Source organism: Sphingomonas fuzhouensis, from assembly GCF_034659795.1.
GTDB lineage: Bacteria > Pseudomonadota > Alphaproteobacteria > Sphingomonadales > Sphingomonadaceae > Sphingomonas > Sphingomonas fuzhouensis.
Window position 1 is genome coordinate 172043 of record NZ_JAXSQY010000001.1, and the last position, 57059, is coordinate 229101.

Below are 57059 nucleotides of genomic sequence, written 5' to 3' on the forward strand. Positions count from 1 at the left end.
CGCCGGGGGTGGGGGGTCGGGGCGGGCCCGGGCGGGGGGGGGGGGCCCCCCCCCCCCCCCCCCGCCCAGCAGCGCCTCGCCTGCGTCGGCCCCTCACCCCAGCCCTCTCCCCGATGGGGAGAGGGAGCGGCTTGCCGATCTGGCGGAGCGCGCCGCGTACCTTGCGAAGGCCGATCTCGTCACCGGCATGGTCGGCGAGTTCCCCGAATTGCAGGGCCTGATGGGCGGTTACTACGCCGCCGCGCAGGGCGAAGACCCGGCCGTCGCCGAGGCGGTGCGCGATCACTACAAGCCGGTCGGACAGGGGGATGATGTTCCCACCGCGCCGGTCACGGTGGCGGTGGCGCTGGCGGATAAGCTGGATAGCGTTGCGCAGTTCTTCATGGTGGGGTTGAAGCCCAGCGGTTCTAAGGACCCGTTCGCTTTGCGTCGGGCCGCCCTGGGTATCGCAAGCACGATCCAGCAGAACGGCCTGCGTCTGCCGTTCTATCCGGCGAGTGTCCGTGCCATGGGCAATGCCGATCACGGATCGACAGAGATGATGGACTTCATCATCGACCGCCTCAAGGTCCAGCAACGCGAAGCGGGCGTCCGTCACGACCTGATTGACGCGGTGTTCGCGCTGGGCGGCGAGGACGATCTCGTCCGCCTGCTCGCCCGCGTCCATGCGCTGCAAGCCTTCGTTACCACCGACGACGGCACCAACCTGCTTGCCGGGTACAAGCGCGCCGCGAACATCCTGAAGAAAGAAGGCGTCGAGGGCGATCAGCAATGGACCGCGCCGACCTACACGCTTGAACCCGCTGAGGCCGATCTGATCGCCGCGCTCGACGCGGCCGAGCCCAAGGCGGCCGAGGCGGTGAAGGCCGAGGATTTCGAGGCCGCCATGGCCGCGCTCGCCTCGCTCCGCGCGCCGATCGACCGGTTCTTCGACGATGTCACCGTCAACGACGCCGACCCGGACAAGCGGACCGCGCGCCTCGCGCTGCTCGCCCGTGTCCGGGCGGCCGTCCATACGGTGGCGGATTTCTCGCGGATCGAGGGATGACGTGATCCGGATCGGGAGACGGGATGCCTGCCTTCTGTCTTCCCCTCCGGCAATATCGCCTTATTAAGACCGACGCCTGTGTCCCCAGGGCGTCGGACGTGACGACCAGTAAAGGATCGAACCGATGACCTATGTGTACCGCTTCGGCGGCGGCGTTTCGGACGGCGGCAAGGGGGACAAGAACTTGCTTGGCGGCAAGGGCGCGAATCTGGCCGAAATGGCCTCGATCGGGCTGCCGGTGCCGCCGGGCTTCACCATCTCGACCGCGATGTGCACCCGCTATTATGAGGATGGCGAGCAGTTTCCGCAGGAGCTGCGCGACGAGGTGGCCGACGGCATCGCGCATATCGAGGCGGTGACGGAGAAGCGTTTCGGCGACGCGCAAAACCCGCTGCTCGTCTCGGTCCGCTCGGGCGCGCGGGTGTCGATGCCGGGCATGATGGACACGGTGCTGAACCTCGGCCTCAACGACGCGACGGTCGCGGGGCTGGCGAAGAAGGCGGGCGACGAGCGTTTCGCCTGGGACAGCTATCGCCGCTTCATCCAGATGTATGCCGATGTCGTCCTGGAGCTGGATCACGGCGCGTTCGAGGAAGCGCTGGAGATCGCCAAGGAGGATAACGGCTTCACCCTCGACACCGAGATGTCGGCCGAGGACTGGAAGGCGCTGGTCACGACCTATAAGGGCCTGGTCGAGGAACAATGGGGCAAGCCCTTCCCGCAGGACGTTCACGACCAGCTTTGGGGCGCGGTCGGCGCGGTGTTCGGATCGTGGCAATCGGAGCGCGCGAAGGTCTATCGCCGCCTGAACGACATTCCCGCCGACTGGGGCACCGCCGTCAACGTACAGGCGATGGTCTTCGGCAATATGGGCGACACCTCGGCGACGGGCGTGGCCTTCACGCGCGATCCGTCCAAGGGCGACCGCGCTTATTATGGCGAGTTCCTGATCAACGCGCAGGGCGAGGACGTGGTCGCGGGCATCCGCACGCCGCAGTACCTGACCAAGGCCGCGCGCGAGGAAGCCAATGCCAAGCCCGCCTCGATGGAAGAGGCGATGCCGGAGGTTTACGCCGAACTGGCCGCCGTCTTCGACCGGCTCGAAACCCATTATCGCGACATGCAGGACATCGAGTTCACGGTCGAACAGGCCAAGCTCTGGATGCTCCAGACCCGTTCGGGCAAGCGCACCGCCAAGGCCGCGCTGAAGATCGCGGTCGACATGGCGAATGAAGGCCTCATCACCCGCGAGGAAGCGATCGCGCGGGTCGATCCGGCGGCCCTCGACCAGCTGCTTCACCCGACGCTCGACCCCGATGCGAGCCGCGATGTCCTGACCAAGGGCCTGCCCGCCAGCCCCGGTGCCGCATCAGGCAAGGTGGTGTTCGACGCCGATGCCGCTGAGCGCGCGGCGGCGGCGGGCGAGGCAGTGATCCTGGTCCGGGTGGAAACCAGCCCCGAGGACATTCACGGCATGCATGCGGCCAAGGGCATCCTGACCGCACGCGGCGGCATGACCAGCCATGCGGCGGTCGTGGCGCGCGGCATGGGCCGGCCTTGCGTCTCGGGCGCGGGGTCGCTGTCGATCGACAACAAGGCTAAGCTGCTGCGTGTCGGTAGCCGCGAGGTGCGCGAGGGCGACATCCTGACGCTCGACGGGTCGACCGGTGAGGTGATGGTCGGCGCGGTCGCGACGGTGCAGCCCGAGCTGGCGGGCGATTTTGGCACGCTGATGGAATGGGCCGATCAGGTCCGCCGCCTGAAGGTTCGTGCCAATGCCGAAACCCCGCTCGACTGCCAGACCGCGCGCGATTTCGGTGCCGAGGGCGTCGGCTTATGCCGGACCGAGCATATGTTCTTCGACGCCGCGCGGATTACGGCGGTGCGCCAGATGATCCTCGCCTCGGACGAAGCGGGCCGCCGCGCCGCGCTCGCCAAGCTGCTGCCCGAACAGCGCGCCGACTTCACCGCGATCTTCGAGGTGATGGCAGGCCTGCCGGTGACGGTGCGCCTGCTCGACCCGCCGCTGCACGAGTTCCTGCCGCAACAGGAGGCCGAGTTCGCCGAGGTCGCCACCGCGGCGGGCGTGGATGTCGACACGCTGAAGCGCCGGGCGAACGAACTCCATGAGTTCAACCCGATGCTCGGCCATCGCGGCTGCCGCTTGGGCGTGACGTACCCCGAGATCTACGAGATCCAGGCGCGGGCGATCTTCGAGGCGGCGCTGGATGTTGCGGAGAAGTCCGGCGAGGCCCCGATACCCGAGGTCATGATCCCGCTGGTCGCCACGCGCCGTGAGCTGGAGCTGATGAAGGCGGTCGTCGACAAGGCCGCACAGGCGGTCTTTGCCGAGCGCGGCAAGACGGTCGAATATCTGGTCGGCACCATGATCGAGCTGCCGCGCGCCGCGCTGAAGGCTGGGGAAATCGCTGAGGTGGGCGAGTTCTTCTCCTTCGGCACCAACGACTTGACGCAGACGACGCTGGGCGTCAGCCGCGACGATGCCGCGCGCTTCCTGAGCGCCTATGTCGAGAAGGGCATTTACGCCAAGGACCCGTTCGTCAGCCTGGATGTCGAGGGCGTGGGCGAACTGGTCAGCCTGGCCGCCGAGCGCGGCCGGGCGACGCGGCCCGGCATCAAGCTTGGCATTTGCGGCGAGCATGGTGGCGACCCGGCGTCGATCGCGTTCTGCGAGCAGGTCGGCCTGGATTATGTCTCGGCCAGCCCGTATCGCGTGCCGATCGCCCGCCTCGCGGCGGCGCAGGCGGCGTTGAAGGCGCGGTGATTTTGGGGGGAGGGCGGTTTGGGCGGGTTTATCGCCTGGAACCTTCCCTCCCCCATCCCCTCCCGCTTGCGGGAGGGGAGCGTTTCAGGGCAGCCGTTTCGCCTCGTTCTGAAGCACCAGCCTGGTCGGGTCGCTAGAGCGCGATGACGTCCGTTTGATCCAATCCGTCATTGCGAGCGTAGCGAAGCAATCCAGAGCGTCTTGCCCGGACACTGGATTGCTTCGCTACGCTCGCAATGACGATTCCAGCTCATGTCACCCTTCTCTAGAGGGCTCCGCTCGGTACGCCCCGCCCGCAGGCGGGAGGGGATGGGGGGAGGGCACGGTGTCTCACCGAGCCCCAACCCTATGAAACCCGTCACCCGTTCGTCGTCGTGCGGTTCGCGAAATCGAACCACCCGCGCCGCTCACCCGCCGGATAGGCCGGACGCGCCGCAGTGGCCGCGACGGGGCGGTAGGGCGCCCGCTCCACCACTGGGGCGGCAGCAACCGGCTGCGTGGTCGCCAGCCGATGGTTCTCACGCTCCAATTCGGCGATGCGGGCTTGTGCGGCGGACAGCTTGGTTTCGGTATCCTTCACCTGCGCGGCATGGGCGTCACGCTCGGTGGCGTAGCGGGTGCGCCATTTGCGGCCGCCCGGATGGCTCGCCAGCCCGAAGAGCCAACCCGCGATGAGGACCAGCCCCAATACGGCGAATTGCGTGGTCGAAGTGAACAGCATCGCGTTGATCCCTGCCTGTTGATCGGTATCTGTTACGACCGGTCAACGACTGGCGGTGGCGCTGGTTGCGCCGGGCGTGCGCCTAGTGCCCCGTGACCAGCGAGTCCTTGATCGAACAGGCGGCGGGCCCCAGGATCACGACGAACAGCACCGGCAGGATGAATAGGATCAGCGGTACCGTCATGATCGCGGGCAGGCGCGCGGCCTTTTCCTCGGCGCGCATCATGCGTTCGTTGCGGAACTCGGCCGACAGGATGCGCAGCGCGCTGGCGAGCGGGGTGCCGTATTTCTCGGTCTGGATCATCGTCGTGACCACACCGCGCAGCGAGTCCAGATTGACCCGCATGGCCAGATTCTCCAGCGCCTGGCGCCGGTCGGTCAGGAAGCCGAGTTCGACCGAGGTCAGCTGAAACTCGTCGCCCAGCTCCGGATAGGCGCGCCGCAACTCGCGCGAGACGCGGGCAAAGGCCGCGTCGATGGTCAGGCCCGCCTCGGCGCAGATCACCATCAGGTCGAGCGCATCGGGCAGGCCCTTGCGGATCGCGGCGGTCCGCTTGTCGATCTGGTTCTTTAGCGCGATGTCGGGCGCCTTATAGGACAGCACCAGCGTTCCGGCGACGATCATGTAACGGCTGAAGCCGCTCCATGCGGCAAAGCTATCCGTGCCATAGACCCACAGGGCCATGGCGCCGCCCAGCACGATCGGCAGGACCATCCGCGCGAAGATTACCGCGATGGCCATTTCCTTCGACCGGATACCCGCCTGGAGCAGGCGGATATGGACCGCCTTGAGCTGTTCGTCCTGCAGCACCTTGAACGTGCTCAGGATGGTGCGCATCCGGCCGAGCATGTCGTCGCGGTCGATCAGTTGCGCGCGGCGCTTGGGCGGACTGACGACCCCGGCCTTCAATTGCTCGCGCCGTGCGTTGAGCGCCCGCACCCGCCGGGTCATCGGATCGCGCTGGCCAAGCAGCATATAGCCCGCCGCCAGCAGCGCGAAGAGGCACACGCCCCAGAGCAGCGTAGTGAAGGATGCCGCGGAAAGGCCGAGAAAGACGGGGGCGGGGTTGTTCATTCAGATCTCGAAACTAATCATGCGGGACATGATGAAGGCGCCCAGGCCCATCCAGATGAGACCCGCCCCTCCGACCAGCATCAGGCGCGGATCGACGAAGAAGCGTGCCATATAGGGTTGGTTGATCATCCAGATCATGCCGAACACCGCAAAGGGCAGGCACCCGATGATATAGGCCGATGCCTTGGATTCGGACGACATCGCCTTGATCTTCAGCTTGATCTGCGCGCGTTTGCGCAGGACCTCGCCCAAGTTGGACAGCGTCTCGGCCAGGTTGCCGCCGGTCTCTCGCTGGATGGCGATGGCGATGACGAAGAAGCGGAACTCGGCGATGTCCAGCCGGTCGGCGGTCTCCTGAAGGGCGGCGTCCATCGACCGGCCGATCCGCATCCGGTCCGCGACGCCGCGAAACTCCTCGCCCACCGGGCCGGGGAGTTCATGGCCGACGACGCTCATCGTCTCGGCGATCGGCAGGCCTGAGCGGAGGCCGCGTACCATCAGGTCGATGGCGTCGGGAAAGCGCGTGACGAACCGGGCGACGCGGCGCGAAATGGTCCGGCCGACCACGACATGCGGCACCCAGAGTCCCAGGAGCAGCGCGACCAACAGCGCCAGGAAGAAGGACAGGCCCAACATGGTCAGGGCCAGCATCAGGCCCAGCGCCAGCCCAGCGCTCGCCAGGCCATATTGGCCGACGGTCCAGCCGCGCCCGGTCCGATCCAGCCGTGTCGCCATCTTGGCCGGGTTGGGCAGGATGCGGCCGAACGCCTTGTCCATCCGCGTGTCCCCGGCCAGCGCGATCCCGCGCGAACCTGCTGCGGCCGCCTCCATCGGCTTGCCGAGGTCGAGCGCGACCCGCCCGCGCAATCCCGCCAGGCGGCGCGTCTGGCTGCGCGACCGGGCGGGCGTGGTAAAGGCCGAGATCGCCATCGCCAGGGTCAGGAAGACCCCCATGGCCAGCATCAGGGTTGTCGTGATCGACATCGACGTCAGGCGGTCCGTGCCCGCTTGCCGAGCAGCGCCTTCAGGTCGAACCGGTCGAGCAGGCCGCGCCGCCCGGTCATCGCCCCGTCGTCGCTGTCGGTCGAGGCGCAGAGACGCTGTGCCAGCGCGATCAGCGGCGCGATGGTGCGCGAGGTGCGGCCCAGTTCGGCGATCGGCTTGCCGAGCTTCGCGGCCTGGACGACCAGCTTGGGGTCATAGGGGATCAGGATATCGACCGGACATTCGATCGATCCCTCGAAGTCGCTTTGCGTGATCTCGCTCTGCGCGGTCGGCTGGACCCGGTTGGCGACGGTCAGGATCGTCGCCTGCGGGGCGTGCGTCTTCAGCCAGGACAGCAGGCGGATGGTGTCGCGCGCGGCGGCCAGGGTAAACTCGGTCACCAGCACGATCGTCTGAGCGGTCGTGGCCAATGCGGGTTGCTGGATCATCGTGCTGCGCGGCAGGTCGACGATGGTCGCCTCGAAATTCAGCCGCATCTCCTCCTGCAACTGGGCAAAGGCGAGGCCGTCGGTCAGGATCGGGGCGCTGATCGGCGCCTCGGCGGACAGGATCGCCAGCTTTTCGGAGGCGCGGACCATCGCGCGTTCCAGGAACAGCCCGTCGATGCGGCTGGGATTGTCGATCGCGTCGATCAGCCCGCGCCCCGGCTCCAGGTCGAGCGCCAGCGCGGCGGTGCCGAAATGCACGTCCAGGTCCAGGACGGCGGTCGTCCGCTCCAGCCGCTCGGCCATCAGCCAGGCGAGCGAGGTGGCGATGGTCGAGCTGCCGACCCCGCCGCGCACGCCGACCACCGCGATGCTGCATGCCGGGCGTTCGGGCGTGAGCTCGGTGGCGCGGGGGGCGTGAAGCATGGCCCGCGCCTGGCCGATCGCGTCGCGCAACTGGTCGGGATTGATCGGTTTCAGCAGATAGTCGTGCAGCCCGCTGGTCATCAGCGTCCGGTACAGCCGGACATCGTTGACCGGGCCGATCGCGATCACGATCGTACCGGGCTCGCACACTTCGGCCAGATTGCCGATCTCGCTGGCGGGATCGACGGTGTCGGTCAGGTCGACCAGGAGGATTTGCGGGCTGGCGGATACCGCCAGCGCCTGGATCGCGCCGGACAGGCCGCCGTTCGACACCTTGTCGGGCGACCAGCCCTGTTCGGTGACGAGCGGGCGGAGCGCCTCCGCCGTCCAGTCGTCGCTGACAAAGGCCAGGAACGGATCGCGCGTGGTCAGCGTGCTCATTTTCCAGGGCGCGTTCACAGGCCGCCTCCGGCGTTCGGTGCACCGGCGCCTCCACCCATGCCGCCGCCCGAATCCCCGCCTGCGGCACTGGGATTGCGCAGCGCGGTGCCGCCATTGCCGGTCGGTATGGCGTTGCGCAGCGCCTTGACCGCGCGGGTCGCCACGGCCGGGTCGCTCGTCGCGGGGCCCTGTGCGCCGCGAACCAGATCGGTCGGGTCGGCGACCATCGCGGCCAGGTTGCGATTGACCGCGCAACCATGGTTGGACGACGTGCGCCCCTCCAGATCAAGGGCGGTGTCGCTGCGCAGATCGGGGCAGCCGGGCACCGTCGCGGTGGCCCGCGTCACCACCACGCGGATGGTGGCGGGCGCGACCGGATTGCGCGCGATCGGCGAGGACGGACCGACCAGCAAGCCGTAGCGGCCGATGACCTCGGCCACTTCGCGATAGGCCATGGGGCCTTCGCCCGCCGGGTCCTCCACGGTGACGCGGTCGCCATAGCCCAGCCGCAAATTGCGCGCCCAGCCGTCAAGCCGCCGATCCTCATCCGCCGCCAACCGGCGACCGGACAGAGCGAGGTCGAGCGCATAGTCGGTCTGCGACACGACCGGCTGATGGCTGGACTCCAGCCCCGGCTGACCGGCGCCCATGCAGCCGCCGGTCATCAGCGCGAGGCCCAGCGGCATCAGGAGAAGCGAGGAACGACGCATGGGGCGTATCATCCTTGGGGAGGCGGTCATTCGGAAAAGCCCGGCGTCGGCACGCCCTTGCGGACGGGCAGGGCGGCCGGTGCGGTGGAGGACACCGGGGCGGCGACCCCGGCGGCCATCGGGCGGCCCTGTACCGGCGGGGCCATGGTCGGCACCGGGCGCGGCGCGGCAACGCCGCCGCCGCCTAGCCGACCCAGCAGCACCCGCTCGGCATCATTGGCCGATCGCATCCCGTCGGTCGGCAGTGCGATGTCCGAGGGCGAGTTGACCGGCTTCACCAGATAGGGGGTGATGATGATGACCAGTTCGGTCTCATTGCGTTTGAACGCGTTCGAGCGGAACAGTGAGCCGATCAGCGGCAGGTCGCCCAGCCACGGCGTCTTTTCGATCGAGTTGTCGCGCGAGTTGGACAGCAGCCCGCCGATCATCATGCTCTGGCCCGACCCCAGCTCCAGCGTGGTTTCGGCACGCCGGGTGGTCAGCGCGGGGATCGTCATTCCGTTGATCGTCACCGAGCCCAGCGAGGTCAGCTGCGACACTTCCGGCCGGACGCGCAGCGAGATGCGGCCGTCCGACAGCACCGTCGGCGTGTAGGACAGGCTGACGCCATATTGCTTATATTCGACCGACACCGTGCCGAAGCCGCTCGACAGCGGGATGGGAATCTCGCCGCCCGCCAGGAAGGTCGCGGTTTCGCCCGACAGCGCGGTCAGGTTCGGATTGGCGAGCGTCGATACCTGGCCCAGCGTCTCGCCCAGGTCGATCGCGCTCAACAGGTCCATGCCCAGAACGCGCCCGGCCAGGCCCAGCGTCGTCCGCTGAGAGCCCTGGTTGAAGGTATATTGGGTGCCCGTCACATTACCGGCCGTGTCGAGCACGTCCCCGATCGTGCCCGCCTTGCGCCCCGACGCGATGCCGAAGATGAAGCCGCCGCTATTGTCGCGGTTCAGCAGGTTGACGCCGATCGTCTTGACGAAGTTGCGATTGACCTCGGCAATGCGGACCTGAAGATTGACCTGAAGCGGGGTCGCGGTCTTCAACCGGCTGATGATCTTGGTGTCCTTGCCGACATAGGTCTGGACCAGCCGCTCGGCCTCCGCCACGTCGTCGGGGGAGGCGACCGTGCCGGTCAGCAGGATCAGGCCGTTCATCGGTGTCGCGGTGATCGCCGCCTCGGGCATGGCCAGCGTCAGCATCCGCCCGATCGAATCGAGATTGTTGCCGACGCGCACCGTCGCCGCATAGACGACCGCGCCGCCGCGTGCGGTGGCCGAGACGGTCGTCTCGCCGGGCTTCTTGCCGAAGATATAGAGCTGGGTGGGGGAGCGGACCTGGACATCGGCGATGCTGTCGTCGGCGACGAACAGGTCGGTCATCGGCCGGGGCAGGGTGATGAGCCGTGCGCGCCCGGTATTGATGCTCAACGTGCCCGAGGCGTCGCGCGCCGTCGCGCCGTCATCCGGCCCGGCCGGTGCCGCCCTGGCGGGCGAGGGCGCGAGAAGCAGCGGGGCCAGCATCAGCGCAAAGGCCGAGGTGCGGGCCATGCCGCAAAGGTTCGATCGCAGCGACATGGTCAATTCCCACCCATCGAAGGTACGGCGCTGGCCGCTGCGGCGGAGCTGGTGCCACGCATGACATGCACGCCAGCGGTATCGCCCGCGCCGCGCCCGGCCTGGCCGACGCTGGCCATGGACGGTGCGCCACCGGTGCCGCCCGCATCGGTGCCACCCATCGTGCCGTGATCCGGCACCCCGTTCCTCTGGCGGCCCGGAATGGTGCGCCGCTGATAGCGGGATATGTCGCCGCCGGTGACGTAGGAGGCGCGATCGGCCATCGGTTGCGCGATGCTGCTCGTATCGCCCGAGGCCCGCTCGTCCGGCCGTTCGGCCAGCGCGCGCAGCGACAGCGACAGCGTGCCCACGGTCTGCGCGACCGCCAGCTGCTCGGCCATTTTGGGCGTCGTCTCGACGGTGACGGTGGTAAAGGTCTGGACCGGCGTCTTGCCGTTGTCGGCGGCCTGATTGTCGGTGCGCTGGTCGGTCGCCAGCACGCGGATGTTGCGCAGGATCGTCTCCGACACCTTCAGCGGAGGGCCGTCGCCGCCGCCCGTCACATCCTGGGTCAGGACCACGTCGATCCGGTCGCCCGGAAACACGAAGCCCGCGACCCCCGTCTGCGCCGACACCGGCAGGGTCACGGCGCGCATGCCGGGGGTCAACGCGGCGGCCAGGAAGCCGCGATCGCCCGGCCGCACCACGGCGCCCTGGGTCAGCGGCTGGCCCGCTGTGATCGCATAGCGCAGGACGGTGCCCTGCAGCTTGGCGATATCGGCCTGGCCTTTCACATAATAGGCACCGGCCACCATATCCTTGGGCCAGGGCTGGAATTTCAGGGCGGTGGTGTCGAGGATCGTGCCGACCGGCAGGGTGCGGGTGGCCACCAGGACCTCGCTCTGCGCACCGGCGGGCTGGGGCATGACGATCGCGGCGGCCTGGGCCACGCCGCTGCCGGACGTCAGGGTCCGGGCGAATAGAGCCGTGATCCCCGCGATCAGCAGGGCCCCGACCAGCAGTAGGATTTTACGACTGTCCATCCTGATTCTTCGGCCTTGGCCAAGCCCCCTGCTCGACCGGAATGGCGGGTTAAATAGGTTGGAAGGGGTTAAATAACGGTTCCTGCAGGACCACGAGCGTCGCGATCGCGATCGCCACGCCGTAGGGAACCTCGACAGCGGCGGCGGCGTCGCCATGCTTGCGGACGCGCAGGTGCCGGTCGACCAGCATCGCGATCGTGACCGCCCCGCCCGCGATCGACATGAGCAGCATCATGCGGAACAGCGAGGACGGCGGCAGCCATAACGCGATCGCCGCGATCATCTTCACATCGCCGCCGCCCATCATGCCGATGCGAAACGCCTGGGCGAACAACAGGAACATGGCGATGGCGACCGCGACCTGTATCGCCATGTCGGGCCAGACCGACAGGCCGCTCGCCCACCACCATAAGGGCGCGAGCAGCGCGATCGCGATGTTCTTGCGATCGGCGATCTCACGGGTGCGCGCGTCCTCGATCCCCGCCGAGACGAGCAGCAGAACGAGCGCGGCCAGCAGCGCGATACGCAATATGGTCCATTCCATCGGATAACGCCCTAGACGGCGGGGCTTTCGAAACCGTAACCGGGACATGGATGACCGACGCCCTTGCCCTTCGCCGTAGCTTCCCGGCCGCCGCCACCTTGTCGCGCTGGCAGGCGCCCGACGGATGGGACCATCGGCGTTTCGACTGGGCAGCCGAGCGGCCGCGCGGGCGGTTGCTGTTCCAGACCGGGCGCGCCGATGTCGTCGAGAAATATCTGGAGGTCTTCGCGCATCTGGTTGCGAGCGGGTGGAGCGTCACCGCCTTCGACTGGCGCGGGCAGGGGGGATCGGGGCGGTTGTTGGCCGACCCGCATGTCGGCCACGGTCGCAATTTCTCCGTGCTGGTCGAGGATCTGCGCGCCTTCTGGGCCGGATGGCGCGGCGAAGGCGCGGTGGGGCTTCCCCATGTCCTGCTCGGCCATTCGATGGGCGGGCACTTGGCCTTACGTGCGGTCGTCGAGGGGGCGGTCGATCCCGACGCGCTGATCCTTGTCGCGCCGATGCTGGGCCTGCGCCTGCCGACCGGCGCGCTGCTGGGCGCGGGGATCATCCGCCTGATGAACGCGCTGGGCCGGGCCGAGCGGGCCATATGGGACGCCAAACAGGGGCCGGGCCTGCACACCCGCCAGCGCAACCTGACCCATGATGTCGGGCGGTTCGAGGATGAGGGCTATTGGTATGCCCGGCACCCCGAACTGGCGCTGGGGCCGCCCAGCTGGGGCTGGCTGGCCTCCGCGCTGCGCTCGATCGGTGCGCTGAACCGCGATCCCCGGCTGGGCCGGATTACCGTCCCCACCCTGATGTTGATCGCCGAGGCGGACCGGCTGGTCGACCCTCATGCCGCCCTCAGGATCGCGCGGCGGATCGGCGCCAGGGTCGAGCGTTTCGGGCCTGAGGCGGCGCATGAACTGTTGCGCGAGGTCGATCCGGTGCGGTTGCGGGCGCTGTCGGCGATCGATGCGTTCCTGAGCGGCGTCGCGGCATGATCCACGACGTCGCGATCGTCGGCGCAGGCATGGCGGGCGCGAGCCTGGCCGCCGCGATCGGCACGCGCGCGCGCGTCGTGCTGCTGGAGGCCGAAGACATGCCCGGCCGCCACGCGACCGGGCGCTCGGCCGCCTTCTGGTCGGAAACCTATGGTGGCCCGGCAGTGCAGCCTTTGACCACCGCATCGGGTTCGGCCTTGCGCGAGGGCGGCTATCTGACGCCGCTGGGCTCGCTCCATATCGGACGGGTAGAGGATGCCGCCCGGATCGACCGCCTGCTGGCCGACTTTGCCGGGACCGGTGTCGACCTGTCGCGCATCGACCCGGCGACGCGTGTCCCCGGTCTGCGCCCCGAATGGGCATATGGCGTGTGGGAGCCGAGCTGCGCCTATATCGATGTCGCCGCGCTCCACGCCGGTTATCTGGCGGCGGCACGCAATGCGGGGGCCGTGCTGATGACCGACGCCGCGCTGATCGCGGCCGAGCGTCGTGACGGTATTTGGCATCTCGACACGCGCGCCGGCCCGATCACGGCGCGGTTGCTGGTCAATGCGGCGGGCGCCTGGGCGGACGAGGTCGCGTGCCGCGCCGGGGCCGGGCCGATCGGCATCACACCCTATCGCCGGACGATGGTGCAGCTCCGCACCGACCCACCCGCGCCCGAAGGCCTCCCCCATGTCGTCGACATAGCGGGAAATTTCTACTTCAAGCCCGAGGCGGGCGGCCGCCTCTGGCTGACCCCGCATGACGAGACCCCAAGCGCGGCCTGCGACATCGCGCCCGAGGAATGGGACGTGGCGGTCGCGATCGACCGGCTGGAGCATGTGGTCGACTGGCGCGTAACCGCGGTCGAGCGCCGCTGGGCGGGCCTGCGCAGCTTCGCCCCCGACCGCGCGCCGGTCTATGGGTTCGATGCGAAGACACCGGGCTTCTTCTGGTGCGCAGGCCAGGGCGGCTTCGGCATCCAGACCGCCCCGGCCGCGGCCGCCCTGGCGGCGGCGCTCCTGCTGGGCGAAGGGGATGTGCCGGGAGGCGTGGATGCGGAACGCTATGCGGCAGGGCGGTTCTGAAGCTGGCTTTGCCTTTGACGGCTATCGCCCAATTGCTGCAAATACTGGTTATGACAGCCTATGCCGAAGTCGATCTCGTCATCGACGTCTGGGCGCAAGCGGCGGGTCAAAAGCACTTCATAGGGACTCACCCCTCTCCTGAAGGGGAGGGGCTCGCGTCGGGTCAATGCAATGTCACCGCGCTATAGATATAGAGCGCGATGACGTCAGTTTGACCCAATCCGTCATTGCGAGCGTAGCGAAGCAATCCAGTGTCCGGGCAAGACGCTCTGGATTGCTTCGCTACGCTCGCAATGACGATTCCAGCTCATGTCATCCTTCTCTAGCGCCACGGCCTACTTCCGAAACGTATCCGCGGCATCGCTTGCCAGCTTGTCGGCGCGTTCGTTGTCGGGGTGGCCGGCATGGCCCTTGACCCATTTCCATTCGATCTGGTGGCGCGCCGCCGCTTCCAGCAGGGCCTGCCAGAGTTCGGCGTTCTTGACGGGCTTCTTGTCCGCCGTTTTCCAGCCATTGCGCTTCCAGCCGTGAATCCACTTGGTCAGGCCGTCCATCACATAGCGGCTGTCGGTCGACAGCGTCACCGCGCAGGGGCGCTTGAGCGCGTTCAGCGCCTCGATCGCCGCCATCAGTTCCATGCGGTTGTTGGTGGTCAGCGCCTCGCCGCCCGACAATTCCTTCTCATGCGTGCCGGAGCGGATCAGCGCGCCCCAGCCGCCGGGGCCGGGATTGCCCTTGCACGCGCCGTCGGTGGCGATCTCGACAGGCGTCACAGTCCGGCCTTTCCGTCGCGATAGGCGATATAGCGCCGCCAATAGGCCAGCGGGTCCTTGCGCGTCACTAGCGCGTCGGCAGGGGTGTTGAGCCAGTCCCAGGCCCGCGACAGGGCAAAACGCAGACAGGCTCCCATGGCCAGCTTGGCGAACGCAGCGCGCTCGGCGTCGGTCAGCGCAAAGTGACGTTCATAGCCTTCGACCAGCGCCGCGCCGATCTCCGGCGCATAGGTCTCGCCGCTGGCGTCAAAGCTCCACGCCGAGTGCATGACGGCGAGGTCGTAAACCCGGTAATCGGTGCAGGCGAAATAAAAGTCGATCAGCCCCGTGACCGTATCGCCCAGCACCAGCACATTGTCGGGGAAGAGGTCGGCATGGATGACGCAGGTGTCGAGGCCCTGTGCGTCCCAACCGTCGAGTACCGCGTCCAGCGCCTCGTCCATCGCATCGTGCAGGCCCGGCGCGATCCGGTCGAGATCGCGCCCGCATTGCGCGAACAGCGGACGCCAGCTGGCATAGCCCATCGAATTGGGGCGGTTGCGCGGGAAGTCCGCCACTGCACGGTGCATCGCGCCCATCGCATCCGCCGCCGCCAGCGCCTGGGCCGGGCTGGGGTGTGAGAGCGACACACCGGTCAGGAACTGGATCAGGCAGGCGGGGCGACCCGCCAGTTCCTGGATCTCCACGCCGTTGCGGTCCTTGATCGCGGGCGGCACCGGCAGACCCTTGGCCGCCAGATGGTCGAGCAGCGCCAGGAAGAAGGGCAGGTCGCCCGCCGCCACGCGCTTTTCGTACAAGGTCAGGATGAACCGCGCGGTCGTGGTGTCGACCAGATAGTTGCTGTTCTCGACCCCCTCGGCGATCCCCTTGGCGGAGATCAGTTGGCCAGCGTCATAGCGCGCCAGAAACGCCGACAGCGCCTCGGCCGAAACCTGCGTATAGACGGCCATGGCTCAGGCGGCCGCTTCCAGCCCGCGCGGCAGCTTGAACGCGATCGTCTCGCGCGTCGTCTCTTCCTCGCGCTCGGAAACGGTGAAGCGCTCGGACAGGCGATCGACCAGTTCGCGGACCAGCAGCTCGGGCGCGGAGGCCCCGGCGGTCAGGCCGAGCGTTGTCACACCGTCCAGGAACGCCCAGTCGAGATCGGCGGCGCGCTGGATCAGCTGCGCCCGCTTGCCCGCCCGCTCGGCCACTTCGACCAGACGCAGCGAATTGGAGGAGTTGGGCGCGCCGATCACCAGCACCGCGTCGCACTCGGCGGCGATCGCCTTGACGGCGGCCTGACGGTTGGAGGTAGCGTAGCAAATATCCTCGCCGCGCGGTGCCTGGATCGAGGGGAAGCGGCGCTGCAACGCGTCGATCGTGGCGGCGGTGTCATCCACCGACAGGGTGGTCTGGGTCAGGAAGGCGAGATTGTTAGGATCGGCGGGGGCGAAAGCCTCGACATCCGCGACCGTCTCGATCAGCGACATGGACCCTTGCGGCACCTGGCCGAAGGTGCCGATGACCTCCGGGTGACCGGCATGGCCGATGAAGACGATGTGGCGGCCCATCTCGACCAGCCGTTCGGCCTGGCGATGCACCTTGGAGACGAGCGGGCAGGTGGCGTCGAGATAGTCGAGGCCGCGGCTCTCGGCGTCCGCCGGCACCGACTTGGGCACGCCGTGGGCGGAGAAGACGACATGGGCGTGCGGCGGCACCTCGTCCAGTTCCTCGACGAAGATCGCGCCCTTGGCCTTCAGGCTGTCGACGACGAACTTGTTGTGGACGATCTCGTGACGGACATAGACCGGTGCGCCGTGTTTCTCGAGCGCGAGTTCGACGATGCGAATGGCGCGGTCGACGCCCGCGCAGAAACCGCGCGGGGCGGCGATCAACAGGTCGAGCGGCGGCTTCGGGGCGTCGGTCAGGGATGCGGTCATGCGCACGGCTCTACGCCATTGCTTGCGCGCGTCCAACCCGGTTCCTATGCTGGCGACCAAACCGGCATCCTGCTTCGGCATCCAGAATAGGCGTTTCGACCTGTGAAAGCATCGTTTCTCGCTCCCGTTGCCCTTGCGCTCATTCTGGGGGGCTGTGCCCGTACCGGTGAGATCGACGCCTCGGGCGGCATCACCGCGGTTCGCTCGGCCTGTCCGGTCGTCGGTGTGGCGGCCGGGACCGGCGACATCACCCTGTTCAAGACGCCGGGCGCGACCGACGAGCGTTCGATCGACGTCGTCGCCAACATGACCGATGTCCGCGGCACCTGCGCCGATGCAGGCTCGGACATCGTGACGACGGTCAGCTTCGTGGTGGAAGCGCGGCGGACCGACACGGCGGCGGCGCGCGACCTGACCCTGCCTTATTATATCGCGATCGTGCGTGGTGGGACCAATGTCGTCGCCAAGCGTGTCGGCCGGGTGAATGTGCATTTCGACGCTGGCCAGGCACGCGGCCAGGTGGCGGGCGAAGCCTCCACCACCATCGCACGTGCGGCGGCGACGCTGCCCGACGAGGTCCGCGAAAAGCTGACCCGTCGCCGCAAGGCCGGGGACGAGGACGCTGCGATCGATCCGTTGACCCAGCCCGATGTGCGCCAGGCGGTGGCGAGCGCCAGCTTCGAGGCGCTGGTCGGGTTCCAGCTGACCGACGCGCAGCTGCGGTACAACGCGACTCGCTGACCAAGCGGCCCCTCCACCACGCCCTTGCGGGCGCGATCCCCCTCCCCAAGCGAGCTTGGGGAGGAATAGGTCTTCAAATCCTCCCCATCGGAGATGGGGAGGGGGACCGCCGCGAAGCGGTGGTGGAGGGGCGTCGCCCCCAGCTTTCCACATCTTTCCCTGCAACGACCGCCGTTCCCGATTGACTTGCACCCACCCGCCCGGCAGAGGGCGCGGCGTCGATGTCGGACATGTCCGACATAGGCGCGCGCGGGAGAGCGCCGGGGTCATCTTTCAGGTGACGAAACCCGGCCGCCGAAGGAGCAACCACCCCGGAATCTCTCAGGCAAATGGGACCGCGCGATCGCCATCGACACTCTGGAAAGCGCGCTTCGGCTCACGCCGTCGTGCCACCGAAGGGGTAAGCCGGAAATTCCGGCGAAAGCTCTCAGGTTCCGTGACAGAGGGGGATCGGATCGGGTAAGGACATTTGCGTCCCTAGCCGACACCCTTTTGACGGAGACCGGCCCCGTGAGCGACGCAACCGACCTGAACGTAGAAGACGCCCCCGAGGGTCAGGAGATCATCCAGACGCTGCCGCTGGACGCATGGCATCGTGCGCGCGGCGGCCGGATGGTCCCGTTCGCCGGATACGAGATGCCGGTACAGTATGAAGGCATCATGGCCGAGCATCTCTGGACCCGCGAGTCGGCCGGACTGTTCGACGTCAGCCATATGGGTCAGGTGGTCTTCACCGGCGAGAACGGGCTGGCCCCGGTCATCACCGCGCTGGAAAAGGTCCTGCCGGGCGACATTACGGGTCTTGGCGATCGCAAGAATCGCTACTCGCTGCTGCTCAACGAAGAGGGCGGCATTCTTGACGACCTGATGGTGACCAAGCGCACGCTGGACGGCGCGGAAGAGCTGTACATGGTCGTCAACGGCGCGACGAAGTATGACGATATCGCCTATCTGCTCGACTTCATCCCGGACGATGCGACGCTGAACCTGCTCGACGAGCAGGCGCTGCTGGCGCTCCAGGGCCCCAAGGCGGTCGATGCCCTCTCGCGGATCGTGCCGGGGGTCGAGGCGCTGGTGTTCATGACCGCCGCCGACTTCACCTGGAACGACGTGCCGCTGTGGATCAGCCGCTCGGGCTATACCGGCGAGGACGGCTACGAAATCTCGATCCCGGCGGACCATGCCGCGGTCTTTGCTGACCTGCTCTGCGAACAGGCCGAGGTGAAGCCGATCGGCCTGGGCGCGCGCGACTCGCTGCGTCTGGAGGCGGGTCTGCCGCTCTATGGCCATGACCTCGATCCTGAGACGACGCCGGTGATGGCCGATCTAGGCTTCGCGCTGGCCAAGAAGCGTCGCGAGGCGGCCGACTTCCTGGGGGCCGAGCGTATCATCGCCGAGCGTGAGAACGGCCCCGCCGTCAAGCGTGTCGGCCTGACCGTCGCGGGCCGCCAGCCGGTGCGCGAGGGCGCGTCGGTGGTCGCCGAGGACGGATCGGTCATCGGTCGCGTCACCAGCGGCGGCTTCGCCCCCTCGATGGGCGCGCCGATCGCCATGGCCTATGTGCCGACCGAGCTGGCGACGCCCGGCACGGCAGTCAAACTTCTTCAGCGCGGCAAGACCCATGACGCCACCGTCACGGCGATGCCGTTCGTCCCCCATCGTTACGTTCGTTCAGGAGCCAAGTGACCATGAGCCGCTATTTCACCGAAGATCATGAGTGGATCGACGTCGACGGTGATGTCGGCACGGTCGGCATCTCCGACTATGCGCAGGGCGCGCTGGGCGACATCGTGTTCGTCGACGTCCCCGAGGAAGGCCGCGAGCTGTCCAAGGGCGACGAGGCCGCCGTGGTCGAGTCGGTCAAGGCCGCGTCGGACGTCTATGCGCCGGTGTCGGGCACCGTGGTCGAGGGCAATGCCCAGCTGGCCGACGAGCCCGCGCTGGTCAACAGCGACCCCGAGGGCGAGGGCTGGTTCTTCAAGATCACGCTGTCGGATGCGTCCGAGCTGGACGGCCTGATGGACGAAACCGCCTACGCCGCGTTCGTCGCCAAGCTCTAAAACACATTCAGCCCCTCCCCTTCAGGGGAGGGGTTGGGGTGGGGCGCATCCCCGAAGCGAGGTGCTTGTGGCATGGCCCCACCCCCGGCCCCTCCCCTGAAGGGGAGGGGAGAGAAGGATTCCGATGCGCTACCTGCCCCTTACCTCTTCCGATCGGGCCGAGATGCTCTCGGTCATCGGTGCTGGATCGGTCGACGATCTGTTCGTCGACGTGCCCGAATCCGCCCGCCTGTCCGGCCCCATCGAGGGGCTGCCCGACCACGCGTCCGAACTGGCGGTCGAGCGGCATATGACTGCGCTCGCCCGCAAGAACACCGTGGCGGGCGACGTGCCCTTCTTCCTGGGCTGCGGCGCCTATCGCCATCATGTCCCCGCATCGGTCGATCATCTGATCCAGCGCGGTGAGTTCCTGACCGCCTATACGCCCTATCAGCCGGAAATCGCGCAGGGCACGCTTCAGATGCTGTTCGAGTTCCAGACGCAGGTCGCGCGTCTGCTCGGCACCGATGTCGCCAACGCCTCCATGTATGACGGCTCGACCGCCTGCTGGGAAGCGATCGGCATGGCGCGGCGCATCACCAAGAAGTCCAAGGCGATCCTGTCGTCGGGCCTGCACCCGCACTATGTCTCGGTCGCCAAGACGATGGCGAAGTACACCGGCGACACGCTGGAGACGGCCGCGCCCGTCCTGACCGCCGAGACCGATATCGACCAGATGATCGCGGCGATCGACGGCGACACGTCCTGCGTCGTCGTCCAGTACCCCGACATTCTGGGCCGTATCGCTGACCTGACCCCGCTGGCCGAGGCCTGCCACGCCAAGAAGGCGCTGCTGATCGCCGTCGTGACCGAGCCGGTCGCGCTGGGTGCGATCCGCTCGCCGGGCGAGATGGACGCCGACATCGTCGTCGGCGAAGGCCAGTCGCTGGGCGTCGGGCTTCAGTTCGGCGGGCCCTATGTCGGCCTGATGGGCTGCAAGGACAAATATATCCGTCAGATGCCGGGCCGCTTCTGTGGCGAGACGGTGGACGCGGACGGCAAGCGCGGCTTCGTGCTGACGCTGTCGACCCGCGAGCAGCATATCCGTCGCGAAAAGGCGACGTCCAACATCTGCACCAACTCCGGTCTGTGTGCGCTGGCCTTCTCGATCCACATGACGCTGCTGGGCGAGGCGGGTCTGCGCCGCATGGCGGGGATCAACCACGCGAACGCCTGCCGCGCGGCGGATCGTCTGGCGAAGGTGCCGGGCGTGAAGCTGGTCAATGACGTGTTCTTCAACGAGTTCACGCTGGACCTGGGTCGTGAGGCGCGGCCGATCGTGCGGACGCTCGCCGATCGCGGCGTGCTGGCGGGCGTGTCGCTCGGGCGGCTCTATCCGGGCGAGGATGCGCTTCAGAACGGACTGGTGGTGGCGGTCACCGAAACGGTGACGGCGGAGGATATCGAAACGCTTGCCCAAGCGCTTGAGGAGGTGCTGGCATGACGATCAACCAGAGCGGCTGGAAGCCCACGAGCCCCGAAGCCAAGGACAGCGATGTGCCCGCGACCTTCACCGGCAACCGCGCGCTGATGCTGGAAGAGGCGCTGATCTTCGAGATCGGTGATACCGAAACCACCGGCGTCGATTTCGCCGAAGGCGATGTCGCGGGTTCGCGGCTGGGTGACCTGAGCCGCAAGGCCCCGATCGGCCTGCCGGGCCTGTCGGAGCCGGAGACGGTGCGCCATTACACCCGTCTGTCGCGCCAGAATTACGCGATCGACCTCGGCCTGTTCCCGCTGGGTTCGTGCACGATGAAGCACAATCCGCGCCTGAACGAGAAGATGGCGCGGCTGCCGGGGTTCAGCGACGTTCACCCGCTCGCGCCGGTCGATACGGTGCAGGGCGCGCTGGAGGTGATTCACCAATTGGCGCACTGGCTGGTCACGCTGACCGGCATGACCTCAGTCGCGATGAGCCCCAAGGCGGGCGCGCATGGCGAGCTGTGCGGCATCCTGGCGATCAAGGCGGCGCTGGAGAAGCGTGGCGAGGGCCATCGCAAGGTGATCCTGGTCCCCGAATCGGCGCACGGCACCAACCCGGCGACGGCGGCGTTCGCGGGCTTCTCGGTCGAGGACATTCCCGCGACCGCGGACGGCCGTGTCGACACGGCGGCGCTGAAGGCGCGGCTGGGGCCGGACGTGGCGGGCGTGATGATCACCAACCCGAACACCTGCGGCCTGTTCGAGCGCGACCTGAAGGACATTTCCGACGCGGTTCATGCGGCGGGCGGTTACGTCTATTGCGACGGCGCGAACTTCAACGCCATCGTCGGGCGCGTGCGTCCGGGCGATCTGGGCGTGGATGCGATGCACATCAACCTGCACAAGACCTTCTCGACCCCGCATGGCGGCGGCGGGCCGGGTTCGGGGCCGGTGGTGTTCTCGGAGGCGCTGACGCCGTTCGCGCCTTTGCCCTTCGTCGAGAAGACGGGCGAGGGCTTCCGGCTGGTCGAGGAGGAAAATGCCGACGACCATCATGCCGACAGCTTCGGCCGCATGGTCGCCTTCCATGGCCAGATGGGCATGTTCACCCGCGCGCTGACCTATATCCTCAGCCACGGTGCGGACGGCCTGCGTCAGGTCGCCGAGGATGCGGTGCTCAACGCCAACTATGTCCTGCGTTCGCTGGAAACCACGCTCGACGCGCCCTTCGCCAAGAGCGGCCCGTGCATGCACGAAGCCATCTTCTCGGACGACAATCTAGCCGAGGGCTTCTCGACGATCGACGTTGCCAAGGCGCTGATCGACGAGGGTTTCCACCCGATGACCATGTATTTCCCGCTGGTCGTCCACGGTGCGATGCTGGTCGAGCCGACCGAGACCGAGTCCAAGGCCGCCCTCGACCAGTTCATCGGCGCGCTGCGTTCGGTGGCGGAGCGCGCCAAGGCCGGTGACCCGTCGCTCAAGACCGCGCCGCACTTCGCGCCGCGCGCGCGCCTCGACGAGACGCTGGCCGCGCGCAAGCCCGTGCTGGTGTGGAAGGACAAGGCGGCCTGATCGGCCAACCCCCGCGCTATTCCCGAATGGATGGCGCGGGGGGACTGCCACCGTCCGTCATTGCGAGCGTAGCGAAGCAATCCAGAGCCACGGGCAAGACGCCCTGGATTGCTTCGCGACGCTCGCAATGACGTCAAAGCGCGGTAAACAAACAGATCCCGCCCAGGATCACCCCCGGCGCATTGGCGAATACGATCGGCCAATCGCGCTTTTCGCGCATGAAACCATAAGCGACCCAGAGCGAACAATTCACCATCGTCGCGAGCGGCTGGACGGTCGAGCCCTTATGGCCCGCCAGATTCAGCTGTATCTGGTCGATATAAGACAGGTACATGGCCACGGCCGTTGCGGTGGCGATCCAGCCGAGCAGCATCAATTTCCGTTCGCTCACAGGCGCTTGGTTTCCTTTCATGACAGATAAATCGATTGAAGCCCGTGTGACGGACGCACAAGCGGAGCGGGATGTTCCGACCCGCGACACGACCCATATGCACTTCGACGAAGCCCAGGCGGCGACGTTGGAGACGATCCTGCGCTGGCGCCGGGATGTCCGGCACTTCCGGACCGACCCGGTCGACGAGGCGGTGCTGGCGCGGCTGGCCGAGGTGATGGCGCTAGCGCCGTCGGTCGGTAATGCACGGCCCTGGCGGGTGATCCGGGTTGCGGACCCTGCGTTGCGCGCCGCCGTGCGCGCCGATTTCGAACGCTGTGATATGGAGGCGGCGGCCGACTATGCCGATGACCAGGCTGCGGCCTATCGCGCGCTGAAGCTGGCCGGGCTCGACGCCGCGCCGGTGCAACTGGCGGTCTTCACCCATATCGATCCGGCGGAGGGCCATGGCCTCGGCCGCCGCACCATGCCGGAAACGTTGCGCCAGTCGACCGCCATGGCCATCCATACGCTGTGGCTGGCGGCGCGAGCGGCCAATCTGGGCATGGGCATGGTGTCGATCCTCGACCCCGCGGAGATGGAGCGCATCTTCGCGGTGCCGGAGGACTGGGCCTTCACGGCGTATCTGTGTCTGGGTCATGCCGAATGGGACGACGACACGCCGCTGCTCCACCGGGTGGGGTGGCAGGAAAATGCACCGACGCGCTGGGACGTGCGTTAATCGTCCGGCGCGGTCGTCATCGTCTGCTGCTTGCCCAAGCGCTGCTCGCGCCACACGATGAACAGCCCGCTGGCGATGATGATCGGCGCGCCCATCCAGGTGCTGGTCGCGGGCAGCACCCCGAAGATCAGCCAGCCATAGACGGTCGCCCAGATCAGCCCCGAATAGTCCATCGGCACCACGGCCGCCACCGGCGCCAGCCGCGACGCGCCGGTCAGCGCGATCTGCCCCACGCCGCCGACCAGCCCGATCGAGATCAGGATCGCCCAGGTCAGCGCGTCATGGCCCTGGATGTTGAAGCTATAGGGAATGGCGATGAAGGGCAGGGTGAGCGTCGAGAAATAGAAGACCGTCGTCCCCGAAGGCTCGTCGCGCAACTGCCGCAGCAGGATGGCGACGATCGCGACGAACATCGCCGCGAGCAACCCGACACCCGCCCCGAACAGCGACATGTCGTTCGCCCCCGGCCGCACCACGATCAGCACGCCCGCAAAGCCGACCAGCACCGCGCTCCACCGCTGGATGCCTGTCCGCTCGCCCAGCACCAGTGCACCCAACAGCGTGGCAAAGATCGGCACGGTGAACTGGAACGTCGTCGCCTCGGCGAGCGGCAGCAACAACACCGCACCGAAGGTGAAGACCATGCCGACCAGCCCGACCATCGATCGCGCCAGATGCCCCTTGAACCGTGTGGTCCGCAGCGACCCCAGGCCCGGCCCCGCCATCACGAAGCCCAGCACCACCGGCAGCGCGCAGAATTGTCGCCAGAACATGGTTTCGAACAGGGTCGCCCCGCGCGATTCGGCCAGCTTGATGAGCGCCGACATGGTCGACAGGAAGAAGATGGCGATCAGGCGCAGGCCGATGCCCTTGAGCACGCGGTCGCCGGTCATGCACCTGCCCCTAACCCTTGGGCGGGCACGAGAAAACCCCGAACGCGGCCAGCCCCTTGGCGAGCATGGGTCTTTGCCGCTATCGGGCGGGCATGAAGCACGCTCTGTCCGTCACCCGCGACGCGGATTTCTCCGCCTGGTATCAGTCCGTCATCGCCGAGGGCGATCTGGCCGAGGAATCGGGCGTCCGTGGCTGCATGGTCATCCGCCCCTGGGGCTATGGCATCTGGGAGCGTATCCAGCGGCTGCTCGACGATCGCATCAAGGCGACGGGGCATGAGAATTGCTATTTCCCGCTCTTCATCCCGCTCAGCTATTTCGAGAAGGAGGCCGAGCATGTCGACGGCTTCGCCAAGGAAATGGCGGTCGTCACCCATCACCGGCTGATCGCCGACGGCAAGGGCGGACTGGTCCCCGATCCCGAGGCGAAGCTGGAAGAGCCTTTGGTCGTACGCCCGACCTCGGAGACGGTGATCGGCACCGCCTTTGCCCGCTGGGTCCAGTCGTGGCGCGACCTGCCGGTGCTGATCAACCAGTGGGCCAATGTCGTCCGCTGGGAAATGCGCACCCGCATGTTCCTGCGCACCGCCGAATTCCTGTGGCAGGAGGGACATACCGCCCACGCCACGGTCGACGAGGCGCGCGCCGAGACGATCCAGATGCTGGAGGTTTACCGCAGTTTCGCCGAGAATTGCCTCGCCATGCATGTCATCGCGGGCGAGAAGCCGGAGAATGAGCGTTTCCCCGGCGCGGTCGAAACCTATTCGATCGAAGCGATGATGCAGGATGGCAAGGCACTTCAGGCCGGGACCAGCCATTTCCTGGGCGACAATTTTGCCAAGGCGCAGAATATCCGCTTCCAGAATGCCGAGGGCGGGCTGGACTTCGCCCAGACGACCAGCTGGGGCGTGTCGACCCGCATGATCGGCGGCATGATCATGGTCCACGGCGACGATGACGGCATGCGCGTGCCGCCCAAGGTCGCGCCGTGGCAGGTCGTCATCGTGCCGATGCTGCGCGACCAGCCCGAGGACGAGGCACTGCTTGCCTATTGCCGCGACCTGCAAAAGGAACTGGTCGGCGGCACGGCGCTGGGTGAGCCGATCCGCGCGATGGTCGATGCCCGCGCGCAAAAGGCCGCCAACAAGCGTTGGGGCTGGGTCAAGAAGGGCGCGCCGGTCATCATCGAGGTCGGCGGCCGCGACATGGCGGGCGGCAATGTCTCGGTCATCCGCCGCGACCGGCTGTACCGCGAGGACGGCAAGCTCGACTCGGTCGTGCAGCCGCGCGGCGATTTCGTGTCGGGCGTCGCCGACCTGCTGGCCGACATCCAGGGCGAACTCCATCGCCAGTCGGCCGAGCGGCTGAAGGCGCAGATCGTCCCCGTGGACGACTGGGCGGCCGTCGAGGCGCATTTTGCCGAAGGGCAGAAGAACCCCGGCTGGGTCGATGTTCGCTGGGCCAAGCCGACCGGCGACGAACTGGAGCAGGTGGTCGAGAAGCTGAAGGCCCTGAAGTTGACCATCCGCAACGCCCCGATGGGCCAGACGGGTTGCGACGACGGTCCCTGCATCTTCACCGGCCGCGCGGCGGTGGAGCGGGTTCTGATTGGCCGGGCGTACTAAAAAACTCCCCCTCCCGCAGGCGGGAGGGGGCTGGGGGGAGGGCAGGCCGCGAGCGACGGTCTCGGTGAGACCCATGCCCTCCCCAAACCCAGTTTCAGGTAAACGATGCCCCGCATCGTTTAGGTCACGCCGGGGGCATGACCGACCTGAAACTCGCCTGCGGGAGGGGCTTAAGAAGTGGGCTTATCCCCGCACCAACCCCGCCCAGGGCAGGTCCGGCCCGGCGGGGACGATCCCGGTTGGGTTCAGCTCCAGATGGCTGGCGTAATAATGCGTCTTGATGTGATCGAGATGCACCGTATCCGCGATCGCCGGGATAGCCAGCATCCGCTCCAGCAGGCCTTCCAACGCCGGATAATCCTGCACCCGGCGGACATTGCATTTGAAATGCCCGTGATAGACCGCATCGAAGCGAACGAGCGTGGTGAACAGCCGGATATCCGCTTCGGTCATCCGGTCGCCGACCAGCCATTCGCGGCCCGTCAGCCGCGCCTCCAGCCGATCCAACTCGGCGAATAGCGGTGCGACCGCTTCGTCATAGGCGTCCTGATTTTTGGCGAAGCCGCATTTATAGACGCCGTTATTGACCCGGTCATAGACGGTGGCGTTGACCGCATCGATCGCGTCGCGACGTTCGGCAGGGTAATAATCCCCATCGAGCGCCCCCAGTCCGTCGAATGCGGTGCCGAGCATGCGGATGATTTCGGCGGACTCGTTGCTGACGATCGTGTCGCGCACCGTGTCCCACAGGACCGGGACCGTGACCTTGCCGGTGTAACCGTCACGCGCGCGGGCATAGAGTTGCCACAGGAAGTCCGAGCCATGGAGCCTGTCACCGGTTCCGCCACGCTCGGTGGCGAAGGTCCAGCCATCGTCGCGCATCAGCGGATCGACCACCGACAGGTCGATCATCGATTCGAGCCCCTTCAAGGCCCGGACGATCATCGTGCGATGCGCCCAGGGGCAGGCATAGGAGACATAGAGGTGATAGCGCCCCGGTTCGGCGCGGTGGCCGGTCTGGCCGTCAGGGCCTGGGCCGCCGTCCGCCGTCACCCAGTCGCGAAAACCCGAGTCGGGGCGCTGGAAGCTGCCCTTCTCGTCGGAATTGAACAGCCCATCGGCGTGCCAGACGCCGTCCACCATATTGCCCATGCGTGTGTCTCCTTGGGGGGAGGTACGCATGGGGCAGGGGAGCGATCCCCCAATTCCTCCCCTGGAAGGGGAGGTGGCGCGCATAGCGCGTCGGAGGGGTGTCGCCCTATCGAGAGCGGGACACCCCTCCGTCAGGGCTGCGCCCTGCCACCTCCCCTTCCAGGGGAGGAATGCGTCAGCGCCGCTTGCCGTTGTGGCGGATGTTGGCGGGGCGGCCCCGTCGTTTCAGCACCCGGCGCGGCTCGGGCTTGGCGCCCTTGCCGTCGGGCAGCTCGAAGCGCAGCGCGCCCGACACCGGGTTCGCCTCGGCCAAACGCAAGCTCAGGCGCTGGCCCAGCTTGTAGATTTCGCGGCTCTTCTCGCCGAGCAGCTGCTGCGAGCCCTCGTCATAGTGGAAGTAATCCCCGCCCAGATCACGGATCGGCATCAGCCCGTCGCCGCCCACCCCGTCGACGGTCGCGAAGAACCCGAAATTGGTGACGCCGGTAATCCGCGTCTCGACTACCTGACCGACATGCTCGGACAGATAGGCCGCGACATAGCGGTCGATCGTCTCGCGCTCCGCCTCCATCGCGCGGCGCTCATATTGGCTGATCGAGGTGCCCAGCCGCTCCATCTCGTCGCCCTCGGGCAGCAGGCCACCGTCGCCCAGCTTGTACGCGCCCACCAGCGCGCGGTGGACGACCAGATCGGCATAGCGCCGGATCGGCGAGGTGAAATGAGCATAGGAGCCCAGCGACAGGCCGAAATGCCCCTGATTGACCGGCGCATAATAGGCTTGGGTCTGCGAGCGCAGGATCTGCTCCATCACCTGGGGTTTGAAATCCGCATCACCGATCTTGTCGATGATCCGGTTGAAGGTGGCCGGGCGGATCACCTGTCCCATCGCAAACGGGATGTCGAAGGTTTCGAGATACTCCTTCAGCGCGACCAGCTTGGTGCGGCTGGGCACCTCATGGACGCGGTACATGACCGGGGCCTTCTTCGCCTCCAGCGCCTTGGCGGCGGCGACATTGGCGGCGATCATGTAATCCTCGATCAGCCGGTGCGCATCCAGCCGCGCGCGGGGTGCGACCGACAATATGCGGCCATTCTGGTCGAGCACCACTCGCCGTTCGGGCAGATCGAGGTCGAGCGGCTCGCGGTCGTCGCGCGCCTTGGCGAGCGCGGCCCAGCAATCCCAGAGCGGCCGAAGCGCCGTCTCGGTCAGCGGATGCGCCAGTTCGCCGTCGATCGCGGCCTGTGCGTCTTCATAGGCAATATTGGCCGCCAGCCGCACGACCGCGCGGGTGAAGCGGAAGCTCTTGAGCTTGCCGTCCTTCGTCACTTGCAGATGGCAGGCGAGCGCGGCGCGGTCCTCACCCTCTTTCAGCGAACAGACATCGGCCGACAGGATTTCGGGAAGCATCGGCACCACCCGGTCGGGGAAATAGACCGAATTGCCGCGCCGCCGCGCATCCTTGTCGATCGCCGAGCCGGGGCGGACATAGAAGCTGACGTCTGCAATGGCGACGATGGCGCGCCAGCCCTCCGGGTTGGCGGGATCGTCGTCGGGCGCGGCCCAGACGGCATCGTCATGGTCGCGGGCGTCGACGGGATCGATCGCGACGATCGGCAGGTCGCGCAGGTCTTCGCGGTCGTCGCCCAAGGGCTGGCGCGCGACCCGCTCGGCTTCCTCCAGCGTCTCGGGCTGGAAACGGTCGGGAATCTCGAACTTGTGGATCGCGATCAGCGAGAAGCTGCGCGGGGCGAAGGGATCGCCCAGCCGTTCGACCACCTTGGCGGTGATGCGCGGCGGGCGGCCCGCCTTTTCGGCCAGCACCAGCTCGCCCGCCTCGGCGCCGCCGGTGTCGGACACCATCATCTCGCGCCGGTCCTTCTTGTCGACGGATGTCAGCCAGAAACGTCCGGCTTCTTCACGCAGCACGCCCAGCACCTGTTCGGAGGCGGGGGCGATCGTCTTCATGACATGCGCGATCCAGCCGCCGCCCGCTTCCTCGGTCCGCGCCAGCACGCGCTGGCCGATGCCCAGGCTCCCGCGCTTGCGCTCGCGGATGCGCAGGCGGGGGATGGGGATGCCGTCCGCCTCCCAGCGCTCCGGCTGGCCCCAGACATTGCCGCCGTCATCGACATCGACGACGCGCAGCACCGTCACCTTGGGCAGCCCGCCCATCTTGTGAAAGGCGCGGCCCGGCGCGCTGTCGATCAGCCCTTCGTCGGCCATGTCCTTGAGCAGCGCCTTCAGCCCGATCTTCTCCTGCGCGGACAGGCCAAAGGCCCGCGCGATCTCGCGCTTGCCAGCGGGCTGGTCCGACTGTTCGATGAAGGCGAGGATTTGCTCACGGGTCGGCAGACCCGGCTGGGGTTTTTTCATGGGGGAGAGATAGGGGGTAGGGCGGGCGGCGTCACCCCCAGCATTCCATTCCTCCCCTGCAAGGGGAGGTGGCTGGCCGAAGGCCAGACGGAGGGGTATCCCGGTTTGAGAGGTCGTCCGCCCTCGTGACCGGTTACACCCCTCCACCAGCTTCGTGTTCGAGCGAGATTGTGCCCCCGGCACAATCTTGGTCTGCCGGGGGCAGACCAAAGTTCGAACACCCCCTCCCCTTGCAGGGGAGGATTAATATCGACATGATCCAATGTAATACCAGTACGGCGTAGCGGGACGGGCAAACATGATGACTTTATGGGCCTCGGCCGCGATCCTGGCGGCGGCACCGACTTCGCAGGCGGATCTCGATCGGCTGGCGGCGATTTTGGGCTATCGCTACACAATCCTTACCAACCGCCCCGCGACCTGCCCGACCGGCACGCCGCGTTGTTTCGAGGCGGATATCGCCATCGCCGTACCCGAAGGCGCGCCCAGCCTGCCGGTCGAAATCCGCTACAGCCTGGTCAATCCGGTGCTGAAGATCGACAGCGACATGTTCGACAATCGCACGATCAACGGCGACCTGAATGTCCTGACGCTGAAGCCGGGCCAGCAGTTGAAGCCGGGCCGGACCTATCATGTGAAGCTGACCGGCCTGGGCGCATTCTTCTCGCGCAACCATATGATGCCCAATGCGACGCTGGCGGTGGCGGGTTTGGCCCCGCGGGTGATCGCGGCGACCCGGACGGGGACCGATGCCGAGACGGGATTGGAGACCTTGCCCTTCGTTGCGCCGATGACGGACGAGGCCGCGCTTGCCCGCAGCGCGCCCGACGATCAGACGGTCTGGCGTACGCCCGAACGGGCCTTTGCGCTTTATGCCGAACGCGGCGCGGCGACGCCGGTCGATGTCGCGATCCTGCCCAAGCCGATGAAGGCCATGCGGCCAACGGGGGCGCCGGTCGATCTGTCCAGGGGGCTGCGCGTGACGATCGAGGGCTTCCCCCGTGCCGCCCTTGCGCCTGCGCTGGCCGGGTTGCCGATGGGCACCGTGCCGCTGACCATTCGCAAGGACAGCGGACTGCCGCTCGAGGGCTATCGCCTGACCATCGGCGAGGGGCGCGTGATCGTCGCGGCGGCGGATGCGGCGGGGGCCTCCTATGGCCTGCGGTCGCTGGCGCAGCAGATGGCGGCCGAGGGGACGCGCCTGCGCCCGCTGACCGTGGAGGACGCGCCGCGCTATGGCTTTCGCGGGCTGCACATCGATCTGGCGCGCAACTTCCACAGCAAGGCCGAGATCCTGAAGCTGATCGAGCAGATGGCGGCCTACAAGCTCAACACGCTGCACCTGCATCTGGGTGACGACGAGGGCTGGCGGTTGCAGATCGCCAGCCTGCCCGAACTGACCGGGATCGGCGCTTATCGCTGCGAGGATCTAACCGAGAAGACGTGCCTGTCGCCGCAACTGGGCGCGGACCCGGCACGGGATGCGCCGACCAACGGCTATCTGACGGCGGCGGACTATACCGACATACTGCGCGCCGCCAAGGCACGGCAGATCAACGTCATCCCTTCCTTCGATATGCCCGGCCATTCGCGCGCGGCGATCCGGTCGATGGAGGTGCGCTATCAGCGGCTGATGGCCAAGGGCGACAAGGCGGCCGCCGAGCGGTTTCGGCTGGTCGAGCCGGGTGACACCACCCGCTATTCCAGCGTCCAGCATTATAACGACAACACGCTGAACGTCTGTATCGACAGCACCTATCGCTTCATCGACACGGTGATCGACGACATCGCCGCCCTGCACAAGGCGGCGGGGGTGCCGCTGACCACCTATCATATCGGCGCGGACGAGACGGCGGGTGCCTGGGTCCAGTCGCCAGCCTGCAAGGTGATGATGGCGAAAACGGGCATGCAGCCCAAGCAACTCGGCGCGTACTTTATCGAGCGGATTTCCGCCGATCTCGCCAAGCGCGGCATCGCGGTCGCGGGGTGGAGCGACGGGCTGGGCCATACCGACCCGGCGAAGATGCCCGCGCACGTCCAGACCAATATCTGGAGCAACCTGCACGCGGGCGGCGTGGCCGAGGCGCATGGCCAGGCCAATCGCGGGTGGAAGACGGTGCTGTCGATCCCCGATCTGGGCTATTTCGACATGCCCTATGCCGCCGATCCCAACGAGACCGGCTATGACTGGGCCTCGCGCGGGGTGGACAGTTTCCAGGTGTTCGGCTTCATGCCCGGCAATCTGGCGGCCAATGCCGCGCTGATCCCCAACATCCTCGCCCAGCCCAAGGCGATTGCGGACAGCGTGCCGCTCCAGCCGGGCCGCGCCATTGCCGGTATCCAGGCGCAATTGTGGAGCGAGACGGTGCGCCGGGACACGCAGGTCGATTACATGCTGTTCCCACGCCTGCTGGCGCTGGCCGAGCGGGCGTGGAGCAAGCCGGATTGGGAGCCCGCCTATGTCGCAGGCACCGGCTATGAACCCAATGATCCCCGCGTGGACCGGACCAAGCTGCTCGCTGGGTGGCAGGATTTCGCTGGGCGGATGGGCGTGCAGATGCGGCTGCTCGACCGGGCGGGGGTGACCTATCGCCTCGCCCCGCCGGGTGCCCGGATCGCGGACGGCATGTTGGAGGCTAACACCGAGTTTCCCGGCACCCCGATCGAGTACCGCACCGGCGGCACCGCGTGGCGGCGCTATGCCGGGCCGGTGGCGGTGACGGGGGCGGTCGCGCTTCGCACCCGCACCCCAGACGGCCGCCGCGCCAGCCGGACGGTTACGGTTTCGCCGTAACCGCGATCAGACCGGGTGCGTCGGCGATGAAGCGGTCGAGTACGCCGTCCGCGATCTTGACCGGCCCGCCGAAACGGGTTGCGCCGGGAATCGTCTGAACCGCAGCGGCCTGGCCAGCGATCCGCCTGGCATCGGCGAAATAGCGGGGCGCTGCCGCATTGCCCCGATCGGCGGCGTCCAGTCCGGCGGCAGTCTGTTGCAACGCGCGGCCCCAGAGCTGCATCGCCTCCAGCCACGGTGCGGCCTGTTCGGCAAAAGCCGGATCGACCACCCCCGCCCGGATCGTGTCGGGCGCATCGGCCAGCGCATCGGCCTTGGCATGCAACGCGGCCAGCGCCGCCCGGCGTTCGCGCTCGTCGCCATTCGCCAGCGCCTCGCGGACATGGTCGAGCAGCGCCTTCAACCAGGGCGCCTGTTCCTGCCAGGGCTGGCTGCCGAAGGTGGGGGCGAGATGCTCGACATCGAACAGTTCCAGCAGCGCGGCGGTCGCCCGCGCGTCGCCCCCGGCCAGATCGCGTGCGGCATAATGCCAGGTCCGATCGGCGTCATAACCCTTGTCGTTCCACCCGAACGCCAGCACGCCCGTCACCGCGACGCGGCTGGGCGCTTCCTGGTTCATCGGGTTGGACAGGATACCGGTCAGCTCGGAGGAGAGCCCGGCCTCGCGCTTGGCATAGGGGGCGAGCAGCAGACGCCCGGCCGAACTGGCATAGTCGTTGACCGGATAATTGTCCCAGAGCAGCGTCTTGCGACCGAACGCCTTGGTTGCGGCCTTGGCATCGGGGACGGAGATGGCGGGCGGCACGACATCGGTGCCGGTCCACTGGACGACGATGCGCGGGTTCAGGTTCGCCCGCAGCGCCGCCTTATACGGGCTTTCCTTGGCGTCATAATATTCGGTCGGCACCATGATGAGCGGGCGCGAGGCAGGGTCCTGTTTCAACAGGTCGGCCTGCACGGCGTTCAGCAGTTTCGACTGGGCGACACCGGCGGCCTGTGCGCCGGAGGGGCCGAACGCCGCCTTGTCTGCGTCGCAATTCCATTTCTGATATTCGATGTCGTCCAGCGCAACATAGAAGCTGTGCACGCCGATCCCGCGCAGCGCTGCGAATTTGCGCAGCAGCGCCTGTTCGTCCGCCGGGTCGGAGAAGCAGATGCTCGGTCCCGGCGAGATCGCATAAACGAAGTTCACATGATTGGCCTTGGCCCGCGCGGCCAGCGTGCCCAGCCCCGCCAGCGTCGCGGCCGGATAGGGCTCCCGCCACTTGTCGCGCGCGAAGGGATCGTCCTTGGGGCTGTAGACATAGGTGTTGGCCTTCATCTCGCCCAGGAAATCGAGATGCTTGGTCCGGTCGGTCATCGACCAGGGCTTGCCGTAGAACCCTTCGATCGTGCCGCGGATCGGCATGGCGGGATGGTCGCGGATGGTCAGCGCGGGAATGCTTGGCCGCGCGAGCAACTGGCGCAGCGTCTGCACGGCATGGAACAGCCCGTCGGCGTCATGGCCGGCCAGGGTGATGAGCCCACCATTGCCCGAGGCGCGGACGGCCAAGCTATAGCCCTCGCTCTGGTCGTCGGCGCTGACGTTGCTGCGATTCAGGGCGTCACGGACCAGGGCGGCGCTGTCCGGGCCGATCACGATCACCGTCTCGCCGGGCGTCGACGGCAGGCGCTTGGCGGTGGTGATCTCGGTCACGCCCGCTTGGGTTAGGAGGGTGCGGACCAGCGCGACCGTCTCGGCCTCGGTGCCCGGCGCGACGATCAATGCGACCGAGCGGCCCAGGGTGATCGCACCGTCGCCCAGCGTCATCGACACGGGGGCGGGGAAGATGGCGGGCAGGGTGGCGGGGCTGGCGTGCGCGGCCGGGGTGAGGCTCGCCAGCGCGATGGCCGTCAGGACGCCGCTATTCCACCTGTTTGCCGCCCGCGTCATCCTCTGTCTCCGGTATTGAAATGGTATTGTCGGAGCCTAGGGGAGCGGTGGCGCGCCTGCAAGCCGCTTTCCGGTTTTGCGCTAAGTATCCATTTCCACTATGATTTGTATGGGGCGAGCGGCCTTGACGGTGCGCTATTCCCGCCAGGCCAAAGTGGTATTAAACCGGCCCCATCAATCGTGAAATTGGAGGCTCGCCAGCCGGGCATAGAGCCCGCCGCCCGCGATCAGGTCCGCATGGCGGCCCTGCTCGACGATCCGTCCGCCGTCCATCACCACGATCCGCTCGGCGGCGCGTACGGTCGCCAGCCGGTGCGCGATGACCAGCGTCGTGCGGTTCGCCATCAGCCGTTCCAGCGCCTGTTGGACCAGTTGCTCGCTCTCGGCATCCAGCGCGCTGGTTGCTTCGTCCAGCAGCAGGATCGGCGCATCGCGCAGCAGCGCGCGGGCGATGGTGACCCGCTGGCGCTGCCCACCCGACAGCCGCGCGCCGCCCTCGCCCAGGAAGGTATCGAGCCCCTGCGGCAACGCCCGCAGAAAGTCGGCGGCATTGGCGGCTTCGGCCGCGGCCCAGAGTTCGTCGTCGCTCGCGTCCCAACGCCCATAACGGAGGTTGTCGCGGGCAGAGGCGCCGAAGATCACCGTCTCCTGCGGCACCATCGCGATGCGCGCACGGATCGCCGCCGGATCGGCGTCGCGCAGACTGACGCCGTCGAGCGAGATGGCGCCCTCTTGCGGGTCGTAGAAGCGTTCGGCCAGCTGGAACAGCGTCGACTTGCCCGCGCCGGACGGGCCGACCACCGCGACCGTCTCACCCGGCCGGATGTCGAGCGAGAAGCCGTTCAGCGCCGCGACCTCGGGCCGGGTGGGATAGTGGAACACCACATCCTCGAACCGCAACGCCCCCATCGGCACGACCGGCAGAACGGCGGGGGCGGGCGGCGGCGCGATCTCGGGCTGTTCGGCGAGCAGCTCGGCCAGTCGCTGCGCCGCGCCCGAGGCGCGCAATATGTCGCCCCATACCTCGGTGAGCGCCTGGAAGGAGCCGGCGACCAGCATCCCCGTCACGACGAATGCGGTCAGCGATCCGCCCGACAGCCGTCCGCTGGCCACGTCCGCCACCGCTTCCCACAAGAGCAGGGTCAGTCCGCCGAAGAACAGCCCGATCACCATCGCGGTCATCAGAGCGCGGAGCAGGAAGCGTTTGCGCGACGTGGCGAAGCCATGGCTGACCGCCAGCTCGAACCGTTCGGCCTCGCGGCGTTCCTGGCCGAATGCCTGGACGACCTTCATCGCGCCCAGCGTCTCGACCGCCATCGCGCCGATATCGGCCAGCCGGTCCTGGCTGTCACGCGAATAGCCGCGCACCTTCTTGCCCAGCAACACGATGGGCAGGACGATCACCGGGATGCAGACGAGCAGCGACAGGGTCAGCTTGGGCGATAGCGCGAAGAGATAGATGGTCCCGCCAATCCCGATCACGACGTTGCGCAGCGCGATCGACACGGTCGAACCGACCACCTGCTCGATGATCGCGGTGTCGGCGGTCAGTCGGCTGGCGATTTCAGAGGGGCGGTTCTCTTCGAAATAGCGCGGGGCCAGGCGCAGCAGATTGGCCTGCACCGCGACTCGGATATCGGCGACCGTCCGCTCGCCCAGCCAGGACACGAAATAGAAGCGGAAGGCGGTCGCCACCGCCAGCACCAGCACCACCGCCAACAGCCCCTGGAAATAGGGCGCGATATCGTCCCCCTTCGCCAGGCTGCCGAAGCCGTGGTCGATCACCTTCTGGAAGGTGCGCGGGATGAACAGGGTCGCGCTGGCCGCCACCAGCAGCGACACGGCGGCGGCGACCAGTTGCGCCGGGTAACGCAGCGTGTAGCGCCACACCATCTTCAGATTGCTCAGGCGCTTGCTGGCAGGAACCGGAGCGGCGGCGGATCGCGGGGGGGCGGCATGTCTGGCCATGATCCGACGGGGCCTAGCAGCGCAAGCACATCGGCTCAACGGCGGTGCGGGGTCGCGACGCATCGTTTGGGCGTATTGGTGCGTTTCGCTTGTCTATGGCCCGCATGACGATCCCGCACGGACCTGCACTATGACCGATCGGCCATATTCTGGTCATCATGCGCAAACCGTTTCATGCTAGATATGTGGCAATCACGGCTCCGTCCGGCGGAGCGCAGGGGAATCGACAATGTTGTACGACGCCTATGAAATGCAGCGCTCGATGCTGGCGGGCGCGAGCGCGCTGGCCAATTTCGGCGCGGGGTTGCTTCAGAACCCGGCCAATCCCTTCGCCTATCTGGGCGGCGGCACGATCATGGGATCGGCGCTGGAGGTCTTTGCCCATGCCGCCGCGCCGCGCGGCAAGCCCGCCTTCGGCCTGACCAAGACTCAGATCGACGGCCGCGACGTGGTGGTTCACGAAGAGATCGTGCTGCGCAAGCCCTTCGGCCAGCTAAAGCGTTTCCGCCGCGAGGGGGTGGAGGACAGCCCCAAGCTGCTGATCGTCGCCCCCATGTCGGGCCACTATGCCACGCTGCTGCGCGGCACGGTCGAGCGGATGCTGCCGAGCTGTGAGGTGTACATCACCGATTGGCGCGATGCGAAGCTGGTGCCGCTATCCGACGGGCGGTTCGATTTCGACGATTATGTCGATTACATCATCGACTTCCTGACCGAGATCGGGCCGGGCGCGCATATGCTGGCGGTGTGTCAGCCCTCGGTGCCCTGCTATGTCGCCGCTTGCGTGATGAGCGCGGACAAGCATCCTTGCACCCCGCGCACCCTGACCCTGATGGGCGGGCCGGTCGATACGCGCGAGGCGCCGACGGCGGTCAACCTGCTGGCGACCGAGCGGCCGCATGCCTGGTTCGAGCAGAACGCCATTGCCACCGTGCCGATGACCTATCCGGGTGCCGGGCGGCGGGTCTATCCGGGCTTTCTGCAACTTGCCGGGTTCATGTCGATGAATCTGGGCAACCACATGATTTCGCACTGGGAGATGTTCAAGCATCTGGTCCAGGGCGACGGCGAAAGCGCCGACTCGACCAAGCGCTTCTATGATGAATATCGCGCGGTGTGCGACATGACGGCGGAGTTCTATCTCCAGACGGTCGAACTGGTGTTCCAGCGCCATGCGCTGCCCAAGGGCGAGATGCTCCATCATGGCAAGCGCGTCGATCCCGGCGCGATCACCGATATCGGCATCCTGGCGATCGAGGGCGAGCGCGACGATATTTCGGGCGTCGGCCAAACCCGCGCGGCGCTGACGCTGGCGACCAATCTGTCGGACGACAAGAAGCGCTATTACATGGCCGAGAAGGTCGGTCATTACGGCATCTTCAACGGCTCGAAATGGCGCAACCGCATCGCGCCGGTGGTCGAGGAATGGATCAAGGCCAATGGGTGAGGGTCTGTAGCGTCTCGATCCTTGTCCGCTCATCCTGACGGGGGCGGACATATAGGCATGGAAAACGCCCGGAAGCCGCTTGGCCTCCGGGCGTTTCGCATTCCGGTGATCGCGAATTATGCGACCGAGCCGACCACCGCATGGCTGGACGATTCGTCCGAACGGATGGTGCCGCCGAACAGCATCTTCACCCGGCCCGACAGCGAGATATCGGTTTCCCATAGCTCGGCCGAGTTGATGTCGAAGCGCAGCAGCGTCAGGTTCGGGTCCGACTTTCCTTCCGGGAACCAGGCCTCGACATGGTTATTCCACAGCTTGTCGATCTGTTGCCGGTCATTGTCGGTCGAGACATGGCCCGACAGGCAGGCGAAGAAGTCATGGCCCTTGCCGACGAACTGCGCCATCGCCTGCCCGCCGCCCGCGATACGGTTGTCGCGGCCCGCGAAGAAGAACAGCGTGTTGGGCTGATCGTCGTCAATCTGTGCGGTCATCGGTTCGGAATGCTGGCCATCCTCCAGACCGATCATGACGAAGGGGCTGTCCTTCAGCTTGTCGAGGAACTTGGCGGCGATTTCCTGCGGGGTGGCGTCGGCCATCATGGCTCTCCTGTTCACGGGGTTTGACGGGAGAACGACGCGGGGGCGGGGATGGTTGCGAACAAGATCCTGCGTAATCGAACGTCGATTTGGCATGATCTTGTACGGCGATCCGGGTTAGGGATCGCTCGACGGCAATTCTGCCGTCACTCACAGAAAGGACCACGGATGTCCGTAGCCGATCTGTGCCTGATCCTGGGCGTTGTCATCGCCTTCGCGACTTTGGTCGTGAAGATTATCGACGTTCGCAACAGGTAAGGTGCCCGGCGGGGCTCGGGTAGCCGCCCGAGCCCCAAAGGATTTGAGCCCCGGTCGTAGCCGCGACCGGGGCTCTACAGAAAGGCGGATGTCCTCGCCTGCGATTCATATACGGCAATAGCGTCAAAATTTCAATTCCGATGGCAAACGCGAACAGCGCCATATATCGTATCAAACGATACCCATTCCCCATATTTCCCGCTAAGCGCTGGTCCATCACAGCATCGCCATGCGGCTCACGGCGCGATCCAACCGCGCCGGGCCGCCCGACTGGACATAAGACCTTATGACCTCTGCCGTTACCGCCGACGCGCGTAAGTCCATGAAATCGCTATACCGCGCGCCCGAGCCCGATGTCCTGAAGCCGCTGCTCGACCGCGCCGCGGCGACCCCGGAAGCGCGCGAGCGGATCATGGGCCATGCCTCCGGCCTGCTCGCCGATCTGCGGGCGGCGCAGAATCGCGGCTGGGTGAACCAGTTCCTTCAGGAATATCGCCTCAACTCGTCCGAGGGTGTCGCGCTGCTGAGTCTCGCCGAGGCGTTCCTGCGCGTGCCCGATCCCGAGACCGCCGACCTGTTGATCGCCGACAAGCTGGGCGAGGCGGATTGGCGCGCGCATACCGGGCGCTCGGCGTCGAAGCTGGTCAACTCGGCCACCTGGGGTCTGGTCGTCGGGCGCGCGCTGGTGGGCGAGGGCGAGGCGGGGCCGCTCAAGCGGCTGCTGTCGCGCGCGGGCGAGCCGTTCGTGCGGCAGGCGGTCGGTGCCGCGATGCGCATGATGGGCGAGATCTTCGTGATGGGCCGCACCATCGAGGAAGCGATGCGCCGCATGAAGAAGCCCGAGAATAAGGGCTTCACCGCCAGCTTCGACATGCTGGGTGAGGCGGCGCGCACGCATGAGGATGCCGAGCGCTATTTCCAGGCCTATGTGAAGGCGATCGACGCCGTGGGCTCCGACCCGGCGGCGGGACATTCGATTTCGGTCAAGCTGTCGGCGCTCCACCCCCGCTACGAACTGCCGCGCGCTTATGAGTGCGTGCCCGCGCTGACCGACATGCTGGCGCAGCTGGCCCGGCAGGCGGCGGACAAGGGCATTGCGTTGACCGTCGATGCCGAGGAGTCCGAGCGGCTGGAGATGAGCCTGGACATCATCGGCGGCGTCGCGGCGCTGCCGGCGCTGAAGGGCTGGGACGGCTTCGGCATGGCGGTGCAGGCCTATGGCAAGCGCGCGCGCGCGGTCATCGCCTGGGCCAATGGCCTCGACCGGATCATGAACGTGCGTCTCGTCAAGGGCGCATACTGGGATAGCGAGATCAAGCGTACCCAGGTCGAGGGGCTGGCCGACTATCCGCTGTTCACCCGCAAGGCGGCGACCGACGTGTCCTATCTGGCGGTCGCCAAGGACATGCTGGCGGCCGAGAATATCCGCCCGGCTTTCGCCAGCCACAATGCGCTGACCGTCGCGACCATCCTCGAATGGGCGGGCAACAGCCATGACTTTGAGTTCCAGCGTCTGCACGGCATGGGCGACGGCCTGTACGAGCGGCTGGTGCGCGAGCAGGGGCATAAGTGCCGCATCTATGCGCCGGTCGGCGGGCACCGCGATCTGCTGGCCTATCTGGTCCGCCGGTTGCTGGAAAATGGCGCGAACTCGAGCTTCGTGCATCAGCTCGCCGATGCGCGGCTGACTGAGGCGGAGATCCTCGCCGATCCGGTCGCCAAGATCGCCGCCGTGGGCGGTGCGCGGCACCCGAGTATCCCGCTGCCCATCGACCTGTTCGCGCCGGGGCATCGCAACTCGACCGGCATCGACCTGAGCGACATCGCGACGCTGGATGCGACGGTGAAGGCGGTGAACGCCCCCGCCGTGAAGCCGGTTGCCGCGACCGCCGACGTCGCCTCGCTGGTTACGCGCGCCCATGCCGCTTTCCCGGCGTGGAACGCGACCCCGCTCGACACTCGCGCGGGCGTGCTGGAAAAGCTGGCCGATCTGCTGGAGCAGGACCGCGAGCGGCTGATGGCGATTCTGGTGCAGGAGGCGTTCAAGACCATCCCCGACGCCATCGGTGAAGTGCGCGAGGCCGCCGATTTCTGCCGTTACTATGCGCAGCAGGCGCGCGCGCGGCTCGGTTCGGTCGAATTGCCGGGGCCGACAGGCGAGCGCAACACGCTGCATCTGGAAGGGCGCGGCGTCTGGGCGACGGTCGCACCGTGGAACTTCCCGCTGGCGATCTTCCTGGGTCAGACGGTGGCGGCGCTCGTCACCGGCAACACCGTCGTCGCCAAGCCCGCGCCGCAGACGCCTGCCATCGCGGCGGCGGCGGTGGAACTGGCCTATCGCGCGGGCGTGCCGCGTGACGCGCTGCTGCTCGCGGTCGGTGGCCCCGATGTGGGCCAAGAGCTGACCGAGGATCACCGGATCGCGGGCGTCGCCTTCACCGGATCGACCGCCACCGCCAAGCGGATCGCGCGGACGTTGGTGGCCGATGACGATCGCCCGATCGTGCCGCTGATCGCCGAAACGGGCGGCATCAACGCGATGATCGTCGATTCGACCGCGTTGCCCGAACAGGTGGTGGCGGACGTCATCACCTCGTCCTTCCGCTCGGCGGGGCAGCGCTGCTCGGCGCTGCGGTTGCTGCTGGTCCAGGCGGATGTCGCCGACAATGTCATCGAAATGCTCAAGGGCGCGATGGAGACGCTGGTGCTGGGCACGACCGGCAATCCGGCCACCGATGTCGGTCCGGTGATCGACCGGGCGGCCTATGACAAGCTGATGGCCTATCGTGCGGAGATGGCGGGCAAGACGATCAAGACGCTCGACGCGCCCGCCGATGGCCTGTTCGTGCCGCCGACGCTGATCCGGCTCGACCGGGTGGAGGACCTGACCCAGGAATGGTTCGGCCCGATCCTGCATGTCGCGACCTGGGAAGCGGGCACGCTGTCCGAGACGATCGCGAAGGTGAATGCCAAGGGTTACGGCCTGACCATGGGCCTGCATAGCCGCATCGCCCGCGCGGGCGAGGTGATCGAGGCGGAAGCGGCGGTCGGCAACCTTTACATCAACCGCTCGATGATCGGCGCGGTCGTGGGCAGCCAGCCTTTCGGCGGCGAAGGCCTGTCGGGCACCGGGCCGAAGGCGGGTGGGCCGCATTACCTGTACCGCTTCTGCGCGGAGCGGGCGGTGTCGGTCGATACGACCTCGGCGGGCGGCAACGCCACGCTGTTGTCGCTGGATGAAGGCGGCATCTGACCTATTCCTCCCCTGCAAGGGGAGGGGGACCATGCGTAGCATGGTGGAGGGGTGTCCCCGCTGACCGTGACACCCCTCCGTCAGTCCTTCGGACTGCCACCTCCCCTTGCAGGGGAGGATTAGCTGGCTTTATGCACCTCGACCGGCTGAACCTGCGGATAGGGCATGACCAGCGTCCCGTCCGGCGCGGCGGTGTAGGTCGTCTGGGTGGGGTAGGGGATGCTGATCCCCTCCGCCGCGAACCGTTTCATCAGCGTGACCAGCATCCGGTTGCGCAGGTCGTGCGCGGTCGCCCAATCGTCGCCGGGCACGTCGAACTGGAGCGCGAAGTCGAGGCTGGAGGCCCCGAAATTCTCAAAGCCTGCGCGCGCCACCTTGCCGCCTTCGCTCTCGACGATCTCGGTCAGCAGGGCGGGCACGCGCGCCAGCGTCTCGGGCGGGGTTTCATAGGCGACGCCGATCATGAACGACAGGCGGACATGATCGCGCACCGTGGTATTCTGGATTTCCTTGTCCAGCAGCTGCCGGTTTGAGATGATCCGAAGCTCACCGGTAAAGGCGCGGATGCGGGTGGATTTCAGCCCGATCGACTCGATCACGCCGCTGGTATTGCCATAGCTGATCTTGTCTCCACGCCGGAACGGCCGGTCGAAGATGATCGCCAGCGCGGCGAACAGGTCACCGAAAATGCCTTGCGCCGCCAGACCGATGGCGATGCCGCCGACGCCCAGACCGGCGACCAAGCCGGTGACGTTCACGCCCAGATTGTCGAGCACCACGACCAGCGCAATGGCGAAGAGAACGGCGGTGACCAGCAACCGGATCAGCCCCATCGCCGACAGCAGCGCCTCGCCCGAATAATGTTCGGAGCGGGTGCGATGCTCGATCGTGCCGAGGATCAGTTCGCGCGCCCAGATCGCGGCCTGGAAGGCGCTGGCGATGGTGAAGAAGAACTGGATCGTCTTGGCGACCTCGCCCGGCGCGCCCGCATAGCCGGACACGAGTTGGGCGGCGAGGGTGACGATGAAGAACAGGTTGGTCCGCGCGATCGCATGACCCAGGATCACGCCCCAGCCGCCCGCAAAGCCGGGCTTGCGACATAGCCGATCGCCCAGCCGGCGTACCCAGAGCAGCGCCAGCACGATGACGGCGCCCACCCCGATCGCGATCAGCACTTTCAGCCAATAGACCTGAACCCAGTCATAGGTGGCGTCGAGGATGCTCTCGACCTGATTGGGGATGCGCGAGCCGTCGAAGATCGGCGCCTTGGGCGAAGTATTGCTCGTCGCCATGGGGACTCCTGAAAAAGATGGGCGGTCAGGCCGCCTTGACGGCCGGGGTTCCGGCCTCGAGAAAGGCGATCAGGCCGCATTCGATGCGGCTCAATCCGGCCCGCGCGCGCGGCAGGCGGAGCGTCTGGCGAAATGCGGCCTGCCCCTCCTTCACCAAGGCGATCAGCGAGGGGTGGACATAGGATTTGCGCGCGATGGCGGGCGTGTTGCCCAGCTTTTCGACGACAGGTTCCAGCATCGCCTTCAGGCTGAGATCCGCCTCGGCCAGCGCCAGCGCCTCGAACGCGGCGACGCTGGCGGCCCAGGTGCGGAAATGCTTGGCGGTGAAGTCGCAGCCGGTCGTCTCGCGGATGTAAGTATTCACGTCCGACGAACTGACCGGGTTGGCCTCGCCCTCGTCATCGACCCAGGCGAAGAGATGCTGTTCGTCCAGATCCTGGCACCGCTTCACGAAGCTGGCGAGCGAGCGGTCGGTCAGGGTCAGGTCGCGCATCTTGCCCGACTTGCCGCGATAGCGGAGCCGCAGGCTGGTGCCCTTTACCTGCCCGTGCCGCTTGCGCAGCGTGGTCGCGCCGAAACTCTTGTTGGTCGCGGCATAGGCCTCGTTACCGACACGCAAATGCCCGTTGTCGAGCAGCCGGACGACGGCGGCGACCGCGCGCTCCTTGCACAGGCCGCGCTTCTTCAGATCGGCCTCGACGCGTTTGCGGAGGGCGGGCAGAGCGTGCCCGAATTCGACGCAGCGTTCATATTTGGCCGCCTCCTGCGCCTCGCGGAAATCGGCGTGATAGCGATATTGCTTGCGGCCCTTCTCGTCCCAGCCGACCGCCTGGATATGGCCATTGGCGCGCGGGCAGAACCAGGCGTCCTTATAGGCGGGGGGCAGGCCGATGCGGTTCAGCCGGTCGATCTCGTCCCGATCGGTGATGCGTTCGCCCTTGGCGGTCCAATAGGCCCAATGCCCGCGAACCTTGGTCCGGGTGATGCCGGGCTTGCTGTCATCGCAATAGACTAATCGGGTGGCCATCGCTCTCTCTCGGGTCGTCTTTGCAAATGCGTCGCTGGTCGCTTCGTTCCGGAACGGCCGATGCGGTCGCGGGTTCTGGTACTGGCTCTCCCCAAGCCATTCCCCGACAGGAGTTTTTCATCATGGCCGATCTTTCCCAGGCACGTGTCCTGATGCTCGCCGCCGACGGCTTCGAGACCGTCGAACTGTTCGAACCGCGCAAGGCTTTGGAAGCCGCAGGCGCCAAGGTGCAGCTCGCCTCGCTCACGTCCGATCCGATCCAGGGCATGGAAGGCGACATCAACAAGGCCGAGACCGCGACCCCCGACCTGACCGTCGATGAGGTCGACACCGACGATTACGACGCGCTCGTGCTTCCCGGCGGCACCTGCAACCCCGACAAGCTGCGCCTGAACGAGCGCGCGGTCGAGATCGTCACCGAGTTCATGGAGGACGACAAGATTGTCGCCGCCATCTGCCACGGCCCCTGGCTGCTCGCCGAGGCGGACGTGATCGACGGTCGCCGCCTGACCAGCTACCCCTCGATCCGCACCGACCTGTCCAATGCGGGCGCGGATGTGGTGGACGAGGAGGTCGTGGTCGACGGCAACCTGATTACCAGCCGCAAGCCGGACGACATCCCCGCCTTCAACAAGGCGATCCTGACCGCGCTGGAAGAGGAACTGGCCGACGAGGACGAGACCGAAGAAGCGTAACAACCCAATCCTCCCCATCGTCAGATGGGGAGGGATGCGCTCGCATCCCGTCACGGGACGATCACGGGCGTCGCATCCTGGCCCCATGCGTGGCAGGATGCGACGCCCGTTTGTTATTTCAGGATATGTCGATGCGCCTGCTGCCGCTGTTGCTGATCGGTTTGACCTCCGGCGTCGCCCTTGCGCAGGGCAGCGCGCAGCCCTTCATGGTGGGCGGGCGCGGCTTTTCGACATTGCAGGAGGCGGTGGCCGCGATCGGTGACGGCGAGGGCACGATCCGCATCGCGCCGGGCACGTACCGCGAATGCGCCGTCCAGAGCGCGGGCCGCATCGCCTATGTCGCGACCGAGCCGGGCAAGGTGATCTTCACCCGTATCGCCTGCGAAGGGAAAGCGGCGCTGGTGCTGCGCGGGCGGGGCGCCTCGGTCGAGGGTATCGTCTTCAGCCATATCGAGGTCGGCGACGGAAACGGCGCGGGCATCCGCATCGAAAAGGGCCCGCTGACGGTCAGCAATGCGATGTTCCTCGACAGCCAGTCGGGCATCCTGTCGGCGGAAGACCCCAACGGCACCGTCTCGGTCGACCACTCGACCTTTTCCGGCCTGGGCCATGACCCCACGGGCAATGGCGCGCACGGCATCTATATGGGGCGCTACAAGTCCTTGCGTGTCATCGCCAGCCGCTTCGAACGGGGGCAGGGCGGCCATTACGTCAAGTCGCGCGCGCCCAATGTCGAGATACTTGATAGCAGCTTCGACGACAGCCATGGCCATATGACCAACTATATGATCGACCTGTCGAACGGCGCGAAGGGGCGGATCGCGGGCAACGAATTCGTCTTCGGCCGCGACAAGGACAATCACTCGACGCTGATCACCGTCGCGCCGGAGGGGGCGAAGAATGATTCTTCCGGGCTGGTGGTCGAAAACAACCGCGCCCGCCTGGCGCCCGGCGTCGATTTCAAGCCGGTCTTTGTCGGCAACTGGTCGGGCGAACCGCTGGTGATCCGGGGCAATATCCTGGGCGCGGGGATCACGCCGACGGCGCGGAAATGGTAGGGCGGCCGGGGCGTAACCGCTGACGGATCGCGGCGGGCTTCTGCCGCTCCTCGCGTGAGCGGCGCGAGAGATAGGTGTCGAGCCCGATCTCGGCGGCCATCAGCTGATAGAGGAAGGGGTTGTACGCGATCCCGACGAACGCCCCGCCCAGCAGATAGATCAGATGCCCATGCTGGAGCGCGCCCGCCAGCCGCCCGCCCCAGTGCAGCGGATCGTCGGGATCACGATATCGCCGCCGCAGGGCCTCCATCCGGATCAGCCCTGCGATATTGATCCCCAGCCACAGGAACAGCCCCGGCCAGCCCTGCTCGCCCAGCATCTCGAAATAGCTGGAGTGATAGGCGCGGGCGCGGTCGGTGGTGACCCGCTGCTCGACCTTGCTGTCATGTGCCGATCCCTCGACCGTGGTCAGGTCATAGCGCACGCTGTTCTGAAGATAGGCGTTGAACCCGCCGCCGAACGGGTGGGACGCCGCATAGCCCAGCGTCCATTTCCACACCGCCAACCGGGTCGAGGCCGAGGCATCCCCCTTATAGGTGCGGATGGTGTTCATCCGCTCGGTATAGGAGGACGGCAGCAGCGGCACGACCGCGACGCCCACCGCCGCCAGTGCGCCGATATAGAGGAGCCGCCGCTTCACGTCGCGCAGCATCAGCACCGCAAGCAATCCGACGCACAGCAATCCCGTCCGCGCCGAGGTGCCCACAGGGATCAGCAGACAGGCGAAGATCAGACCCGCCCCGAACGTTCGTACCCGCCAGTCGGGCGGGTAGATCGTGCCATATCGCATCATCCACACGATGATCGGGACCACCGAAACCGCGACCGTCGAGATGATGCTGCCCTCATATAGTCCGGAATTGCTCCGGACCATCAGGTTCAACTCGCCATACCCGCCCCCGCTGAACAGCGTCTTGACCCCGCCCACGATGACGATCGAGGAGAGGGACAATAGCATGAACAGCAGCAGCGCCTCGATCCGCAACCGGGTGCGCAGCGTCAGCGGCAGGAAGGCGGCAAAGGCGAGCGCTTTCCACACCCAGTCCCATTTTTCCCTGGCTTCGCTGGGGAAGTCGGCGCCGAAAAAGGTGGTGATCGCGCAATAGAAGAGCAGCAGCAGGATCGCCCCCTGCCGCACCGTGAACCGACAGTCCCGCTTGTCATCGGCCAAGGCCCAGCCGCCGACCGCCGCGATGACCGCGATCAGCGAGATCGGCACCGAGTTGAGCAGATAATAGGTCAGCCGCTGCGGCGAGACCATGTCGATATAGATATAGGCGAGCACCATCAGGAACGGGCGTCGCAGGCCCATTGCGAACAGGCTGAACAGGAACCCGATCAGGAACAGGTCACGCATCGTCGCCGCGCCTCCTGGCGGTGGGACGGACCTCGCCCTCCTGATCCAGCTCACGCCGCCCGAGCAGGCGCCACGCCGCGATCAGCATCAGGCAGTGGGACAGGAAAAGGGCAAAGCTGTCGATCATCGCCCGTTTTCGCAAACCCTTAACGCCTGTGTCGTGCCCTGCTTATAAACCGGCGGTTGACGCGGCGTTAAGGGCTGGCATGACAGGTGCCACGTCATGCGTATCCTGCATATCCTCGATCACGGCCTGCCGTTGCAAAGCGGTTACACCTTTCGGACCCGTGCCATATTGAAGGCACAGGCGGGCGAAGGCCATGCGGTGGCGGCGGTGACCGGCCCTCGCCAGGGGGCAGGGGAGGATGGGGTCGAGATGATCGACGGCCTGACCTTCTACCGCACCCCCGTTTCGGGGGCGGCACCGGCCCAGCGGGGCTGGATCGGCGAGGCGGCCGGGCTGGCGACTCAGATTCGGGCGATCGATCGGGCGGTGGCCGCTTTCCGGCCCGATATCCTGCACGCCCATTCGCCCGTGCTCGACGCGCTGGCGGGGCTGGCGGTGGTCAGGCGGCGGCGATTGCCGCTGGTCTACGAGATTCGTGCCTTTTGGGAGGATGCGGCGGTCGGCAACGGCACCGGGGTCGAGGGCAGCGCGCGTTACCGCGCGACCCGCGCGCTGGAGAGCTGGGCCTGTCGCCGCGCCGACGCGATTGCCGTCATCTGCGAAGGGCTGCGCCGCGACCTGATCGCGCGGGGGCTGCCCCAGGACAAGATCATCGTCTCGCCCAACGGCGTCGACCTGGGGCTGTTCGGGACGCCCGCGCCGCGTGACCCGGCGCTGGCGGCGGAACTCGGCTTAGCCGATGCCGAGGTCGTCGGCTTCATCGGCAGTTTCTACGATTATGAGGGGCTGGACGACCTGATCGCCGCGATGCCGGGCCTGGTCGCGGCCCGGCCCAAGGCGCGGCTGCTGCTGGTCGGCGGCGGTCCGATGGAGGCGGCGCTGCGGGCGCAGGCCGAGGCTTCCTCTGTCGCCGCGGCGATCCGCTTTGTCGGGCGGGTGCCGCATCAGGAGGTCGAGCGCTATTATGGGCTGGTCGATGTCCTGGCCTATCCGCGCAAGAAGATGCGGCTGACCGACTTGGTCACGCCGCTGAAACCGCTGGAGGCGATGGCGCAGGGGCGGCTGGTCGCCGCATCGGATGTTGGCGGCCATCGCGAGCTGATCGAAAATGGGCGCACGGGCACGCTGTTCGCGCCCGACGATCCTGCGGCGATCGCCGATGCGCTGGCGGGCCTGTTCGCCGATCGCAGCGGCTGGGATGCCCGGCGTGTCGCAGGGCGGGACTTTGTTGAAAAAGAACGCAATTGGGCGTCGAACATTCGGCGTTACGAACCTGTTTACCATCGATTGCTACACGGGGCGCCGACCCAACGCCTATGACCTTCACCGCCACGCCTTCCCACCATCGTTTCGGACCTGCCTGGATCGGCGGGGCTGTCGGTGTGTTCCTGGCCTTCATGGTGATCATCGTGCCCGATTGGCGGCTGGAGTCGCTGGTCGCGCAACTGGGACTGGGTGACATTCTGTCGGCCGCGCGGCCGCCGCTTGGCATGAAAGCACGGGGGCTGCTGGCCCTGGTCGCCGGGCTGGGGGCGGGGGCGATCGCCTGGGCGGTCGTCTATCTGCTCTGGGGGCCGGGTGGCCTGTTGGCCAGGCGGGTCCGTGCCGAAGGTGACGATTCGGAGGATTATGTGCCGGTTGTCCGTCGATCGGATCGTCATCCCGACGCGCCGCCGCGCCGCCCGCTCCATGCCGCCGAACTGGGCGCACCGCCGCCGCCCGTCGAGGACGAGACGGTCGAGCGCACGCTGCCCGCCGACCTCGACCAGCCGCTATCAGCCTATGACCCCGACGCGATCCTGTCGGTCCCGCGTGAGCCGGTCCGTCCGGTCGCGGCCCGGCCCGTGCCACCACAGCCCAAGGAACCCATGCCGATCTCGCCGATGCGCGAGGACAAGCCGGTGGAGCAGGGGGCCGCACTGCCCCGGCCCGACCGGGGGGAAGAGTCGATCGAGACGTTGCTCGAGCGGCTGGAGCGGGAAACCGCCCTTCGCAAGTCGCTGCGGCCCAAGGGCTGAGACCCTATCCTCGTCGGACGGACGGGGAATTCTTTATAGCGATGGGCTGATGCCCCTCCACCACTCGCTATCGCGAGCGGTCCCCCTCCCCAAGCGAGCTTGGGGAGGATTTTGGTCGATGGAATTCCTCCCCAAGCTCGCTTGGGGAGGGGGACCGCCCGGCGCAGCCGGGTGGTGGAGGGGGAAGACCCACCAATAAAAAGGCCCGCCCGGATCGCTCCGAGCGGGCCTTTTCGCATCCCGGTAGCGGTTTACGCCGCCAGGTTGCGCAGCACGTACTGCAGGATGCCGCCGTTCAGGAAATATTCCAGCTCGTTGACGGTATCGATGCGGCACTTGGTCAGGAAGGTCTCGGTCGAGCCGTCCTTGCGGGCCAGGATCACCTCGACATCCTGACGCGGACGAAGGTTCGCCACACCCTGGATGGTGAAGGTCTCGCTGCCGTCCAGCTTCAGCGTCTCGCGGGTCACGCCCTCGGCGAACTGAAGCGGCAGGACGCCCATGCCGACCAGGTTCGAACGGTGGATACGCTCGAAGCTCTCGGTGATGACCGCGCGCACGCCGAGCAGGTTGGTGCCCTTCGCCGCCCAGTCGCGCGACGAGCCGGTGCCATATTCCTTGCCCGCGACGATGACGAGCGGCGTGCCGTCGGCCTTGTGACGCATCGCGGCGTCATAGATCGGCATCACTTCGCCTTCATACTTGGTCATGCCGCCTTCGACGCCGGGCACCATCTCGTTCTTGATGCGGATATTGGCGAAGGTGCCGCGCATCATCACGTCGTGGTTGCCGCGACGCGCGCCATAGGAGTTGAAGTCCTTCTTGGCGACCTGATGCTCCTGCAGGAAGATGCCTGCCGGGCTGTCGGCCTTGATCGAACCGGCCGGGCTGATGTGGTCGGTGGTGATCGAGTCGCCCAGGATGGCGAGCGGCTTGGCCTCGATGATGTCGGTGACGGGCTTCGGCGTCATCTCCATGCCCTCGAAATAGGGCGGGTTGGCGACATAGGTCGACGCGGCGGGCCAGGCATAGGTGTCCGAGCCGGTCACTTCGATCGCCGACCACTTGGCATCGCCCGCATAGACATTGCCGTAGCGCGAACGGAACATCTCGTCGTCGATGTTCGCATCCATCAGCGAACGAACTTCCTCGTTCGAGGGCCAGATGTCCTTCAGATACACGTCCTGGCCGTCCTTGCCCTGGCCGATCGGCGTTTCACGCATGTCCTGCGTGACGGTGCCCTTCAGCGCATAGGCGACGACCAGCGGCGGCGAGGCGAGGAAGTTGGCGCGCACGTCGGGCGAGACGCGGCCCTCGAAGTTGCGGTTGCCCGACAACACGCTCGCGGCGACGATGTCGTTGCCGTTGATCGCCTTCGAGATCGGCTCGGCGAGCGGACCCGAATTGCCGATGCAGGTGGTGCAGCCATAGCCGACCAGGTTGAAACCGATCGCGTCGAGATCGGCGGTCAGGCCCGCCTTGTCGAGATAATCGGTCACGACCTGCGAACCCGGCGCCAGCGAGGTCTTGACCCAGGGCTTGGGCTTCAGGCCCAGCGCGTTCGCCTTGCGGGCGACCAGGCCGGCGGCGACCAGCACGCTCGGGTTCGAGGTGTTGGTGCAGCTGGTGATCGCGGCGATCACGACGTCGCCGTCGCCGATGTCATGGCCACGATCGTCGACCGCGACGCGGGCAGGGGCATCCTTCTTGTACACCTTGGCGAGGTCGGCGTTGAACACGTCGTCGACTTCGGTGAGGACGACCTTGTCCTGCGGACGCTTGGGCCCGGCCAGCGACGGCACGACCGTCGACATGTCGAGTTCCAGCGTGTCGGTGAAGACGGGGTCGGCGGCATCGTCATGACGCCAGAAGCCGTTCGCCTTGGCATAGGCCTCGACCAGCGCGACATTCTCGTCCGACCGCGCGGTCAGGCGCATATAGTCGAGCGTCTTGTCGTCGATCGGGAAGAAGCCGCAGGTCGCGCCATATTCGGGCGCCATGTTGGCGATCGTCGCACGGTCGGCGAGCGTCATCGACGACAGGCCGGGGCCGTAGAACTCGACGAAACGGCCGACCACGCCCTTGGCGCGCAGCATCTGGGTGATGGTCAGCACCAGATCGGTGGCGGTGATGCCTTCCTGGAGCTTGCCGGTCAGCTTGAAGCCGACGACTTCGGGGATCAGCATCGACACGGGCTGGCCCAGCATCGCGGCTTCCGCCTCGATCCCGCCGACGCCCCAGCCGAGCACGCCCAGGCCGTTGATCATCGTGGTGTGGCTGTCGGTGCCGACCAGCGTGTCCGGGTAGGCGATGGTGGCTGCGCCCTTGGCGTGCTCGCCGCTCTCGGTCGAGGACCAGATGGCCTGGCCGATATATTCCAGATTCACCTGGTGGCAGATGCCGGTGCCCGGCGGCACGACCGAGAAATTGTCGAGCGCCTTGGAGCCCCACTTCAGGAACTCATAGCGTTCCATGTTGCGCTGATATTCGAGGTCGACATTATCTTCGAAGGCCTTGGGCGTGCCGAACTCGTCGACCATGACCGAGTGGTCGATGACGAGGTGGACGGGAACCTGCGGATTGATCTTGGCCGCATCGCCGCCCAGCTTGGTGATCGCGTCGCGCATCGCGGCGAGGTCGACCACGCACGGCACGCCGGTGAAGTCCTGCATCAGCACGCGGGCCGGGCGATACTGGATTTCGCGATCCGAGCGCTGGGTCTTCTGCCAGTCGACGATCGCCTGGATGTCCTCGCGCGTGACGGTCTTGCCGTCCTCGAAGCGCAGCAGATTCTCCAGCAGCACCTTCATCGAGAAGGGCAGACGGCTGATGTCGCCGAGCTGCTCGGAAGCCTTGGCGAGGCTGTAATAATCATAGCTCTTGCCGTCGACGTCGAGGGTCGAGCGGGTGTTCAGGCTGTCCTGGCCTATCGCAGTCATGGGCGTCCCTTCATGGTCGAGCCGGGCACGCCCAGTGGGACACGGCAGCATGCAGCCGCGAGCAGGCGCGCCGGGGAAATCTCCGGTTGACGCGAGGGGCCTTAGCAAGGGGTTGCCCGACAGGGAAGGGTGTCGAGGGGCGAAACGGAGGATGTTCGGGATGCGTTCGACACACCACCTGTCCCCGGCGGCCCCGGTATGGAATTTTTTGGGACGGGCCGCTTACCGCACGCGTGGAAAAACCGTGGAACAGCCATGGTCGATAGCGGGTTCAGACGGTCATGGATGGAATTCGGACAATGTGCGGCCATACGGATTCTCGATCGGCCATCGGCGGCGCCCTTACCCTTGGGCGGGGGCGGCCGTGACGGACCGCAATGCGCAGAAAGGCGGCCGCCGTCCCGATGCGATCGTCGCGGTCGGCCTGTTGACCCAGCGCGACCTGGACGTGCTGGGATCGGGCTTTCGGCGATCTTTTCCGGTCAGTGAGGACGCCGCATTCGACGATCTGTTACAGGCGCTCGACTCGATCGAGGCCATTCACGTGCCGCATCGGCGCGATTGATCGTTTCGGTCGATTAACCTTGTTTCTTAATAACTCATCGCCCCCGGTTTGGAGCGGGAACGACTTGGCGAGGGCCCACCGACCCGGCTAGGGCAGTCGACATGGCTGGACGGATTATCCGGCGCGACCGGAAAACGAGATGACGCCCGAACGCTTCGCCCTTCTTACCCGCCGTCACCGCGAATGCCTTCGCGGGGTCAAGGCGCTCAAGGGCTCCAAGGAAATCGCCACCGAACTCGGCTTGGGAAAGTCGACCGTCGACAGCTATCTGGCGGAGGCGGTGCGGCTGCTCGGCGCCCGCAATCGGCGCGACGCGGCCATGGCGCTGGCCGAACATGAGGCTCAGGAAAACAGCCAAGCCGCTGAAGATAAAGGGGAAGTGACCCCGCATAAAATCATACCTGATTCTACGGGGCTGGTTCCCGAGCCGCCGCCCATGCCACTTCCGATGGCACCGGATGGGAGTACGGTCGGTGGGGCGGTGCAGGACGGCCATGTCCACGCATCGCCCCGCTTGTCACTTCCGGTCCGGCGGCAAGGGCAAACTCGCAACGACATGAGCATGGCCGAAAGGCTGCTCTGGGTCCCCACCATCGCCGTCGCGCTCGCCATCGGCTTCGGCATGCTGGCGACGGGACTCGATGTGATGACCCGTGTGATCGGACGCTTGTCGCACCTTGCCAGTTGACCATTCTCCATGCCGCCGGGGGCGCATGGATCAGTTCAGGGGCATGGCAATGACGACGGAACATGAAGCAGCTCTTCAGGTCACCCAGCTTCTGTGGAAGCTCGAGAATGAACTCGATACGGCCTTCTCGACGGCGGGCGAACTGGCCATGGCGCTGCCCCGTGCACGGGCCGAGGCGCGGCTGTCGGCGGTGGTCGGGCAGCATGCCTTCGAGATGCTGGGCCAGGCGATGATGGCGATCGGCCAGGCGCGCGGCCATGCCGTGCAGAGCCACCGCATCCTCGAAAAGGTCGGTCAGACGATCGGCTTCGACGCCGACAGCTATGGCGACAATCATCCCAAGCCGCCGGAGGTGACTGGCGCGATCACGGCCACGCCGCTGCGCGTGGCGGCCTGATCGGGGGCGGGTGCGGCGTGTCTTACTGGATTTCCAAGCTGCGAGGCACGCCGTGACGCATATCTATGTCTTCAACGTCGTTCAGGGGCTGATCTGCCTCTACGCGCTGACCATGGGCGGTTGGCCGGAGCGTTGCGGCGCGATGCTGCTGCTTGCGGCGACCGGCGCGACCCTGCTGCTGGCGTTTGAGCCGTCGACCAATTTTCGGACGACGGACATTCGCGAAGTCGCGATCGATGTCGTGCTGATGGGCGGTCTGATCACCATCGCCATGCTGGCGAACCGCTTTTGGCCGCTCTGGTTGGCGGCGTTCCATCTTCTGGGCATTGGTATCCATGGTGTCCGGGGGCTCGATGCAAGCCTCATGCCGTGGATGTACGGCATGGCGGAGGGCAAGATCGCCTATCCGATGCTCAGCATATTGGGAATTGGTGTCCTGCGTCACCAGATACGGGTCGCCCGTTATGGTCGCGATCCCGACTGGACCTTCTCTTGGCGGGATATAGGATGAACTGCGACCTTCGCCTGCTGCACTGGCCCGCCGAGGATCGCGCCAGCTTCGCGCATTTCTCGACCGTCATGGCGGATGTGCAGGCGCGTATCCATGCCATTTCGGGCGAGGCGGGCGGCGTGCCCGTACCACGCCCGCCGCGGGTGCCGACGCCCCAGGAATGCGCCGCGATGATCCTGCGGCATCGCCGCGACATGCGCGTGATCGCGGGCGCGGACGGCGACATGTTCGGCGACCCCGCCTGGGAGATCGCACTCGCCGTCTTCATCGCCGAGGGGCCGTGCAGCGATGACGCCGTGCTGGACGCGGCGGGCCTGTCGCCGACCGGCATGGTCGGTGCGCGCTGGATCGGGTTGCTGCTCGCACGCGACTGGGTGGCGCGGGATGCCGGTGGATATCTGCATGCGACCGACAAGATGGCCAGGATGCTGACCGGCTATTTCAGCCAGCTGTGATCCCGGCCGTCACGGCAGAGGGCCGTGCAACTCCCCGGACGCTCAAGGGTTTCCATTGGAACGGGCAAAGGACAGGAGATCAAGGATATGGCCGAGGATATCGGAAACGGCGGCGGTGCGGGTGCGATCGGCGGCGATATGGGCGCTGGCGCCTTTGCCGACCGGATGAAGGGCGCGGGTGAGGCGATGCAGGCCTCGGGCCAGAAGATGGCCGAGGGCGGATCGGCCGTGACCCTCAAGATGCTGGATCAGGCCGAAACCAACGCGCGTGAGGCCTTTGCCGCGATGCGCGCCGCCGCATCGGCCAGCGACCTGTCGGACGTGATGCGCATCCAGACCGAATTCCTGCGCGATCAGGGCAACCGCTCGATGTCGCAGGCACGCGAGATCGGCGAGCTGATCGTCCAGTTCGGCCGCGATGCGGTCGGCGTGGCACGCGGCCAGAAATAACCGTCTTGGGTTCCGCCCGGCGTTCCACGTCGCCGGGCGGACCTGCTCACTGGCCCGTGCTCAGCGGTACGGGACCATTTGGCGTCGCCTCCAGCAGCGAGTCGCCGCCCAGCACCCGGTACAGCGTGACCCGGTTGGTCGCGCCGGTCAGCTCGGTCGCGATCAGCGTGCGCTGCGCCGAATAGAGCGAGCGCTGCGCATCCAGCGTGTTCAGGAACGGGGTGATCCCGCCGCGATAGCTGGCCTCGGTCAGGCGATAGGTGTCGGTGGCGGCATTCAGGAAGCGCCGGTTCGCGCCCAGCTGATCCGCGATCGTGCCCTGCCGCGCCAGCGCATTGGCGGTTTCCTGGAACGCGGTCTGGATCGTCTTTTCATAGGTCGCCAGCGCCGCGTCGCGCTGCGCCTGCGAATATTGGACGCCCGCAATGCCTGCCCCCGCCTGGAAGATCGGATAGCTGACCGCAGGCGCGACCGAATAGTTGAAGCTGCCGCCCGAGAAGAGCGAGGACAGGGCCGTGCTGGCAAAGCCGACCAGCCCGGTCAGCGAAATGCGCGGGAACAGCGCCGCGCGCGCCGCGCCGATCTGGCCATTGGCGGCGCGAAGCAGATATTCGGCCTGCACCACGTCCGGCCGCCGCAGCAGGATGCCCGAGTCGAGCCCCGCGGGCAGGGTGGCGATAGTGGGCGCGGCTTCCTCGATCGAGCGGGGGAGCAGCGCGGTATCGATGGGGGCGCCGACCAGCAGTTGCAGGGCGTTGATATCCTGCGCGACGGCGGTCTTCTGTTGCGCCAGGTCGGCCTGTGCGGTCGCCAGCACCTGTTCGGCCTGACGCAGATCGGTGCGTGGCGCGATGCCGCCCTGCAGCCGGGCGCGGGTCAGCGTGACGCTGCGTTCGGCATTGGCGGCGGTCTGCTGGGCGATGGTCAGCAGGCTCTGGTCCGCGCCGTAGTTCAGCCATGCCTCGGCGATGTCACCGACCAGCGTCAGCCGGGTCGCCCGCGCGGCGGCCTCGGTCGCGAAATAGCGGTCGAGCGCGGCGCCGGTCAGCGAGCGGATACGACCGAACAGGTCGAGTTCGAACGCGGTCGTGCCCAGATTGACCGACCAGGCGCTGCCATTGCCGCCCGCGCCGGTGACGATCGAGCCGCCGGTGCCGGTTCCGCCGGTGCCCGTGCCACCCGTCCCGGTTCCACCGGTGCCTGTGCCTGTGCCAGTCCCCGTGCCGCCAGTGCCCGTTCCCGTGCCCCCGCCGATGGCCTGGCTGCCCGCGCCGCCCGATCCGCGATCGGTATAGCTGTAGCGGCCGGTCGCATCGATCTGTGGCAACAGGCTGGCCCGCTGGATGCGGTATTGTGCGCGGGTGGAGGTGATATTGGCCGCCGCGACGCGCAGGTCGCGGTTGTTGGCCAGCGCCTGCACGATCAGCTGCTGCAACCGCGTATCGCGGAAGATGTCGCTGTAGCGCACTGTGGGCAGCGCCGCCTCCGACTGGCGGAGATAGGCATCGCCGACCGGCCACGAGGGCGGCACCGGCGTCGCAGGCCGCTCATATTTCGGGGTCATCGAACAGGCGGACAGCGCGGTCGCACCCAGCAGCAGGGCGGGGAAGGGGGACAGGATACGCATCAGGCCTTCTCCGCTCCGCCTTCGGGGGCCGGGCGATGCCCCGCGCCATGCTCGCTCATCGGCTTGCCCCGCAACCGCGCCAGGCCGTTGCGCACCGACCGGCGGACCAGCACGAAGAACAGCGGGATGTAGAAGATCGCCAGGACG

The 57059-nt window shown here is 66.9% G+C and carries 48 protein-coding genes, 1 pseudogene and 1 riboswitch (1 of these 50 cut by a window edge); of the genes and pseudogenes, 24 read left to right on the forward strand and 25 right to left on the reverse strand.

Features of this window, described 5'->3' with window-relative positions:
- Positions 1-1048, forward strand: a pseudogene (glyS, locus tag U1H82_RS00890) (glycine--tRNA ligase subunit beta); the annotation flags it as partial.
- A 124-nt stretch (positions 1049-1172) separates the two neighbouring features.
- Positions 1173-3833, forward strand: a complete 2661-nt coding sequence (gene ppdK / locus U1H82_RS00895; protein WP_322963041.1) for a pyruvate, phosphate dikinase — start codon at positions 1173-1175, stop codon at positions 3831-3833.
- A 358-nt stretch (positions 3834-4191) separates the two neighbouring features.
- Here the strand turns inward: ppdK and U1H82_RS00900 are convergent, their stop codons facing one another.
- From U1H82_RS00900 to U1H82_RS00935, 8 genes are all read right to left on the reverse strand, one after another.
- The gene (locus U1H82_RS00900; RefSeq protein WP_322963042.1) at positions 4192-4554 is read right to left on the reverse strand and encodes a hypothetical protein; all 363 of its coding nucleotides are present in this window, start codon (positions 4552-4554) and stop codon (positions 4192-4194) included.
- A gap of 82 nt (positions 4555-4636) precedes the next feature.
- Complete coding sequence (locus tag U1H82_RS00905; protein ID WP_322963043.1) at positions 4637-5629, reverse strand: type II secretion system F family protein; 993 nt, start codon at positions 5627-5629, stop codon at positions 4637-4639.
- Positions 5630-6613 (reverse strand): type II secretion system F family protein, encoded by a 984-nt coding sequence (locus U1H82_RS00910; protein WP_322963044.1) that lies wholly within the window; start codon positions 6611-6613, stop codon positions 5630-5632.
- A 5-nt stretch (positions 6614-6618) separates the two neighbouring features.
- A complete protein-coding gene (locus tag U1H82_RS00915) occupies positions 6619-7884 on the reverse strand; it encodes a nucleotide-binding protein (protein ID WP_322963045.1) in 1266 nt (421 codons plus the stop codon).
- Positions 7881-8576 (reverse strand): CpaD family pilus assembly lipoprotein, encoded by a 696-nt coding sequence (locus U1H82_RS00920; protein ID WP_322963046.1) that lies wholly within the window; start codon positions 8574-8576, stop codon positions 7881-7883. The genes U1H82_RS00915 and U1H82_RS00920 overlap by 4 nt, the downstream gene beginning before the upstream one ends.
- 26 nt (positions 8577-8602) lie before the next feature.
- On the reverse strand, positions 8603-10147 hold the full coding sequence (locus U1H82_RS00925; protein ID WP_322963047.1) for a type II and III secretion system protein family protein: 1545 nt from the start codon (positions 10145-10147) through the stop codon (positions 8603-8605).
- A 2-nt stretch (positions 10148-10149) separates the two neighbouring features.
- Positions 10150-11169: a Flp pilus assembly protein CpaB gene (gene cpaB, locus U1H82_RS00930; RefSeq protein WP_322963048.1), complete on the reverse strand. Its 1020-nt coding sequence runs from the start codon at positions 11167-11169 to the stop codon at positions 10150-10152.
- A gap of 49 nt (positions 11170-11218) precedes the next feature.
- Complete coding sequence (locus tag U1H82_RS00935) at positions 11219-11713, reverse strand: A24 family peptidase (RefSeq protein ID WP_322963049.1); 495 nt, start codon at positions 11711-11713, stop codon at positions 11219-11221.
- Positions 11714-11763: 50 nt separating this feature from the next.
- Between U1H82_RS00935 and U1H82_RS00940 the strand changes: the two genes are divergently transcribed.
- Positions 11764-12699 carry an alpha/beta fold hydrolase gene (locus U1H82_RS00940; protein WP_322963050.1) on the forward strand — a complete coding sequence of 312 codons (936 nt, stop codon included), beginning with the start codon at positions 11764-11766 and terminating at the stop codon, positions 12697-12699.
- On the forward strand, positions 12696-13769 hold the full coding sequence (locus U1H82_RS00945) for an NAD(P)/FAD-dependent oxidoreductase (RefSeq protein ID WP_322963051.1): 1074 nt from the start codon (positions 12696-12698) through the stop codon (positions 13767-13769). The genes U1H82_RS00940 and U1H82_RS00945 overlap by 4 nt, the downstream gene beginning before the upstream one ends.
- 335 nt (positions 13770-14104) lie before the next feature.
- Here U1H82_RS00945 and rnhA read toward each other — a convergent pair whose 3' ends face one another.
- Genes rnhA through ispH form a run of 3 tightly spaced genes read right to left on the reverse strand, consistent with a single transcriptional unit; the run spans position 14105 to position 16464 of the window.
- Complete coding sequence (gene rnhA / locus U1H82_RS00950; protein WP_322963052.1) at positions 14105-14542, reverse strand: ribonuclease HI; 438 nt, start codon at positions 14540-14542, stop codon at positions 14105-14107.
- Entirely contained in the window at positions 14539-15492 is a 954-nt protein-coding gene (thrB, locus tag U1H82_RS00955) for a homoserine kinase (protein ID WP_322963053.1), read from the reverse strand. The genes rnhA and thrB overlap by 4 nt, the downstream gene beginning before the upstream one ends.
- A gap of 3 nt (positions 15493-15495) precedes the next feature.
- Positions 15496-16464, reverse strand: coding sequence for a 4-hydroxy-3-methylbut-2-enyl diphosphate reductase (gene ispH, locus U1H82_RS00960; protein WP_322963054.1), 969 nt, complete (start codon positions 16462-16464; stop codon positions 15496-15498).
- A 102-nt stretch (positions 16465-16566) separates the two neighbouring features.
- On the opposite strand from ispH, the gene U1H82_RS00965 reads away from it, so the two are divergent.
- The 5 genes from U1H82_RS00965 to gcvPB all read left to right on the forward strand — a co-directional run bounded on the left by U1H82_RS00965 (position 16567) and on the right by gcvPB (position 22301).
- Positions 16567-17205 (forward strand): hypothetical protein, encoded by a 639-nt coding sequence (locus U1H82_RS00965; RefSeq protein ID WP_322963055.1) that lies wholly within the window; start codon positions 16567-16569, stop codon positions 17203-17205.
- Positions 17206-17445: 240 nt separating this feature from the next.
- Positions 17446-17553, forward strand: a riboswitch (glycine riboswitch).
- Between the two features lie 162 nt (positions 17554-17715).
- Positions 17716-18891, forward strand: coding sequence for a glycine cleavage system aminomethyltransferase GcvT (gene gcvT / locus U1H82_RS00970; protein WP_322963056.1), 1176 nt, complete (start codon positions 17716-17718; stop codon positions 18889-18891).
- A gap of 2 nt (positions 18892-18893) precedes the next feature.
- Complete coding sequence (gene gcvH / locus U1H82_RS00975; protein WP_183950537.1) at positions 18894-19265, forward strand: glycine cleavage system protein GcvH; 372 nt, start codon at positions 18894-18896, stop codon at positions 19263-19265.
- Between the two features lie 124 nt (positions 19266-19389).
- Complete coding sequence (gene gcvPA, locus U1H82_RS00980; protein ID WP_322963057.1) at positions 19390-20748, forward strand: aminomethyl-transferring glycine dehydrogenase subunit GcvPA; 1359 nt, start codon at positions 19390-19392, stop codon at positions 20746-20748.
- A complete protein-coding gene (gene gcvPB, locus U1H82_RS00985; protein WP_322963058.1) occupies positions 20745-22301 on the forward strand; it encodes an aminomethyl-transferring glycine dehydrogenase subunit GcvPB in 1557 nt (518 codons plus the stop codon). The genes gcvPA and gcvPB overlap by 4 nt, the downstream gene beginning before the upstream one ends.
- Before the next feature lie 133 nt (positions 22302-22434).
- Here the strand turns inward: gcvPB and U1H82_RS00990 are convergent, their stop codons facing one another.
- Entirely contained in the window at positions 22435-22674 is a 240-nt protein-coding gene (locus tag U1H82_RS00990) for a SemiSWEET family transporter (protein WP_375339475.1), read from the reverse strand.
- Positions 22675-22738: 64 nt separating this feature from the next.
- On the opposite strand from U1H82_RS00990, the gene bluB reads away from it, so the two are divergent.
- Positions 22739-23413 (forward strand): 5,6-dimethylbenzimidazole synthase, encoded by a 675-nt coding sequence (gene bluB / locus U1H82_RS00995; protein ID WP_322963060.1) that lies wholly within the window; start codon positions 22739-22741, stop codon positions 23411-23413.
- Here the strand turns inward: bluB and U1H82_RS01000 are convergent.
- On the reverse strand, positions 23410-24306 hold the full coding sequence (locus tag U1H82_RS01000) for a DMT family transporter (RefSeq protein ID WP_322963061.1): 897 nt from the start codon (positions 24304-24306) through the stop codon (positions 23410-23412). The two genes, bluB and U1H82_RS01000, sit on opposite strands and share 4 nt — an antisense overlap.
- Before the next feature lie 92 nt (positions 24307-24398).
- Here U1H82_RS01000 and proS point away from each other — a divergent pair, with 92 nt between their 5' ends.
- Positions 24399-25931 (forward strand): proline--tRNA ligase, encoded by a 1533-nt coding sequence (gene proS / locus U1H82_RS01005; protein WP_322963062.1) that lies wholly within the window; start codon positions 24399-24401, stop codon positions 25929-25931.
- A 183-nt stretch (positions 25932-26114) separates the two neighbouring features.
- Here the strand turns inward: proS and U1H82_RS01010 are convergent, their stop codons facing one another.
- Entirely contained in the window at positions 26115-27083 is a 969-nt protein-coding gene (locus U1H82_RS01010) for a glutathione S-transferase family protein (RefSeq protein WP_322963063.1), read from the reverse strand.
- A gap of 175 nt (positions 27084-27258) precedes the next feature.
- Positions 27259-29457, reverse strand: coding sequence for a ribonuclease R (gene rnr / locus U1H82_RS01015; protein ID WP_322963064.1), 2199 nt, complete (start codon positions 29455-29457; stop codon positions 27259-27261).
- Between the two features lie 298 nt (positions 29458-29755).
- On the opposite strand from rnr, the gene U1H82_RS01020 reads away from it, so the two are divergent.
- Positions 29756-32251: a beta-N-acetylhexosaminidase gene (locus U1H82_RS01020; RefSeq protein ID WP_322963065.1), complete on the forward strand. Its 2496-nt coding sequence runs from the start codon at positions 29756-29758 to the stop codon at positions 32249-32251.
- Here the strand turns inward: U1H82_RS01020 and U1H82_RS01025 are convergent.
- Both U1H82_RS01025 and U1H82_RS01030 read right to left on the reverse strand, forming a co-directional pair.
- Entirely contained in the window at positions 32235-34184 is a 1950-nt protein-coding gene (locus tag U1H82_RS01025) for a glycoside hydrolase family 84 protein (protein WP_322963066.1), read from the reverse strand. The genes U1H82_RS01020 and U1H82_RS01025 overlap by 17 nt on opposite strands.
- Positions 34185-34358: 174 nt before the next feature.
- Positions 34359-36152 carry an ABC transporter transmembrane domain-containing protein gene (locus tag U1H82_RS01030; protein ID WP_322963067.1) on the reverse strand — a complete coding sequence of 598 codons (1794 nt, stop codon included), beginning with the start codon at positions 36150-36152 and terminating at the stop codon, positions 34359-34361.
- Positions 36153-36381: 229 nt separating this feature from the next.
- Between U1H82_RS01030 and U1H82_RS01035 the strand changes: the two genes are divergently transcribed.
- The gene (locus U1H82_RS01035; RefSeq protein ID WP_322963068.1) at positions 36382-37599 is read left to right on the forward strand and encodes a polyhydroxyalkanoate depolymerase; all 1218 of its coding nucleotides are present in this window, start codon (positions 36382-36384) and stop codon (positions 37597-37599) included.
- A gap of 116 nt (positions 37600-37715) precedes the next feature.
- On the opposite strand, the gene U1H82_RS01040 is transcribed toward U1H82_RS01035, so the two are convergent.
- A complete protein-coding gene (locus U1H82_RS01040; RefSeq protein ID WP_322963069.1) occupies positions 37716-38195 on the reverse strand; it encodes a pyridoxamine 5'-phosphate oxidase family protein in 480 nt (159 codons plus the stop codon).
- A 580-nt stretch (positions 38196-38775) separates the two neighbouring features.
- On the opposite strand from U1H82_RS01040, the gene U1H82_RS01045 reads away from it, so the two are divergent.
- Entirely contained in the window at positions 38776-41706 is a 2931-nt protein-coding gene (locus U1H82_RS01045) for an L-glutamate gamma-semialdehyde dehydrogenase (protein WP_375339491.1), read from the forward strand.
- 119 nt (positions 41707-41825) lie between these two features.
- Here U1H82_RS01045 and U1H82_RS01050 read toward each other — a convergent pair whose 3' ends face one another.
- The gene (locus tag U1H82_RS01050) at positions 41826-42998 is read right to left on the reverse strand and encodes a mechanosensitive ion channel family protein (RefSeq protein WP_322963071.1); all 1173 of its coding nucleotides are present in this window, start codon (positions 42996-42998) and stop codon (positions 41826-41828) included.
- Positions 42999-43023: 25 nt separating this feature from the next.
- Complete coding sequence (locus tag U1H82_RS01055; protein WP_322963072.1) at positions 43024-44025, reverse strand: DNA topoisomerase IB; 1002 nt, start codon at positions 44023-44025, stop codon at positions 43024-43026.
- Between the two features lie 122 nt (positions 44026-44147).
- Between U1H82_RS01055 and U1H82_RS01060 the strand changes: the two genes are divergently transcribed.
- Both U1H82_RS01060 and U1H82_RS01065 read left to right on the forward strand, forming a co-directional pair.
- Positions 44148-44720: a type 1 glutamine amidotransferase domain-containing protein gene (locus U1H82_RS01060; RefSeq protein ID WP_322963073.1), complete on the forward strand. Its 573-nt coding sequence runs from the start codon at positions 44148-44150 to the stop codon at positions 44718-44720.
- Between the two features lie 131 nt (positions 44721-44851).
- Positions 44852-45778: a right-handed parallel beta-helix repeat-containing protein gene (locus U1H82_RS01065; RefSeq protein WP_322963074.1), complete on the forward strand. Its 927-nt coding sequence runs from the start codon at positions 44852-44854 to the stop codon at positions 45776-45778.
- Here U1H82_RS01065 and U1H82_RS01070 read toward each other — a convergent pair.
- Positions 45753-47135: a putative O-glycosylation ligase, exosortase A system-associated gene (locus U1H82_RS01070; protein ID WP_322963075.1), complete on the reverse strand. Its 1383-nt coding sequence runs from the start codon at positions 47133-47135 to the stop codon at positions 45753-45755. The genes U1H82_RS01065 and U1H82_RS01070 overlap by 26 nt on opposite strands.
- Complete coding sequence (locus U1H82_RS01075) at positions 47128-47262, reverse strand: hypothetical protein (RefSeq protein ID WP_322963076.1); 135 nt, start codon at positions 47260-47262, stop codon at positions 47128-47130. Before U1H82_RS01075 ends, U1H82_RS01070 begins: the two co-directional genes overlap by 8 nt.
- 96 nt (positions 47263-47358) lie before the next feature.
- Between U1H82_RS01075 and U1H82_RS01080 the strand changes: the two genes are divergently transcribed.
- Both U1H82_RS01080 and U1H82_RS01085 read left to right on the forward strand, forming a co-directional pair.
- Entirely contained in the window at positions 47359-48582 is a 1224-nt protein-coding gene (locus tag U1H82_RS01080; RefSeq protein ID WP_322963077.1) for a TIGR04063 family PEP-CTERM/XrtA system glycosyltransferase, read from the forward strand.
- Positions 48579-49280, forward strand: a complete 702-nt coding sequence (locus tag U1H82_RS01085) for a hypothetical protein (RefSeq protein ID WP_322963078.1) — start codon at positions 48579-48581, stop codon at positions 49278-49280. The genes U1H82_RS01080 and U1H82_RS01085 overlap by 4 nt, the downstream gene beginning before the upstream one ends.
- A gap of 251 nt (positions 49281-49531) precedes the next feature.
- Here the strand turns inward: U1H82_RS01085 and acnA are convergent, their stop codons facing one another.
- Positions 49532-52219 carry an aconitate hydratase AcnA gene (gene acnA, locus U1H82_RS01090; RefSeq protein ID WP_322963079.1) on the reverse strand — a complete coding sequence of 896 codons (2688 nt, stop codon included), beginning with the start codon at positions 52217-52219 and terminating at the stop codon, positions 49532-49534.
- A 364-nt stretch (positions 52220-52583) separates the two neighbouring features.
- Here acnA and U1H82_RS01095 point away from each other — a divergent pair, with 364 nt between their 5' ends.
- From U1H82_RS01095 to U1H82_RS01120, 6 genes are all read left to right on the forward strand, one after another.
- Positions 52584-52784: a hypothetical protein gene (locus U1H82_RS01095; RefSeq protein ID WP_322963080.1), complete on the forward strand. Its 201-nt coding sequence runs from the start codon at positions 52584-52586 to the stop codon at positions 52782-52784.
- A gap of 139 nt (positions 52785-52923) precedes the next feature.
- Complete coding sequence (locus U1H82_RS01100; RefSeq protein WP_322963081.1) at positions 52924-53472, forward strand: helix-turn-helix domain-containing protein; 549 nt, start codon at positions 52924-52926, stop codon at positions 53470-53472.
- A 43-nt stretch (positions 53473-53515) separates the two neighbouring features.
- Positions 53516-53869, forward strand: a complete 354-nt coding sequence (locus U1H82_RS01105; RefSeq protein WP_322963082.1) for a hypothetical protein — start codon at positions 53516-53518, stop codon at positions 53867-53869.
- 52 nt (positions 53870-53921) lie between these two features.
- Entirely contained in the window at positions 53922-54380 is a 459-nt protein-coding gene (locus U1H82_RS01110) for a hypothetical protein (protein ID WP_322963083.1), read from the forward strand.
- Positions 54377-54835: a hypothetical protein gene (locus U1H82_RS01115; RefSeq protein ID WP_322963084.1), complete on the forward strand. Its 459-nt coding sequence runs from the start codon at positions 54377-54379 to the stop codon at positions 54833-54835. Before U1H82_RS01110 ends, U1H82_RS01115 begins: the two co-directional genes overlap by 4 nt.
- Before the next feature lie 87 nt (positions 54836-54922).
- Positions 54923-55285, forward strand: coding sequence for a phasin family protein (locus tag U1H82_RS01120; RefSeq protein ID WP_322963085.1), 363 nt, complete (start codon positions 54923-54925; stop codon positions 55283-55285).
- 46 nt (positions 55286-55331) lie between these two features.
- On the opposite strand, the gene U1H82_RS01125 is transcribed toward U1H82_RS01120, so the two are convergent.
- Positions 55332-56912 carry an efflux transporter outer membrane subunit gene (locus U1H82_RS01125; protein WP_322963086.1) on the reverse strand — a complete coding sequence of 527 codons (1581 nt, stop codon included), beginning with the start codon at positions 56910-56912 and terminating at the stop codon, positions 55332-55334.
- Positions 56912-57059 carry the final stretch of an efflux RND transporter permease subunit gene (locus U1H82_RS01130; RefSeq protein WP_322963087.1) on the reverse strand. It continues 3080 nt past the right edge of the window, so only the last 148 of its 3228 coding nucleotides appear in the window; its start codon lies off the right edge, out of view — the gene reads right to left on this strand; the stop codon is at positions 56912-56914. Before U1H82_RS01130 ends, U1H82_RS01125 begins: the two co-directional genes overlap by 1 nt.

Excerpts from the sequence above, each read along its gene's own strand:
- U1H82_RS01065 (WP_322963074.1), top strand. The coding sequence starts at position 44,852 with ATGCGCCTGCTGCCGCTGTTGCTGATCGGTTTGACCTCCGGCGTCGCC.
- U1H82_RS00905 (WP_322963043.1), bottom strand. The coding sequence starts at position 5,629 with ATGAACAACCCCGCCCCCGTCTTTCTCGGCCTTTCCGCGGCATCCTTC.
- U1H82_RS01060 (WP_322963073.1), top strand. The coding sequence starts at position 44,148 with ATGGCCGATCTTTCCCAGGCACGTGTCCTGATGCTCGCCGCCGACGGC.
- U1H82_RS01050 (WP_322963071.1), bottom strand. The coding sequence starts at position 42,998 with ATGGCGACGAGCAATACTTCGCCCAAGGCGCCGATCTTCGACGGCTCG.
- gcvPB (WP_322963058.1), top strand. The coding sequence starts at position 20,745 with ATGACGATCAACCAGAGCGGCTGGAAGCCCACGAGCCCCGAAGCCAAG.
- U1H82_RS01030 (WP_322963067.1), bottom strand. The coding sequence starts at position 36,152 with ATGGCCAGACATGCCGCCCCCCCGCGATCCGCCGCCGCTCCGGTTCCT.
- U1H82_RS00945 (WP_322963051.1), top strand. The coding sequence starts at position 12,696 with ATGATCCACGACGTCGCGATCGTCGGCGCAGGCATGGCGGGCGCGAGC.
- U1H82_RS00910 (WP_322963044.1), bottom strand. The coding sequence starts at position 6,613 with ATGTCGATCACGACAACCCTGATGCTGGCCATGGGGGTCTTCCTGACC.
- U1H82_RS00935 (WP_322963049.1), bottom strand. The coding sequence starts at position 11,713 with ATGGAATGGACCATATTGCGTATCGCGCTGCTGGCCGCGCTCGTTCTG.
- U1H82_RS01125 (WP_322963086.1), bottom strand. The coding sequence starts at position 56,912 with ATGCGTATCCTGTCCCCCTTCCCCGCCCTGCTGCTGGGTGCGACCGCG.
- U1H82_RS00940 (WP_322963050.1), top strand. The coding sequence starts at position 11,764 with ATGACCGACGCCCTTGCCCTTCGCCGTAGCTTCCCGGCCGCCGCCACC.
- U1H82_RS01085 (WP_322963078.1), top strand. The coding sequence starts at position 48,579 with ATGACCTTCACCGCCACGCCTTCCCACCATCGTTTCGGACCTGCCTGG.
- U1H82_RS00990 (WP_375339475.1), bottom strand. The coding sequence starts at position 22,674 with ATGCTGCTCGGCTGGATCGCCACCGCAACGGCCGTGGCCATGTACCTG.
- gcvH (WP_183950537.1), top strand. The coding sequence starts at position 18,894 with ATGAGCCGCTATTTCACCGAAGATCATGAGTGGATCGACGTCGACGGT.
- ppdK (WP_322963041.1), top strand. The coding sequence starts at position 1,173 with ATGACCTATGTGTACCGCTTCGGCGGCGGCGTTTCGGACGGCGGCAAG.
- thrB (WP_322963053.1), bottom strand. The coding sequence starts at position 15,492 with ATGGCCGTCTATACGCAGGTTTCGGCCGAGGCGCTGTCGGCGTTTCTG.
- U1H82_RS01010 (WP_322963063.1), bottom strand. The coding sequence starts at position 27,083 with ATGGGCAATATGGTGGACGGCGTCTGGCACGCCGATGGGCTGTTCAAT.
- U1H82_RS01045 (WP_375339491.1), top strand. The coding sequence starts at position 38,776 with ATGAAATCGCTATACCGCGCGCCCGAGCCCGATGTCCTGAAGCCGCTG.
- ispH (WP_322963054.1), bottom strand. The coding sequence starts at position 16,464 with ATGACCGCATCCCTGACCGACGCCCCGAAGCCGCCGCTCGACCTGTTG.
- U1H82_RS01070 (WP_322963075.1), bottom strand. The coding sequence starts at position 47,135 with ATGCGTGACCTGTTCCTGATCGGGTTCCTGTTCAGCCTGTTCGCAATG.
- U1H82_RS00900 (WP_322963042.1), bottom strand. The coding sequence starts at position 4,554 with ATGCTGTTCACTTCGACCACGCAATTCGCCGTATTGGGGCTGGTCCTC.
- U1H82_RS01040 (WP_322963069.1), bottom strand. The coding sequence starts at position 38,195 with ATGGCCGACGCCACCCCGCAGGAAATCGCCGCCAAGTTCCTCGACAAG.
- U1H82_RS01105 (WP_322963082.1), top strand. The coding sequence starts at position 53,516 with ATGGCAATGACGACGGAACATGAAGCAGCTCTTCAGGTCACCCAGCTT.
- rnr (WP_322963064.1), bottom strand. The coding sequence starts at position 29,457 with ATGAAAAAACCCCAGCCGGGTCTGCCGACCCGTGAGCAAATCCTCGCC.
- U1H82_RS01035 (WP_322963068.1), top strand. The coding sequence starts at position 36,382 with ATGTTGTACGACGCCTATGAAATGCAGCGCTCGATGCTGGCGGGCGCG.
- cpaB (WP_322963048.1), bottom strand. The coding sequence starts at position 11,169 with ATGGACAGTCGTAAAATCCTACTGCTGGTCGGGGCCCTGCTGATCGCG.
- U1H82_RS01120 (WP_322963085.1), top strand. The coding sequence starts at position 54,923 with ATGGCCGAGGATATCGGAAACGGCGGCGGTGCGGGTGCGATCGGCGGC.
- U1H82_RS01000 (WP_322963061.1), bottom strand. The coding sequence starts at position 24,306 with ATGACCGGCGACCGCGTGCTCAAGGGCATCGGCCTGCGCCTGATCGCC.
- U1H82_RS01115 (WP_322963084.1), top strand. The coding sequence starts at position 54,377 with ATGAACTGCGACCTTCGCCTGCTGCACTGGCCCGCCGAGGATCGCGCC.
- U1H82_RS01075 (WP_322963076.1), bottom strand. The coding sequence starts at position 47,262 with ATGATCGACAGCTTTGCCCTTTTCCTGTCCCACTGCCTGATGCTGATC.
- acnA (WP_322963079.1), bottom strand. The coding sequence starts at position 52,219 with ATGACTGCGATAGGCCAGGACAGCCTGAACACCCGCTCGACCCTCGAC.
- U1H82_RS00920 (WP_322963046.1), bottom strand. The coding sequence starts at position 8,576 with ATGCGTCGTTCCTCGCTTCTCCTGATGCCGCTGGGCCTCGCGCTGATG.
- U1H82_RS01020 (WP_322963065.1), top strand. The coding sequence starts at position 29,756 with ATGATGACTTTATGGGCCTCGGCCGCGATCCTGGCGGCGGCACCGACT.
- proS (WP_322963062.1), top strand. The coding sequence starts at position 24,399 with ATGAAGCACGCTCTGTCCGTCACCCGCGACGCGGATTTCTCCGCCTGG.
- U1H82_RS01100 (WP_322963081.1), top strand. The coding sequence starts at position 52,924 with ATGACGCCCGAACGCTTCGCCCTTCTTACCCGCCGTCACCGCGAATGC.
- U1H82_RS00925 (WP_322963047.1), bottom strand. The coding sequence starts at position 10,147 with ATGTCGCTGCGATCGAACCTTTGCGGCATGGCCCGCACCTCGGCCTTT.
- U1H82_RS01025 (WP_322963066.1), bottom strand. The coding sequence starts at position 34,184 with ATGACGCGGGCGGCAAACAGGTGGAATAGCGGCGTCCTGACGGCCATC.
- gcvPA (WP_322963057.1), top strand. The coding sequence starts at position 19,390 with ATGCGCTACCTGCCCCTTACCTCTTCCGATCGGGCCGAGATGCTCTCG.
- U1H82_RS01080 (WP_322963077.1), top strand. The coding sequence starts at position 47,359 with ATGCGTATCCTGCATATCCTCGATCACGGCCTGCCGTTGCAAAGCGGT.
- U1H82_RS01055 (WP_322963072.1), bottom strand. The coding sequence starts at position 44,025 with ATGGCCACCCGATTAGTCTATTGCGATGACAGCAAGCCCGGCATCACC.